The organism is Nocardia sp. NPDC003999, assembly GCF_053604885.1.
Genome location: NZ_JBSGIB010000020.1, coordinates 57,104 through 113,680, shown reverse-complemented (window position 1 = coordinate 113,680; position 56,577 = coordinate 57,104). Strand labels below are relative to the sequence as shown.

Genomic DNA, 56,577 nt, shown 5'->3' with positions numbered 1-56,577 from the left:
GTAGCTCGCCCGTGACAGCGTGCGCGACGAGGTCATGTTCTTCGCCATGAACGACGACGGGAACTCATCGGTGCGTTCGAGCGGATAGGGCAGGCAGCCCAGTACCGGCGTCCCGGTCTTCTCGCGGAACTCCATCGCCCACGGCAGCGTCGACGCGCAGGCGACGACGACGTCCGCGGACGTGCAGGCGCGCAGGAGTACCTCGTGCATCGCGACACCGCGCTCACCTTCGATGATCCGCACCGTGTCGAGCATGATGCGCACGAACGGCAGCGTCTTGCCGGAGGCCAGCGCCCGCTTGGCCGCGGTCGTCTCGAGCAGTTCCGCGGCGTCGAAGGGGATCACATGGGGTTCGAAGCCCGCGTTGCGCACGATCTGCGCTTGATTGCGGGTGGCGGTGATGTCCACCTCGTGACCGCGGGCGCGAAATTCCTGCGCCAACGCGAGATATGGTTGATGATCGCCCCGGGTACCTGCGGGCAACAAGGCCACACGCATACTATCGACTTCCGCTCGTGCACTGGGCTCGTCCGGCCGAATCCCACGAATCGGCCGACATCTGGTTCGTTGTCGGGGTCCGCCTCCCGCGGACGTCCGCTCGCTCGACAGAGTTCGGAACGGTACTCGGCCCCCCGCCGTTCTCAACGGGCCGATTGCCTGTCTGCAGAATCGAGAGTTGGTCCTTTCGTTCGAACGATGAGCCGACGGACCGCGCCGAACCCGGCGTGGTCGGTTCCGCGAAACCGGCGCAGGCCAGTATCCCGGCTCGACCGGGCGTCGTCCAGACTAGGCGCGGACCGGGGTGCGTTCTTCTCAGTGCTGGGAGGTAGCGGCCCGGGAACCCACGGCCGAGCCGACCGGAAAACAAGGGGCGTCAAGCGGATCCGGCGCGCTACGGTGCCCGGATGCGCGATACCGACGATTACTTCGGCGAGCAGGTCGCGGCCAGCTATGACGAGTCCTCGGCCGCGATGTTCGAGCCGGGCGTCGTCGACCCGGCGGTGACCTTTTTGGCAGAGTCGGCCGAAGATGGCCCGGCCTTGGAATTCGGCATCGGAACGGGGCGGATCGCCTTGCCGCTCGCCGCGCGCGGAGTTCCCGTGCACGGCATCGATACGTCACCCGCGATGCTCGCCCGGTTGCGTGCCAAGGCCGGCGGCGACGAGATCGCCGTGACCGTCGGAGATTTCGCGTCCACGAAGCTGACGTCACGATTCTCGCTGGTCTACCTGGTGTTCAACACGATCATGAACGTGACCACCCAGGCGGGTCAGGTCGCCTGCTTCCGCAACGCGGCGGCCCACCTCCGACCCGGCGGCCGCTTTGTCGTCGAAGTCATGATGCCCGGACTGCGCGGGCTGGCGCCCGGCCGCAACACGGTGCTGTCTCGGACCGGATCGTCGAAATGGGCCTACGACGAGTACGACATCGCCACGCAGACAATGAGTTCGAACTACCTCGAGGTCGTCGAGGGACGCGGCAGTTACCGATCGATTCCGTTCCGCTACGTGTGGCCCGCGGAATTGGACCTGATGGCCGAGATCGCCTGCCTGCGGCTGGATGCGCGGTGGGACGGGTGGACACGCGAACCGTTCACCAGCGAGAGCCGCGGACACGTCTCCGTCTGGCAGAAGCCCGGCGGCTGAGCCCGGCGCTGCGGGTTGCGTCGTCGTCCGAGGCGACGTGTCCTCGCCGTTCGTGACGAACGCGCGGAACGCGCTGGGGCGTACCGATCCCGTCACCACACGCGATAAGGCACGGTGGCGGTATAGCCGGTGGTGCGGTCCAGGAGGACGGTCAACCGCAACTGCCAATAGCCGGGGAGGGCAACGCGCACCGGTTGGGAAACGAAATAGTGCGGGCCCAGTTCGACGGGCTCGATCCGTCGGAAGGGAACGTCGATGGGGCCCGAGGCATCGCCGGTACGGGTCAGTCGGCCGGTGACGGCGGAGGCGTCGATCGGGGTTCCGCTCGCGTCGCGCAGGTGGACGGTCAGCTCTTGTTCGCCCGCACCGGCGCCGTCGACGGTGACCTCGGCTCGTGCCCGGCCGAGGTCGGCGGTCACCGTGATCCGCGGGTCGTAGGCGTCCCTGGCCGGTGTCGTGCCCGCGAGGACGCCGGTCACCACCAGAACGGCCGCCAGAAGGACGAATTCGAGGCGCAGCGCCGATTGCGGAACGCGGCCGCGAACGATTCGTCGCGCGGCGAGCACCACACCGGCCGCGGCGAGCGCCAGCGCCGATTTGAGCAGCAGGAGCCGACCCCACGACGTCGTCCACAGCGCCGCGAGCGGGTCGACCGAGCGGAGGCTCTGATAGACGCCGGTCAGCGCGAGCGCGGTGACGGCGGCGATCGCGACGCGGCCGAAGCGCGGGAGCAGGGCGGATCGGTCGGGCCGCCGCCGGACCGCGACGGCCAGCACGACGGCACCCACCCACAACGCCATCGCCAGCACATGGACCGCGGTGGAGAACAACGCGGCGGGTCGGTCTCCCCCTGCCAGGGCGTGGCCCGACGCCGCCGTCGCCACGACGATCACCGCTCCCGCGACGGCGATCACTTTCGGTCGCGACCGACCGGCCGCGAGCGCGGCACCGGCGACAGCGCGCACCACGGCCGCCACACCCGGCGAGGATGTGAGAGCCTGCGCCCACACCTGTGGATCGGCCCAGCCGTCGGGGCCGGTGAGGCGAGCCGGTGTCATGGCGAGCGCGAGCAGCGAGACGGCGACGACGGTGGCCGACCCGATCCCGGTCAGTTGCGCGACCAGCGCCGTCCTGGTCCCCGCACGCCACACCAGCAACGTCACCCCGGGGACGCCGACCGCGAGCACCACCCCGAGATATCCGACGGCGGTGAGCATCCTGGCTACGCCGTCGGCGGTGACCGCGATTGGATCACGAGGTGGATCGCCGAGGGTCAGGTCAGGCGGCACCCGGATACCGAACACACTGGAACCGCTGACCGTGTGACCGTCCGCGGACAGCACCACCCAGCTCAGCAGATACGTCCCAGTGGGCAGCTCGGGCCGCACTCCGACCACGACGGCACGGCCGCCGTCGGCGGCCGACACCGCCTCGGTGTCGACCCGGCGGCCGTCCTTGTCGGAGACAGTGACACCGGCGCCCGCCGCCGTCACCGGTTCGTCGAAACGCACCGTCACCCGCGTCGGAGCGTCCGGGATGGTCGCACCGTACGCGGGGTCGGTGGCGACGAGCACGGCATGCGCCGACGCGACCGCCGACGGAGCCAGTAATACGGCCGCGACCGCGGACAGCCCGGCCAGCAGTACGCGTGCCAGGACGGTCACCGGCTGCGCGCGCCGCGCACGAACGGCGCCGCCGCCAGAGCCAGCGCGCCGAGCGCCGCCACCAGCGCGATCCAATCGACCCATCCACCGGAATCCGAATTCTGCCCCGCTACAGGCGATTGCGCGGACGCCGCCGCGGTAGCGCCGGGCGCCTGGTGCCCGCTGTGGCCGGATTCGGCGCTCAGACGCACCACAGGAGCCGGTTTGTCGGGCGGTGTCCCGTCGGTGCTGCGTTCGATCCAGGAGACCACGGTGCCGTCGCTGTAGGTCTGGATCGCGGGCAGCGCGAGTTCCCGGACATCCGGCAGCGGACCGAGCAGCAGCCGGAATTCCCCGAATTCCCCCGGCCGCACGGCGGACCCGGGTTGCGCGGTGAACGTCACCGACGACACAGCCGAGGTCACCGTCGCGCCGTGCCCGTTGTCGATCGGCGCGGGTAGCGTGGTGCGGCGCGTCGACACATCCCATCCGGGTGTCGTGGCGGTGCGTACGACGGCGAGCGGATGGTCCAGAGGCAGGCCGACTTCCAGCCGCACGGTGCCCGCCGTCTCGGATTCCGTGGGAACCCGCAGCGTGACCACGCTGTACCCGCCGGGGGCCGCGTCCGGTGCGCCGGCCGTGACGTGCGCGGCCGCGATTCCCGGTCCGGCGCACAGCCCGGCCAGCACCATCGCGGCCGTGGCGGCGAGACGTCTCACTGCGAACCTCCCTGTCGTTCTCCGAGTTCCCGCGCCGCGGCCGTGATGCGCGCGGCGTCGACGAGCGTGATGGCCCGCCCTTCGTGCGCCACCACGACCGGCCCGGAATGGCCGGAGATCCGGGCGGCGGCGCGGGTCAGCGGTTCCGTGGTGCCCGCCACCGGCAGCGGCGGTGCCAGATGAGCGATGACGGGGTCGTCGTCCGGCGCACCGGCCAGCGTCGTCGCGACCGCCGCGCCGAGGATTTCCGGTACCACGACCGGTCCGGCCTCGTCGCGCAGCAACAGCACCGGAAGCGCGGGTGCCGCGCCGAGCAGCGTTCGAGCGTGGGCGACGGTCGCATCCGACGGGATGGTGCGCGGACTTCCGGCGACCTCGCCCACCACATCGGCCACCGTCGGTCCGGTCACTCGGTCGCGCAGCGCGAAGCCGAAACGGCCGAGCCACTGGTCGTCGAAATATTTGGTGAGATAGGAGCGACCGGAATCCGGGGCGATGACGACCACCACGTCGTCCGACCGCAGTGTCCGCGCGACCCGCAGGGCGGCGGCGATCGCGGTTCCCGACGATCCGCCCAGCAACAGCCCCTCCTCGCGGGCGAGGCGATGCAGCACCTCCAGCGCCTCCGGGTCACCGATCCGCTCGATGTGATCCACGACGGCGGGGTGATACGAGGTGGGCCACTGGTCGTCCTCGGTGTCGGGATGCCGGTAGTGTCCGACGGATTCGACGTACCAGGCACGACCGTCGCCGCCGCCGTAGACGGAGGTCTCCGGGTCGGCGCCGATCACGCGGACCGCGCCCCCGGACACCTCTTTGAGGTACTCGCCCGCGCCGGTGACGGTGCCGCCGGTACCAACGCCCGCGACGTAGTGGGTGATTCGCCCGCCGGTCTGGGCCCAGATCTCCGGACCCGTCGTCCGGTGATGCGCCGCCGGATTCGCGGGATTGTCGTACTGCCCGGCGAACCACGCGCCCGGGATCTCGGCGGCCAGCCGGGTCGCGACCGTGCGCACGTGCTCCGGATGATCGGCCGGCCGCCCGCCCGGGGTCACCCGCACCTGTGCGCCGTAGGCGCGCAGCAGCGCGAGCTTCTCCTGGCTGGTCTTGTCCGGCACCACCACGATCGTGCGGTAGCCGCGTGTCGCGGCGATGGCGGTCAACGCGATGCCGGTGTTGCCGGAGGTCGCCTCCACGACCGTGCCGCCGGGCCGCAGCTCACCGGAGGCCTCGGCGGCGTCGATCATCGACCGCGCGGCGCGATCTTTCACGCTGCCCAGCGGATTGAGGTACTCGAGTTTGACGTATACCGTCGCGGTGATCCCCTCGGTGACCCGGTTCAGCCGGACCAGCGGGGTATTGCCGATCGCGTCGGTGACGGAGTCGAAGACCCCGCTCGTGCGCGGGTGGGTTGCGGTCATGCGACGGCCCTGCCTGTCTCGCCGAGCAGCCGCAGGATCTCGCCCCGCAGCCGCAGATATTCCGGATCATCATGCGTGCGGGGCCGGGCCAGTGCGATCGGCACGTCCCGCACCACCTTCCCGGGCCGGGCGGAGAAGACCACGACCCGGTCCGCCAGCCGCAACGCCTCGTCGACGTCGTGGGTGACCAGCACGGCGGTGAACCCGTCCTCCTGCCACAGCCGGACGATCTCGGTCTGCAGCGTGGCGCGGGTGAGCGCGTCGAGCTTGCCGAGCGGCTCGTCGAGCAGAAACAGCCGCGGCCGGTTCACCAGCGCCCGCGCCAACGCCACCCGCTGCGCCATCCCGCCGGACAGCTGCGCCGGATACGTGTCCCGGAAACCGTCGAGACCGACCAGTGCGAGGGCTTCGGCCACCCGGGTCCGGTCCTCGGCCAGGGTGCCGCGAGCCTGCGGTCCGAGCGCGACATTCTGCTCCACGGTCCGCCACGGGAACAATGTCGGATCCTGGAACATCAACGCCCGGTGCGGATCCGGGCCCTCGATCGGCGCACCGTCGGCGCGCAGCACGCCCCGCGACGGCCGCTCGAGTCCCGCGAGCAATCGCAACAAAGTCGACTTGCCGCACCCCGACGGCCCGAGCAACGCGACGAACTGCCCCGCTTCGATCCGCAGGGACACGTCGGTGAGCACCCGCAGCCGGCCCAGTTGCTGGGCGCGGGTCGGTTCGGGTGCGGGCCGCCCGAGCAGGCGCTCGACGACGTTGCGCGGGCGTGCGCCCGCCACCGCGAATTGATGTGAGACCGCATCGATCTCGACCGCGCTGCCGCGTGCCGCGCCGCTCACCATCGCACCAGATCCTTCTCCCAGGCCAGCACGCGGTTGCGGACACGGAACAGCAGCAGCATGAGCGTGCGGCACACCACCACCATGATCACGATCGCCGCGTACATCCGCGGATAGGCCGCCCACCCCTTGGTCCACTGGATGTACCAGCCCAGACCGTTCTTCACGCCGAGCAACTCCGCGACGGCCAGCGCGGCCAGCGAAGCGCCCAGACCCATGAACAGTCCGGTGAAGATGCTCGGCAGAGCGCCGGGCACCGCGACCCGCCAGACGAGGAAATGCTTGGACGCCCCGAGGGTCTGCGCGACATCGAAGTAGCCGCGCGCGACCCCCGCGATGCCCGCGCGGGTGAGCACCGCCACCGGGAACCACACACCGAACGCGACCATGAAGATGCTGCCGCTGTAAGTGGTGGGGAACAGCACCAGCACCACCGGCAGCAGCGTGCCCGCCGGCACCGGGCCGACGGTCTGCAGCACCGGATTACCCCAGTAGGCAGCGAGTTTCGACCAGCCGAGAGCGATGCCGGTGCTCAGGCCCGCGACCGCGCCGATGACGAACCCGACCGCCAGCAGCAGCAGCGAATGCCACGTGCTCGACGCGAGCAGTCCCGCGTCGCTGTAGAACACCAGCAGCATCTGCTGCGGCGACGCGAAATGCGGTGGTTGCAGCCACCCGGTCTTGGCGGTGGCGAATTCCCAGAACAGCACCCAGACGCCGAGCACCGCGATCCACGGTGTCCAGTACCGCAGCCGCAGGGTGGCCGCGCGGTCGCGGTAGGCGTAGGCCGCCCACACCGTGAGCGCCGCCGTCCAGGCGGTGAACAGCACTCCGGCCGCCAGCGGCGCCGCGACGTCCAGTTCGTCCGGGACCGCGAGCGTCACCACCGCGGTCAGAGCCCACACCGCCCAGGCGAGCGCGAAGCCGAGCGTCGGCGGATAACGTGTCACCGCGGTTCCCGGCGGCCGCGTCGCAGGAGAGGCCGAATCGGCCCGGACGGGGGCGGTGTCGGCCGTTGTCGTCATCGCGGCGTCACCAGTTCAGCCCGAGATCCGCGTAGACCTTGCCGGCCAGCGCGTTCGGATCGGTCTTGCGGTCCAGGTAGCCGGTCTTGGCGAATTTGGCGATGCCGGAAGTGATCTCGCTCTCGAGTCGCGCCGCCGACGGGTTGTACCCGTAGGTCTTCAGGATCGCTTCGATGGTCGGCTGATCCGCCGCCACGTACTTGTTGTCGACTTCGATGGCCGCGGTCTGCGGGATGTTCGCGCCCGCCCATCGGCTGCCCTCGGCCCACGCGGTCACCAGCGCCCGCGCCACGTCCGGGTCCTCGCGCAGCAGCCGCCCGTTGATGGCGGTCGCGCAGCAGTAGAGCTGCCGGTTGGTGCCCTGGGAGTTGTTGGTCAGTTCGCGAGCCTTGCCCTTCAGTGTGGGCAGCAGCCCGTTGGGGTCGCTGGCCGCGATCGCGGCGATGTCCCCGCGCACCAGCGCGTCGGTCAGCTGGTCGGCGGCGAAGACCCGCCAGTCGATGTCCTCGCTCGGGTTGATGCCCGCGTCGAGCAGGTCCAACGAGAAGAACGACATCGCCGAATCGCCGATCGCGCCGACGCCGATCGGCTTGCCCCGCAGCTCGGCGACGGACTTGATCGGGCTGTCGGGTGGCACCACGATGCGCAGGCAGCCCTCGTGCAGCCCGGCGGCGAGTTTGGCGTCGATGCCCTGTTCGATCGGTTTGAGCCAGGAGAAGAAGATGCCCGGCGCCGCGTCGAGTTTGCCCGCGCCCACCGCGTCCTTGATCTCGTCGCCGCCGGTTTTGACGATCTGCACGTTCAATCCGTGCTTCTCGAAGATCTTCTCGTGATGCGCCACGTACAGCGGCGCCTCGCAGACGCCGCCGCCGTAGCCGATCTTCAGGGCGCGGTTCACCCCTCCGGCGCCGGGAGTGCGGCGTGTGGTGAGCCACGCGGCCAGGCCGCCGCCCGCGACCACCGCCGCGGCGATGCCCGCGCCCGCGAACAGCTTGCGCCGCGACAGTGCGGGAGTGTCCGGTTCCGCCGGTGCTGCTAGATCCTCGTCCTCCGGATCTACCTGGGCGGGCGGGTCCGCGGGCGCGGTGAGCGCGTCGTCCGGCTCGCAGCCCTGCTCCGGGGCGTGCTGATCGTCGTTGTCTGCCATGTGCTCGATGCCTTTCCCTGCTGGCCGACGGTTCACCGCGCCCGAGATTCCGGCGGGCAGGGCGCACCGATCAGCCGAAGCGCCGGAGGCTCTCAGGTTGGCAGCAACACCTTCGCGGAGACATATTTCGCGTCAGCGCGATCGAATTCGGCTGCCTTGTCGTCGCAGCGGCGGCGCGGGGAAGCGCAGGCGGTGGTGTTCGCAATTCGGTTGGGATGCCGTCGATCTCGCGCGTTGTCCCGCTTCGGAGGTCCGGTTCACCGACGCGACCGACCAGTGTCGTCTTGCCCGGCACCGTCGCCGACGGCGGGATCGCGTGGATTGTTCGGCTGGCCGGAGCCGCTTCGGCCGATGGCGTTGCCGCTCGAAAAAGGAAATGCAGCGTGCGAATGTCGATTGCGCACATCGGTCACCGATAGCCCGCCACCGTGTCTTTCTCCGGTCGCGCTCGCCCTGGCAGGGCGGTTTGCCACTGCGCCGGGTGCGCGGGCAATATGTGGAGGCTCGACGGTTGCCGCAATAGCTGTTCGCCGCGAACCGTCCTGCGCCGCGAGGGGGACCCCGGTGTTCCGGGGGTGGAACCGATCTGTTATTTACTGGCTACGATTGTTTTTTCGACTGCACGCGCTCGGTAACCGTGAAGGGATTATCTGTATGGCACGCAAGGTCGTCGTGACACTGGTCGATGACTACGACGGCAAGTCTCAGGCCGAGGAAACCGTGTCTTTCGCCGTGGACGGCGTGGCCTACGAGATGGACTTGTCGACGGAGAATGCCGGTCAGTTACGCGGATTCTTCGAACAATGGGTTCCGTATGCCCGCAAGGTCGGCCGTGCGCGGCGCGGCCGCGGCGGTGTCATGCGGTCGGCGAACGACCGGGAACAAGCCACGGTGATCCGGGAGTGGGCGCGCAAGAACGGCATCGACGTCTCGGCGCGTGGACGTATCTCCGCCGAGGTGGTCGAGGCGTACAAGAAGGCGAACGGGTAGCTCCGGGACAGTTCGTCTCGGTTCGTGGCCGTCCTCGCGTCTGCGGGGACGGCCACGGCATTCTTACCGCGCCGCGCCGCGATAACAGCGCTCGACGGGGGTAAACGATCGGTATGACGGTCACGATAGGCGCTCCGAAGCAGGACCTGCCCCGCCCGCGCGGCGAGCTGTCGGAGGCGGTGGTGCAACTGCTGGGCAGCCGATCAGGTGGTTCGGTGCCGGTGCCGGTGCCGGGCTCGGTGGACCCGTACGGCGAAGACCTGCATCTGGCGCTGCACACCTGCTACGAACTGCACTATCACGGTTTCGCGGCCGTCGACGCGGGATGGGAATGGGACCCGGGTCTGCTTGGGCTGCGCGCCGCGCTGGAACAGCGATTCCTGCGCGCGCTGCGCGAGGACGTGCCCGGTGGCGACGATCTCGACGCGGAGCTGGAACGGTTGCTGGTGACGCCCGCCGACCCGGAGGGGCTGAGCCGTTTCCTGCGCGACGAGAGCGAATGGTGGCAGATGCGCGAATACTTCGTGCACCGTTCGATCTATCACCACAAAGAGGCCGACCCCTACGCCTGGGTGATTCCCCGGCTGCGCGGCCAAGCCAAGGCGTCGCTGGTGGCGGTCGAGTTCGACGAGTTCGGAGGCGGGCGCGGCGAGCGCGTGCACGCGCAGCTGTATGCCGATCTGCTGGCAGGCGCCGGGCTCAACCCGGACTATCTGCACTATCTGGATGTGGTGCCCGCGCCGATGCTCGCGCTGATGAACATGATGTCGCTGTTCGGGCTGCACCGGTCGTGGCGGGGCGCGCTGGTGGGGCATTTCGCCACGGTGGAGATCACCTCGCCGCCGGGCGCGCGGCGCCTGGTGGAGGCGCTGGAACGTTTGGCCGCCGACCCCGCGTGTCTGCTGTTCTACCGCGAGCACGTCGAAGCCGACGCGGTGCACGAGCAGGTCATGCGCACCGGCGTGATCGGCGATCTGCTCCGGCGGGAGCCCGAGCTGACCGAGTCGGTGGTATTCGGTATCCAGGTGACGAACCTGCTCGAGGACCGATTCGCCGATCATGTGCTCGACGCCTGGCGCGCGGGCCGCAGCTCGTTGCGGGAAACCGGCAGCGGGACGGTCAGCGGGGGTGATTGAGTACCGCTGGGCGGGCTATCCGGCGAATGTGATGTTGATTCGACCCCCCGGTGTCTATCCGCCGCAGCTGGACACCTGGCTGCTCGTCCGCGCTCTGTCCGAGGCGGGTGTTCCGAGCGGCGGGCACGCGGTGGACGTGTGTACCGGCACCGGCGCCTTGGCCGTCGCCGCCGCGTACGCGGGAGCCTCGAAGGTGACGGCGGTGGACGTGTCCAGGGCCGCGGTGGTGTCCGCCTGGCTGAACTGCCGGATGCGCGGTATCGAGGCCGAGGTGCTGCGCGGCGATTTCACCGCGGTCCTCGGGGGGCGCAGTTTCGACCTGGTGCTGGCCAACCCGCCGTATGTCCCGGCCCCCGTGGGGGCCCACACGCGCGGCATCGCTCGCGCGTGGAACGCGGGTTCCGGGGGCAGGGCGGTCCTCGACCAGTTGTGCGTGGCGCTGCCCGCCCTGCTGAAACCGCGTGGTGTCGCGTTGATCGTGCATTCGGCGCTGTCGGATCCGGATACGACGCTGGCCCAGCTACGCGAGCGAGAATTGAAGGCCGCTGTCGTGGCCAGGGCGACCGTGCCGTTCGGGCCGGTGCTGCGCCGCCGCGCGGACTGGCTGGAATCGGCCGGGCTGATCGGACCCGGCCAGCGTATGGAAGATCTGGTGGTGATCCGTGCCGACCGAATCCGGCAATGAGCAGTGGCGGCGAGTGACGCTCACCGCCGACGGCCCCGCGTTGATCGAGGGCCCGGTCGAGTTCGTCACCGCGGACGGCCGGACGGTGCGCTCCGACCGGTTCCTGGTGGCCTTGTGCCTGTGTAAGCGCTCGAAGAACTACCCGTTCTGCGACACCAGCCACCGTAAGCATCGCCGTTCGTCGTGACCGCGGGTCACTTCGGCGAACGGTCCGAGCGCAGGTCGCGCACGGTGTCGAGCAGCGCCTCGGCCGCGCAGGCGGTGGTCTGCTCGAGCACGTCCTCCGGTTCCCCGTCGAACTGATGGTGCCATGCGCGCACGTCGTGCTCGGTGGCGATCGCGAACCACACCGAGCCCGGCGGCTGTCCGTCCTGCGGGTCGGGACCGCCCGCGCCCGTGACGGCAACGGCGACAACGGCATTCAGCAGGCTCCGGACACCGGTGGCCATCGCTTCGGCCGCGGGACGTGACACGACCGGCACATCGGGCACCCCGAGAACCGTTCGCTTGACCTCCGAGCTGTAGGCGACGAGGCCGCCGCGAAACCAGGTGGAAGAGTCGGGCGCGGCGCCGAACGTGGCGCACAGCCTGCCCGCGGTGAGCGATTCGGCGACCGCGACGGTGGTTTCCGAGCGCTGCGCCAATTCGGCCAGCTCGTGTGCGTAGTCATCGGCGTGGGGCATCTTCGTCCTTCCTGTGCTGTCCGCGGCTCACCATACGACCCGCCGAGGGTCCGGCCGCGCGGCGGACGTCGCGGTTTCGGGGGCACGGCGCCGGGAATGTCGGCAGAGAACCGGCCCCGACGCAAGGAGAAAACGATGACCACCGACGCGATCGTGCTGCTTCGTGACGACCACAAGGCGATCCGAAAACTCTTCCGGGAGTTCGAGAAAGCAGGCGACGACGCCATCCGGACCAAGGCGAACGTGGTGAACAAGATCATTGCGGCGCTCACCGTGCACACCTATCTCGAGAACGAGTGCATGTACCCCGAGGTGCGCAAGCTCGTCCCCGAGCTCGAGGACGACATCTTGGAGTCCTACGAGGAGCACCACGTCGCCGACGTGCTGGTCAGCGAGCTGGCGACGATGAAGCCCGACGACGAGCACTTCACCGCCAAGACCACCGTGCTGATCGAGAACGTCGACCACCATATCGATGAGGAGGAGAACGAGTGGTTCCCGAAGGTGCGGGAACGCCTGGGACGTAAGCAGCTCCAGGAGATCGGGGCGCGGCTGCAAGAGCTCAGGAAGAAGGCGCCGACCTCGCCCGCGCAGCCGTCGGCTTTGAAGAAGGCCGTCGACGCCGTGCTGGCCTGATCCGGTCGGTCGCGCCGACACCCGTGGAGGTGTCGGCGCGACGGGCGTGGGAATCATTCAGCGGGAGGGTACTGCTGGGCGCCGAGCACCCGGGCCAGGTGCGCGGCGTTCCTGGCCAGCGCCGCGGTCGCCGAAGCCACCGCCTTCGGCACCGAGTCGAGGTCCTGATAGTCGGTGCCGCCCATGGCCTGATCGTTCCAGTACGTGCACCCCTGTGCCGGGATGGTGAATCCGATGTCGTTGAGCCCTTGATACAGGTCGGCGACGATCTTGTGCGCGCCGTCCTCGTTGCCGACGACCGCGACCGTGGCCACTTTGCCGACCATGGCGGGACGACCCGCGTCGTCGGTTTCGGACAGTTCGGCGTCCAATCGCTCCAGCATCCGCTGCGCCACCGACGACATGTGCCCGACCCAGGTGGGGGTGGCCACCAGCAGGATGTCGGCCGCCGCGATCCGTTCGCGGATGGACGGCCACTGGTCGCCGGGGCCTTCGTCGGCGGTCACTCCGGGTAGCACGTCGTAGTCCACCAGCCGCAGCACCGTGCCCTGCACGTCGTGTTCGGCCAGCTCGTCGAGGACCTGCCGGGCGATGACATCACTGCTGGATTCGGCGGGGGACTTCTTCAGCGTGCACACCAGGGCGAGCGCGGTCGGTCCGGCCATGAAAGAAACCTCCTACGTTTCGGTTCGATCGCGGGCGACGACGCGGATCGTGCGCAGCCGGGAGTCGGCCGCGTCGGGGACGTTCATGCCCGCGTCGAGCCCGGTGCGCAGGTAGTCGACGACGGCGGCGTCGATGCGCTCGCCGGGTATGACCACCGGAATGCCCGGCGGATAGGGCGTGATCTGTTCGCCGGCGATCCGGCCGACGGCGTCGCGCGCGTCCACGGTCTCCACCGGGCCGAAGAACGCGTCGCGCGGCAGCATCACCGAGTCCAGTTGCAGGTCCTCGGGCGAGGGCAACCGGATGCGTGGCGGCCGCGGATCGCTCAGTTGGTCGCGCCACGCGGCGATGCCGTCGACCAGGACATCGATGGTGTCCTTGTCGTCGGCGAGCGACAGCGTGGCGAGCAACCGGCGGTGATCGGTCAATCCCATGTCGATGCGGCGGTGCTCGCGCAGCCAGTCAGCGGCCTGATAACCGCTGGCCCCGGTACCGGAGACGTCCATGAGGACCTGCAACCGGTCGAGGTCGTGGGAGGCTTCGACACCGAGCAGTTCGTCTTCCAGCACCTTGATGCCGGGGATCTCGGCGAGCCGTCGCCTGGCCTGTTCGGCTACGCGCAGCGCGGAACCGAGCAGTTCCTGCCCCCGCTCGACCATCTGCCTGCGCCAGCCGTCGAGCGCGGCGTAGACCAGCACGTTCGGGCTGGTGGTCATCAGCAGGTCCGCGCATTCGCTGAGCCTGATCGTGTCGACCAGATCGCCTTGGACGTGGAAGACCGAGCCCTGCTCGAAACCGGCGCCCATCTTGTGCACGCTGACCACACACAGGTCCGCCCCTGCGTCCATCGCCCAGGTCGGCAGGTCGTCGTGGAACGGCAGATGCGCGCCCCACGCCTCGTCGACGATGAGCGGCTTGCCGCGCTGGTGACAGACCTCGGCGATGCCGGCGATGTCCGCGCAGGTGCCGTAGGGACTCGGGCTCACGATCAACGCGCCCGCGGCGTCGGGGTGTTCCTCCCACGCCTCGGCAACCTGCCGCGGCGAGGGCGGGTGGGCGAAATGCTGCTCGGCGTCCCAGCGCGGGGTGATCCAGTGCGGCTGGACACCGGAGAAGATCAGCCCGGCGACCACGGATTTGTGGCTGTCGCGCGCCACCAGCAGGCCGCCGTCGTGACCGCCCGCCACCGTCATCATGGCCGCCTTCACCGATAGCGAACTGCCGCAGGTGGAGAAGAACGCCGATTCCGCGCGCACCGCGTCGGCCATGAGCGCTTCGGCGCGCGACAGATAGCCACCGCGCGAGAGCCGGTCGTCGAGCCCGGCGACGGCCAGGACATCGGAGCCGAAGGCGTCGCGGCCGATCACGTCCAGGACGCGTTCGTCGGTTCCGCGTCCTTGCCGATGCCCAGGGGGCGTGAAGCCGTACCGGCCCAGCCGGTGATAGTCGGCGAGGGCTTCCAGCAGGGGAGCTCGTGAATGGTCCACGGTTACCGCCTACCCCGAATCCGCGGCGGCACACATCCGGCGTACCCACCGCACACCGAGCCCGTGGCCTGCGGTGTTGCCCCACGGCAAACCCCGGCGCGGTCGTTTCGGGCACAGGTGTCCGGGTAGGACGGGGACAAGTACCGACCCCGACCGAGGAGCCGCGCGGATGAAGGCAGTGACCTGGCAAGGGCGACACAAAATCGCCGTGGAGACGGTGCCCGATCCTCGGATCGAGGCCCCGACGGACGCGATCATCGAGGTCAGTTCCACCGGCATCTGTGGATCCGACCTACACCTGTACGAGGTGCTCGGCGCCTACATGAGCAACGGCGACGTCCTCGGCCACGAACCCATGGGACGTGTGGTGGAGACCGGTTCGGCCGTCACCGGGCTGGAACGCGGTGACCGCGTGGTCATCCCGTTCCAGATCAGCTGCGGCGCCTGTTACATGTGCCGCACCGGGCTGCCCACCCAGTGCGAGACGACGCAGGTCCGCCGATACGGCTGCGGCGCCGCCTTGTTCGGCTATTCGAAGCTCTACGGGCAGGTGCCCGGCGGCCAAGCCGAGTATCTGCGGGTGCCGCACGCGGACGCCACCCACATCACCGTGCCCGACGGACCGGCCGACGACCGCTTCCTGTACCTGTCGGACGTGCTGCCCACCGCGTGGCAGGCCGTGGAATACGCCGGGGTGCCCGACGGCGGGTCGGTGACCGTGCTGGGTCTGGGCCCGATCGGGGACATGGCCTGCCGGGTGGCCGCGCATCGCGGCTATCGCGTCATCGGTGTCGACCGGGTACCCGAGCGGCTGGCGCGGGTGGCCGAGCGCGGCATGGAAGTGATCGACCTCGACGCCGTCGACGAGCCGCTCGGCGACATCATCCGCGGCTGGACCGACGGCCGGGGCACCGACTCGGTGATCGACGCGGTGGGGATGGAAGCCCACGGGTCGCCGATCGCGTCGATGGCCCAGCGCTCGGCGGCGTTCCTGCCCGATTTCGTGGCCCAGAAGGTGATGGACACCGCGGGCGTCGACCGGCTCGCGGCACTGCACTCCGCCATCGACATCGTCCGTCGCGGCGGCACGATCTCGGTGATCGGCGTCTACGGCGGCATGCTCGACCCACTGCCGATGCGGGTGTTGTTCGACAAGCAGATCCAGCTGCGGATGGGCCAGGCGAACGTCAAACGGTGGGTCGACGACATCATGCCGCTGCTGCGCGACGGCGACCCGCTGGGCGTGGACACCTTCGCCACCCACCGCCTCCCACTGACCGATGCGGCGCAGGCCTACGCCACCTTCCAACAGAAGACCGACGGCGCGGTGAAGATCGTGCTCGACCCGACCGCGAACTGACCGGCGGAGCGGGTCCGCACCGGACCCGGCGGCGGTGCCCGCACCGCGGCCGCGGACGGTTTGCTCTGCGCATGCCTGGGTAGCTGCCGTGTATGAGCTTCTTACTACGCGGAGTCGTCTCACCGTGGTGGCTCGAGGCGCCGACCTCCGTTGCGGCGGAGATGGCCCGCGCGAGCGTGGAGAAGGCCGTCGATGTGGGAATGAAGGCGGCGCAGGCGCCGGTGCAGGCGGTGGCAGCGGGCGCACGGGCAGGCGTGTCGCTGCTGAATCTGGGCAGTAACGAGGAGTTGCGCGACGAGTTGGCCGCGCTGATCGACCCGCACGCGCTGCGCTCCCGGCGCCGGGTGGCGCTCAACGAGGACCGGGTCACCGTGGAGGTGCGCGGCCTGGACTCCGGCAGGAGCGGAGACATCACCGAGGCGCTGCACCGGACGCTGGACCGCCGCCGCGATGTGCGTTGGTGGCGGGTGAACGCGGTGACCGGCCGCGTCGTGGCCGCTCTCGAGCACGGTGCGGCCGACCTGCCCGCCCTGGTGTCGGCCATCGAATCCGTCGAGACCGATACCGCGGTCGGCGATCTGGACTGGAGTCGCGGCTGCGAGCACCCGGGGGACCGGGAACCGCTGCTGGCGGCCGGGATCCAGGTCGCGGGCGACGTGTGCGCGATCGGGTTGTCCGCCATGAGCGCCGTGCTGCCGTTGCGCGGACCCGCCCGTGTGTTGCGCGCCGCCGCCGCCTTCGTCGACACCCAGCCCCGTCTCCGCAAACGGCTCGAGGATCAGCTCGGCCGTCCACGGACCGATCTGGTGCTGACCACGGCGAACGCGATCGGCAACGCCCTGGGCAACAGTGCGGCGGCGGGCACGGCGAATCTGGTGATCGACGCGGTGCACCGCGGTTTCACGCTGACCGAATCGCTCACCCGCTACGTGCGATGGCAGGACTGGGAGGCCGAGATCGACCGCCGCCCAGCGGAAGTGTGCGACCCGCTGACCCCGCCCGACCGTGTGGTCGACATGCCGCAGGGCCCGATCGAACGGGTTGCCGACGAAACGGCCGCGGGTGCGCTGGCGGGCGCGGTCACCTCCGTCCTCGGCGGACGTGGCCTGTTCGGCGCGGCCGACGCACTGGAACTCGGAGCCCCCAAGGCGGCGCGGGCCAGCCGCGAGGCCTACGGCGCGCTGGTCTCCACGATGCTGGGCCGCGCGGGTGTGCTGACGCTGCACCCGCGGGTGTGGCGGCGGCTGGACCGACTGTCGGCGCTGGTCATCGATGGAGAATCGCTGCTGACCACACGGCGTCTGGTCCTCGAGGCCGAAGCGAGCGACCCGAGATGGTCGGTCGCCGAGGTATGGAGCGCGAGCCAGCGGCTGCTGTGGGAGCACGAGACCGGCGAAAGCCGCGACGACGCGCAGCCCGACGACACCGGCCGCTACCTGTCGGCCGGCGGCCACCGCAGACTGGTGCACCCCGCGACCGGAAAACCCGACGACGGTGTGACGCGCCGCCCAGTGTGGCGCGAACTCCACGACAACGGAACACCGGTCGGGCGGGTCCTGGTCGGCCGGGAACTCGACCGGCGGGCATACGCGCTGCTGGGCCGGGCGCGCAGCGCGGGCCTGCGCGTGACGCTCGCCGCGAGCGCCGACGCCGCCGAGTTGCGGTCCATGGCCGACGAATTCGTCTCCCCGTCCACGTCGATGAGCGGGCTGGTGCGCGCTCTGCAGCAGGACGGTCACGTCGTCGCCGTGTTGAGTCCCCGCGCGCACAAGGCGCTGGCCCACGCCGACGTCGCGATCGGTCTGGCCGTGCGGGAGGACAACGCGCTGCAGATGCCGTGGACCGCCGACGCGGTCTGCCGCGACCTCGCACAGGCCGACCGCGTCCTCGCCGCCGTCGCTCCGGCCCGTCAGGTGAGCGAACGCGGCCGATCACTGGCCCTGTCCGGCGCGGCGCTGGGCGGTCTGCTGCTCGCGGTCGCCCCGGACAGCGCGGGCCGCTCGTCGCCCATGACCGCCGCCCACTACACCGGTCTGCTCACCGGCGCCTACACCGGATGGCGTTCGGCGCGCACCGCCCCACCGGCCACGCTCGCACCGTTGTTGCCCTGGCACGCCCTCGAACCCCAAGAGGTGCTGAGCCGGTTGCCGCGGCCGCTCGCGGTGCCCGAGCGCGCCCGGCCCGGCGCGGTCGCCCGCATCCCCGGCGTGAGCGTCATCGCGGCGGCGGCGTCGTTCGCCGGTCAGTTGCGCCGGGAACTCGCCGATCCGCTCACTCCGATCCTCGGCGTCGGCGCGGTCGCCACCGCGGTGCTCGGCGCGCCGTCGGACGCGGTGCTGCTGTCGTCGGTGCTCGGCGTCAACGCGCTGGTCTCCGCCTGGCAGCGCCAGCGCGCGGAGAACGCGCTGTTCCGCCTGTTCGAAGGCGAGCAGCTCAGCGCCCGCGTGATCGACCGCGCCGATCTCGACACCGCCGAACCGCGCGAGCACCTGGTGCCCGCCGACCTCCTCGAACTCGGCGACGTGATCGTGCTGCGAGCCGGGGAAGTGGTCCCCGCCGATGCTCGGCTGCTGCGCGCGGACGATCTGGAAATGGACGAATCCGGCCTCACCGGCGAATCGATCACCGTCGAGAAACAGGTCGCGGCGACCCCGGGCCGGGCGCTGGCCGAGCGCGCCTGCATGGTCTTCGAAGGCAGCACCGTGGTCAACGGCACCGGGCGAGCGATCGTCGTGGCCGTCGGTCACGACACCCAGGCCGGCCGCGCCGCCGCCGGTGCCATCCCGCCGGAAAAGGCCGGTGTGCAGGCGCAATTGCGCCGCCTGACCGACCGGGCCCTGCCGTTGACGCTCAGCGGCGGCGGCATCGTGACCGGACTGGGCATGCTGCGCGGCAGGCCGCTGCGCACCGCGATCGCCGATGGCGTGGCGGTCGCGGTCGCCGCGGTCCCCGAAGGACTGCCGCTGGTGGCCACGGTCGCTCAGCTCGCCGCCGCCCGCAGGCTGTCGCGACACGGCGTGCTGGTGCGCGCCAGCCGCACCGTCGAGGCACTGGGCCGGGTGGACACCCTGTGCTTCGACAAGACCGGCACCCTCACCGAGGGGCGGCTGCGCCTGACCACACTCGCCGATCTCGACGAGCAGTGGCCCGCCGACGCCGACTGCGAGCACGCGCACCGCCTGCTGCGGGCCGCGACCCGCGCCTGCCCCGATCCCGCCGAGGGCCCGATCGTGCACGCCACCGACCGCGCGGTGGTCGAGGCCGCGGCCGAGGCGCTCGGCGACGACCCCCGCCGCTGGGACGCGATCGAGGAGATCCCGTTCGAATCCAACCGCGGCTACGCCGCCACTCTCGGTCACACCTCCCGCAAACTGCGGCTGATCGTGAAGGGCGCCCCCGAGGTGGTGCTCTCGCGCTGCACCGGCGTGCGGATCGACGAGACCGACCATCCCTTCGACGACCGCCTGCGTGAACGCGCCGAACAGGTGGTTCGCGATCTGGCCGAGCAGGGCTTGCGGGTGCTGGTGGTGGCCCGGCGCGACCTGCCGACCGAACCCGACGACGTCGAGGCGGCGGTCGCCGAACTGAGTCTGCTCGGATTCATCGGCCTCGCCGACGCCCCGCGCCCGCAGACGGTGCCGCTGGTCACCGCGTTGCAGCGCAACGGAATCAGCGTCCGCATGATCACCGGCGACCACCCGGTGACCGCGGCGGCGGTGGCCCGCCAGCTCGGCATCGAGGCGGGGGAGGTGGTGACCGGCGCGGATCTCGACCGTCTGGACGAGACCGCGCGTGCGGAACTGATCGAACAGAGCACGGTGTTCGCTCGCGTCAGCCCGGAACACAAGGTGCGCATCGTGGCGGCGCTGCGCCGCGCGGGACACGTGGTCGGGATGACCGGCGACGGCAGCAACGACGCCGCCGCGATCCGCACCGCCGACGTCGGAATCGGTTTGGCCGCACAGGGTTCGGTCGCCGCCCGCAACGCCGCCGACATGGTGCTCACCCATCCCGACCCCCTGGTGCTGCTGCACGCCCTCGTCGAAGGCCGCGGCATGTGGCAGCGGGTCACCGACGCCGTCGGCGTGCTGGTCGGCGGCAACGCGGGCGAGGTCGCCTTCACGCTGTACGGCACCGCCGTCAGCGGCCAGGCGCCGCTGGGCACCCGGCAGTTCCTGCTGGTGAACATGCTCACCGACATGTTCCCCGCCATGGCGCTGGCGCTGTCGCGGGAACGGGACGCGGTCGATCCCGACGACACCGACGACCCGCAGGCCCAAGCGCAGCGCGCGGCGGAGCGGCTGGCCGAACTGCCGCCCGCGCGCCTGGGCCCCGACCTGCTGCACACGCTCGGCGTGCGCGGCGTCGCCACGGCCACCAGCGCCTCGGTCGCCTGGACCCTCGGCCGGATGACCGGCACGCAGCGCCGCGCCGCCACCATCGGCCTGGTCGCGCTCATCGGCACACAGCTGGGTCAGACGCTGGTCTCCGGTTACCGCAGCCCGTTGGTGTGGCTCACCACGGCCGCCAGCGGTGCGGTGCTCGGCGCGGTGGTGATGACACCGGGACTGTGCGGCTACTTCGGTTGCCGCCCGCTGGATCCGGTCGGCTGGGGGATCGCGACCACCTGCGCGACGACCGCCACCGTCGCCGCGGTGCTGGTTCCGCGGCTGCTGCCCCCACCGGAATCGGAGTAGCAGCGGCGCGCTGATTGGCGTCCGTCCGCCCGGGTACCCGCCGGGCGACGGGCCTCGCCACGGGCACATGATCCCCGGTCCGCGCGGCGACCCGGCGGCCGGTCGCCCAGGGCACGAAAACCTGAGCCCACGAACGCATTCCACGACAACAGAAACGAGTGTTGCGATGACCGGCCAGGATGTCGTCGACCTGCTCACCGCCCAGCACGAGGAGATCCGCACGCTGCTGGCGCGACTGAAGTCGGGTAACGACGGGAAACAGGACTTGTTCACCGAGTTGGTGCGGTTGCTGGCCGTGCACGAGAGCGCCGAGGAGGAGGTCGTGCATCCGGTCGCCGGACGGGCCCGGTTCGGCGCCGACGCCGACATCGTGCAACCGCGGCTGGAGGAGGAGAACGCGGCCAAACGCGCGCTGGCCGACCTCTACGACCTCGGGGTGGACCATCCCGAATTCGATGCCCGGCTCGCCGAATTCGCCGACGCGGTGGACGAGCACGCCGCGCACGAGGAGGCCGAGGAATTCGCTCTGCTGCGCGCCCAGTTCTCCAGCAGCCAGCTCCAGCGGATGGCCGGATCGCTGCGGGCCGCCGAGGCCGTGGCGCCCACCCGGCCGCACCCGCACGCGGGGGAGTCCGCGCTCGCGAACCTGGCGGCGGGCCCGCCGCTGGCGCTGTTCGACCGGGCCCGCGACGCGGTGCGCGACTGGCGCCGCCAGCACGACAGCTGAACCACCCACAGCCCCGAAACGCCAGAAGGAGGACCGACATGGGGTTTCCCGAGCAGCAGCAGAAAGTCCCCGGTATCCAGGCCAAGATGACTCCGGTGCCGGATTGCGGTGAGGACAGCTACCGCGGTTCCGGCAAACTGACCGGCAAGGCCGCAGTCGTCACCGGCGCCGACAGCGGCATCGGGCGGGCGGTGGCGATCGCCTACGCGCGTGAAGGCGCGGACGTATTGATCTCCTACCTCGACGAGGACGAGGACGCGAAGGAAGTCGCCGATCTGGTGACGCAGGCCGGACGCAAAGCCGTGCTCGTGCCCGGCGACCTGTCCGAAGCCGCCCACTGCCGCGCCGTCATCGACCGGGCAGTGCGGGAATTCGGCAAGATCGACGTCCTGGTGAGCAACGCGGCGTTCCAGATGACGCACGAGACCCTGGAAGAGATCAGCGACGAGGAGTTCGAGCACACCGTCAAGCTGAACATCAACGCCTACTTCTACCTGGTGAAGGCGGCGCTGCCGCACATGCCGCCGGGGTCGTCGATCATCGGCAGCTCTTCGGTGAATTCCGACATGCCCTCGCCCACCCTGGCTCCGTACGCGGCGACCAAAGCCGCCATCGCGAACTTCTCCGCCAGCCTCGCGCAGCTACTGGGTGAGCGCGGGATCCGGGTCAACAGCGTTGCGCCGGGACCGATCTGGACTCCGTTGATCCCGTCCACCATGCCGGTGGAGAAGGTCACCCACTTCGGGGACGACACCCCGCTGGGCCGCGCCGGTCAACCGGCCGAACTGGCGCCCACCTATGTCATGCTGGCCTCCGACGACGGCAGCTATGTCTCGGGCGCTCGGATCGCCGTCACCGGCGGCAGGCCGATCCTGTGACCCTCGGCGCGCGATAGCCCCACGGTCGGCCGATCTCCCGGATCGGCCGACCGTCGGTGGCGGCGGGTCACAGCATCGTCACCACGAGCCCGACCGCGACGGCGACGAACAGCAGGATCACCAGCGCCCCGATGAGCATCGCCAGCACGCCGGTGACCGGGAAGTGGTGTCGGGTGCTCGGCTCCGGCGCGGACAGACCGGACGTCTGCGGGGTGTCCGGTGGTGTGGCGCCGGGCGACACCCCGCCGCCGGGTTCCAGGTCGGGAGTTTTCGCGGGGTCGGGGTCCATCGCGTTCATAGCCGCTCCCTACTCGCCGTCGTTTCCGGGTGCCTCGGGTGCGTCGGGCCGTTTGCCGGACCTCTTGCGATACAGGATCACCGCGCCGACCAGCACCGCGAGTCCGAGAATCACCAACAGTTCCATGGCAGGGGCCTACCCGGTATCGGCGTGCCCAATCGAGAGGGGCTGCCGGTCACCTGCCGATGATCACGTAGTGACCGGCGGTCTCCTGGAACTCGACGGCGTCGGCGATCACCGCGTCGTCGAGCGCGGGGCTGCCGTCCGCGACGACGAGCAGCTTGTCGTCATCGTCGTAGAACCGGTGGATGATCCCCACACAGCGTCCGCGGGCGAAGACCAGAGGTTCGGACGGTCCGAGGAAATACCCGTCGAGTTCTTGTCCGTCGGGGGCGCGGGTGAGCGGAACGTATCCGTAGTTGACGAGATAGCGGAATCCGCATCGCGGATGGTGGCTGCCGTACGGGCGGTCGATGACCAGATCCACTGTGCGGCCGAGGAATAGACGCGCCAACCGCAGCGATTCGGAGTCCTCGAGTTTCACCGGATCGGTCACCCGCCCCAGGCTACGGCAGATCGATCATGCCGTGGCGCGCGAGCCACGACGGAGCATCACACCGGGCGGCGGCAGGCCGGTCGATCGGGCGCTCCGCTTCGCCCTTCCCGCCCGGCCGCGACACCTGTACGCTATGACCGACCGGTCGGTCATAGCGTGTTCAGTGAAGGAGTAGCAGGTGCGAACCTTGCTTCGATTTGCCGCATCGACGGCCACCGCCGCGGTGTGCCTCCTGGGAGCCGCGCCCGTCGCCGGGGCGCAGGAGCCCGCGAGCGTTCCCTACAGCTATCTGGCGGGGTTGGCCGCGCAGCTGGCGGCGCCGGGGGCGCCCCCGCCGGGAGCCAACGATTGGAGCTGCCACCCGGGTGCCGCACATCCGAATCCCGTGGTGTTACTGCACGGCCTGGGCAACGAGACGGTGAGCTGGCAGACCCTGTCGCCGTTGCTGGCGGCCGCCGGTTACTGCGTGTACACCACCACCTACGGCACCGGTGCGTTCGGTCCGGCGCTGGGCGCGGTGGCGCCGGTCCCCGAGAGCGCCCGCCAGATCGGAGCGTTCATCGACCGCGTCCTCGCCGCCACCGGCGCGGCGAAGGTCGATGTCGTGGGGCATTCGATGGGCGGTGCGGTGCCGTTCTACTACTTCCACCACCTCGGCGGCGCCGGAAAGGTCGCACGCCACATCGGGCTGGGCGCTCCTTATCACGGGTCGACGCTCAGCGGCGCCGACACCGCGGCGAAGCCCCTGCGGGATCTGCCGGGCACCGCGGACGCCATCGCCGACTGCGGCCCCTGCCAGATGTCGCCGGACTCGCCGTTTCTGCGGGAGTTGAAAGCGGACGCCCGGCTGGTGCCCGATGTGCAGTTCGTCAGCATCGTCAGCCGCTACGACGAGATCGCCACGCCCTACACCACCGGCATGCTCGACGGGCCGAACGCCCGCAACATCGTGCTGCAGGACCTGTGCGCCACCGACTACTCCGAACACTACGGGCTCACCTCCGATCCGGTCGCGGTGCGCGAAGTGCTCGACGCGCTGGATCCCGAGCACGCCCGGTCGGTGGAATGCCCGGTGGTCGCGCCGATCGTCGGACCGCTCACCTCGGTGGCCGGGTCGTGAGGTCGGCCGAGCCCGGCCGCAAGGCACTGCTGCACGCGGGCCGCACCCTGCTGGGGGAGGCGGATCTGGCCAAACTGTCGGTGAACGCGATCGTCGCGCAGGCGAACATGGCCAAAGGCAGCTTCTATCAGCACTGGTCCAGCCGCGGAGACTACATCCGAGCGCTGCACCACGCTTTCCACGAGGACTTGTTCGCCCAGGTGCTGGACACCGTCTCCGGCACGCCGCCGGGTATCGAGCGGCTGACCGCGGGTATGCACGCCTACCTCGACGGCTGCCTGGCCCAGCCGGCGACGAAGGCGCTGCTGATCCAGGCGCGCTCCGAAGCGGGCCTCGGTGAGCAGGTCGCGGCGCGCAATCGGCAAGCCGCGCTGGTCATCACGGACGATCTCGCCGCCGCCGGGTGGGCGGACCCGGAACCGGTCGCGACGCTGATCGTGGCCGCGATCGCCGATATCGCGCTCGCGGAGCTGACCGCCTCGCGGACCCGCCCGGACCTGCGTGCGGCCTTGGTACGTCTGGCCACCGGACACCGCGGCAACGGGATAGCCGAACGGTAGCCGAGGCATTGCGTGTGGGCGTGGGCTGGAGGAAGGTGAGTATGTCCGGTGGCGCCACCGGGGCGCCGCCATGAGCATTCGGGAGGTGGCCCGTGTACGCACGTTCCAGCACAATCGCGGCCCAGCCGTCATCGATGGACGACGGGATCGCATACCTCCGCGATGAAGTGATGTCGAATCTGCCGGAGCTGCAGGGGTGGGTCGGCATGTCGTTGCTGGTGAACCGGTCGACGGGACGTTGCATCGCTACGACCTCGTGGGAATCGCAGGAGGCATTGCATGCCAGCAGAGGACGGGCCCAGCAACTGCGCGACGGCCTGGCCCGCCGACTCGGCGGCGAGGTGGAGCGCGTCGAGGAATGGGACATCGCGGCGATGCACCGCGACCATCCCGCCGGCGACGCCGCCTGCGCCAGGTGCAGTTGGGTGCAGGTCGACCCGGGGCAGGTCGAGCGCCTGATCGACACGTTCCGGATGGAAGTGCTGCCGCAGATCGAGACGCTCGACGGATTCTGCAGCGCCAGCCTGTTCGTCGACCGGGACAGCGGCCGAGGGGTGGGCGCGATGGTGTGGGCGACTCGCGAGGCGATGGACGCCACCCGCGAGCACAGCACTCGGATCAGGAGCGCGGCGACTCAGCGGGTCGGCGCCAACGTGCTCGAGGTCGGGGAGTTCGAGCTGGCGTTCGCGCATCTGCGCGTCCCCGAAATGGCCTGACAGCGCCCGAGTTCCGGCCGGAGCACACGCTTCCGGCCGGACATTCGTGTTCCCGCGCGGGCACGGCGACCGGAACGGCCGGGACGCCGCAGGTATCGGCGGCCCTTACCCGAGAGGTAATGGCCGCGACGGCCGGCCGTTCGTAGGATCGGGGCGTGACTACCCCAACGGCAGGTGACCTGCTGCGACATTGGCGCCTGGAACGCAGGCTCAGCCAGCTGGAGCTGGCCGGACGGGCCGACACCTCGGCGCGGCACCTGAGCTTCATCGAAACCGGGCGCGCCACCCCGAGCCGCACCATGATCGTGCACCTGTCGGAGCATCTGGAGATCCCGTTGCGCGAACGCAACCGCGTCCTGCTGGCCGCGGGCTACGCGCCCGCCTACGCGCAGCCCGGTCTGGACACTCCGGCCATGAACGCCGTCCGCGGCGCCATGCGCCAGATCCTCGCGGGCCACGAGCCCTACCCCGCGCTGGCCATCGACCAGAACTGGACGATGATCGACGCCAACAGCGGCGTGGCCGTGCTCATCGCGGACATCGATCCGGCACTGACGAAACCGCCGGTGAACGCGCTGCGGCTGAGCCTGCACCCCGACGGTATGGCCGGCCGCATCCGCAACCTCGCCGAATGGCGTGGCCACATCCTCGCCCGTCTGACGCGCCAAGTAGAGGTCACCGGCGCCAGAGACCTGGCCGACCTGCTCGAGGAGCTGCGGTCCTACCCCGGTGGCGAAGTGGAGCTCACCGTGCCCGAACCCGACCAGGCGGTGGTGCCGCTGCGGATCGAGCACGACGGCAACGAGTTGTCCTTCCTCAGCGTCACGACGGTGTTCGGCACCCCGATGAACGTCACCGTCGCCGAACTGGCCATCGAGTCGTTCTTCCCCGCCGACGAGGACACCATGAAACGGCTCACCGCGGGCGCCCGGTGAGCCGCGCGGCCCAGCTGTCGGCCCTGCTGGACGCGCCCGTCCGCGCCGTCACCGATCTCGGCGCCCGCCACGCGTGGACGCTGCACCGCGCCGAAACAGTCGACGGCAGAACCGTTTTCGTGAAGGCTTCGGCCGAGCCGACATCCGTCTTCGCGGCCGAAGCTGCGGGCCTGTCCTGGCTGCGCGCCACCGCGCCCGACCCGGCCGGGGCCTTGCTGCCGCAGGTCCTGGCCGCCGACGACCGGACCCTGGTGCTGCCCTGGCTGGAGGAGACCGGACCCACCCCAGCGGCCGCCGAGCGATTCGGCCGTGAACTGGCCGCGTTGCACGCCGCCCGCGCCGAGCAGTTCGGGGCCCCGTGGGAAGGCTGGATCGCGAGCCTGCCACTGCCCAACACCCCGACCGACGGCCCGTGGTCGCGGTGGTACGCCGAGCAGCGCCTCGCGCCCTACCTCGCTCGGGCGTCGGCGGCGCTCGGCGCCGACGGCACCCGCCTGATCGAACGCGTCATCGATCGCATCGATGAGCTGGCCGGCCCCGCCGAACCACCGGTCCGCATCCACGGCGATCTCTGGTCGGGCAACATCGTGTGGACGCGGGAACGGGCGATGCTCGTCGACCCCGCCGCGCACGCGGGCCACCGCGAGACCGATCTGGCCATGCTCGCCCTCTTCGGCGCTCCACACCTGGACCGTATCCGCGCCGCCTACCACGAAACCCACCCGCCGGCCGACGGATGGCGCACCCGCACGCCGCTGCACCAGCTGCATCCGCTGCTGGTGCACGTCGCGCTGTTCGGCGCGGGCTACCGAGCGCGGACCCTCGCCGCGGCCGCCGCCGCGCTAGGGTCCTGACCCGCACCCGGCGTCACCCGTCGACCCGGGCGATGACCTTCTCCGCGAAGCGGGACAGGTTGGCGATCTTGGTCTCCAGCGGCTCGGTGTCCTGTTCGGTGGTGTAGGGCAGCCGGAAGCCGACGATCACATCGGTGACCCCTTTGTCCTCGAGACGTTTGATCCCGTCGACAGTGAAACCGTCCAGCGAGATGACGTGCACCTCGAAGTCCTTGCGGGTGCCGTACTCCGCGCGCAACGTGTCCAATTCGCCCAGCAGCCGGTCCAATTCGGCGCCGTCGCCACCGGCGTGCATCCACCCGTCGCCGCGCTGCGCGGCCCGGCGCAACGCGGGCCTGCTGTGGCCGCCGATCAGGATCGGTACCGGTTCGGTCGGCACCGGGCTGATCTTGATCGGCGGAATGTCGTAGAACTGCCCGTGGTATTCGAAGTACCCGCCTGCCGAAAGTCCGCGCACGATGTCGATGCATTCGTCCATCCGCGCGCCGCGCTTGTCGAACGGCACTCCCATGATCTCGAAATCGTCCGGCCACGGGCTGATGCCGACACCGAGCCCGAACCGGTTGCCGCTCAGCGCGGCCACCGACGCGGCCTGCTTGGCCACCAGCACGGGCGGGCGAATCGGCAGCTTCAGCACGAACGGCGTGAACCGCAGCGTGGTGGTCACCGCCGCCATCGCCGCGCTGAGCACGAATGCCTCGACGAACGGCTTGTCCTCCAGGAACTCCCGGTTCCCGTCGGGGGTGTAGGGATATTTCGCGTCGGACTCCTTCGGGTACGCCACGCTGTCGGCGACCGCCATGGAGGTGTAGCCCGCCTCCTCGGCGGCCTTGGCCAGAGCGAGGTAATACGACGGGTCGGTCATCGTCTCGGCGTAGGTGAAACGCATGGTGCCTGCCTTCCTGGCGCGTCGAGCGCGCCGCGCGGGTCCCGGGCGGTTGCCGAGACGTGAGGGGAACTGCCGCAGGCGCGACCGTGGCGCCGCGACGGCATCGCGGACTGCCGTGGGTCGCCGCCTACTGCCATGGGTTGGTGAATCCTTCCGGAATCAAATGGTCGAACAGCGCTCGCATCTGCGGTGACAACCGCAGCAGTTCGATGTGCGAGCCGATCGGCCCGCCCTCGAGATAGGCGAACTCCATCCCGACGCCATCGAACCGGCCGCGCGCGGTGATCTCGATACCGGCCGCGGCGGCCTCGGCGAGCGCGGCGTCGTAGTCCTCGGGCACCCACGCGGCGTGATGCAGTCCGGGGCCGACCCGATCGAGATGCTCGGCGTACAGGCTCACCCCGCCACGCGGCTCGATCAGCTCCAACTGCTGGCCACCCGCATAACCGAGCGCCACACCGATCGTGTAATCGGCCGGCGCCCCGCGCAATTCGGCCGCATCGGGCCCGAAGTGGACCTCCGGAATGGTGAACCATTCACCGACTCCGTACCGGGTGGTGAACGTCTCACGAGCCGAAGCCAGATCACCCACCACCCAGCACAATTGGAAGATCGGGCCGCCTGTGATCATCGGCGGCCTCCGAGACGGCTCAGCAGACCCGGACACCACCGGTGTGCGATGTAGGGCCGGTTCTTCCGCATGCCACGCAGGATGTGCCGCGCGGCCCGTTCGGAGCCGGTCATCCCGATCGGCGTCCGGCGCAACGGTTCGCGATAGGAGTACCCGGGCAGGTCGATCCCGGAATCGACGATGTCGGTCGCGACCCCGCCGGGCACGGCCACGCTCACGCGGACACCGGCGGCGGCCGCTTCCACGCGCAGCGCGGTGCTGAGCCCGACCACCGCGTGCTCGGTCATCGCGTACGCGGCCGACGGCGCCACCGGCGTCAATCCGGCCAGCGACGCCACGTTGACGATGTGGCCGGAGCCCTGCGCGCGCATCAGTGGAGCCCCAGCTCGGCCACGGCGCCGTGCACCAAGCGGCGCATCTGGTCGTCGTCGGAGACGTCGACGACCTGGGTGTGGATCGCGGTATCGGCGGCCGGCCCGACCAGCCCGGCGGCGTCGATGTCGGCGGCCACCACCGCGACGCCCCGCGCGGCCAACAGGCGGCACAGTGCGGCGCCGAGGCCGGACGCGGCACCGGTGACCACCGCCACATTATCCACGCCGTTTAATTAATCATCTGTGTTTAACATCGTCAATACTCGTGTTTAGTAGAGTGCGTGCATGCCGAGCGACGAATCGCGCACCGCCTTGCTCGACGCCGGAGAACGCCTCATCGCCGAACGCGGCCTCGACGTGCCGCTGCGCGACATCGCCGCCGCCGCGGGCCAGCGCAACAACTCCGCCGTGCACTACTACTTCGATTCGCGCACCGGACTGATCGAGGCCATCGTCGAGCGCCGGATGAACTGGCTCGAACAGCGGCGCATGCAGCTGCTGGCCGCCCACGAGGCCGACGGCCGCACCAACGACGTGCACACCCTCGTCGCCATGCTCGCGACCCCGATCCTCGAACTGCTCGGCCACGACCGGGTGACCCATCTGGGCCGGTTCCTGGAAGTGGTACGCACCCATCCCGTCGTGGCGGACGCGCACCGTCTGGCCGACGCCGACCGCGCCGCCGTCCGCATCATCGCCACCCGCCTCGACGCCGCGCTGACCGCTCTGCCGCGGCGGCTGCGCAGGCAACGCCTGGAAACCATGGCCACCGTCATGTTCGCGTTGATCGCCGACTACGAACGCACCCTGGAAGCAGGGGTGCGCACCGCCCACCCCGGGGACGCCGCGGAGATCGTGGACATGATCGTCGCCATGCTCACCGTGCCCGTCCCCGAGCGCACGGCCACCGCGCCGGGGCACTGACAACGGCACCCCTCAACCCAGCACCGGCCGTGTACCCGGGGTGACGACCAGCTGCCGACGCACTTGCGGCCCCGCGGTATCGGGGAACCGTCGGTGCAGCCGGTCGATATAGCGGCGCACCACGCACAATTCGCTGTACAGCGCGTGCCGCGCGGCGGGATCGTGGCGGTAAGTGGATTCGATGTCCCGCGCCAACGTCCGGGCCTGCCGGGCCAGCAACTCCAAGAAGACCCGAGCCTGGGCGAGGTCGGCGTCGTATTCCATTCGGTAGGCCGATCTGTCGTTCGATTCCTGTATCGGTCGCCCAGCGCTCCCCGTGCCGCGGTCCTCGGCCGATCGGAGCAGAACATGATGCTAACCGAGCCTCAGCCCCTCGGTCGCCGAAACGGAACCGTTCGACCGCTATCGCCTGGCGATCACGTCCGCACTCGTCGACCGAACGCCATCGGCGGGGATGCGCCGTGCCGGACTCGGTCGGATACCGCTCGCGCGTATGGTGATCGTATGGGCGTCATCGGGGAGCTGTTTCCTGGCAAGAAGCTGAACCATGAGGGCAGCGAGGACAGCGACGGGCAGACCCATACACCGCGGTTCGACATCGATCTCGACACCGGAGTGGTACGGGTGCCGCGCGCGGACCGTACACCCGCCGAGGACCACGGCGACGGGCGAGAACAGGCCTAGGATCGGCCCCGGTGTACGAAGCCATGCCACATCACCTCTGTGGCACCGCCCCGCAAATTCCGCTCGGACAGAAAACATCTCGCTGATCGCAACCCGTTACGACAGCGGTGCGCACCGGTAGCGTCGCCGCAATGGGCAAAGTTGGTGGGCGACGACGGCCCCTGAAGACCGTCACGGGAGTCAGCGGTGCGGTCAGCGTGTACGCGGCGGCCATCGATCCGTCCGCCACGACGATCGCGTCATCGATCGAGATCGCGAAAATCGCCGAACAACACAAATTCGACGCCCTCTTCGCCGCCGACCTGCTCAGTTTCGGCGCACAAGGCGCCATCGGCGCCCAGGAACCGTTGATCTTCCTGTCCGCGCTGAGCGCCGTCACCTCGCACGTCGGCCTCATCGCCACGGTGACCACCACCTTCCACCACCCCTACAACCTCGCCCGGCTCTTCGGCACCCTCGACCACATCAGCAACGGCCGCGCGGCATGGAACGCGGTGACTTCCTCGGTGGGGGAGGAGAACTACGGCGACCAGGATCTGCCGAGCCCCGAAGACCGGTATGCCCGCGCCACCGAATCCCTCGAGGTGGTCAACGCCCTGTTCGACAGCTGGCAGTCCGGCGCGCTGACTCCCGACGGGCGCGGCGGCGCGATCCTGGACGCCACCCGCGTGCGGCCCATCGATCACGCCGGGCGGTACTTCACCGTCCGTGGACCGCTGAACATCCCGCCCCTACCGCAGCGCAGACCCGTGCAATTCCAGGCCGGGCAATCGGCGGGCGGCATCGAACTGGGCGCGCGATTCGCCGAGGTCGTGTTCACCTCACTGCCGACGCTCGAAGACGCGGTCACCTACACCAAACGCATTCGCGCACGCGCGAGTGAACTCGGCCGCGCCGAAGGCCTGCCGCTGATCATGAGCTCGTTCCACGCCACCTACGGCGCCACCGAAGCCGAAGCGAAGCGCCTCGCGCGGGAACAGGCCGAGGCGACCGACTTCGAAGCGGGACGCGCCGCCCTCGCCGACATGCTCGGCGGCGGCGTCGACCTGTCCGGCCTGCCGCTGGACAAGCCCCTCCCGGACAACGTGCTCCCCGACGTGGCATCCGTGCACCGCCGACGCGGCCGCGTGGAGATCTTCAGCAACTTCGCACGGTCGGGAAAGACACTGCGAGAGCTGATCATCGCCGCCAAAGACACCGGCCACTGGGCCGTCGCGGGCACCCCCGAACAACTCGCCGACGCGATCGAAGAACGCTACGACGCAGGCGTTCTCGATGTGATCTCCCTCGGCGGACTCGCCGACGAACGCACCCGCGACTTCGTCGTCAACGGACTGCTGCCCGAACTACGCCGCCGCGGCATTACCGGTTCCGACTACGTCGGCGCGACCTTCCGCGAAAACCTCGAACTACCCCCGCTACCGGACTGACACGTGCGGCACGCAGCCGCTGTCACATCAACTCGGCGAGATGGGCGCGCGACCACGCGCACATACCGTGCACCAGCCGCAGCAACTCGTCTCCCGCAGGGGTGAGGGAATACTCCACCCGAGGGTTGGCCGTGTGGTGATCGCGCCGCGCGACCAAACCCTCCCGTTCCAGCGAACGCAGTGTCTCGGTCAGCATCTTGTAGCTCACGCCCTCGATCGACCGATGCAACTCGCCGAAACGGCGTTCACCGTCCCCGATCTCCTCGAGCACCCGCAACGCCCACTTCGTCGACAGCGCCGTGAAAACACGCCGGGCGACCGCCCTGGCCTGCTGCTCCTCGGTCTCGGACACCCTCACCACTCACCTTCGAGTGCGTACTGCCGGTCGTGCCGATCCGCGCCTAGCGTCGGACCGGTGCGCATCCTGAAAACCTATGCCAGAGTCTTCGTCACCGACCTCGACACCGCCCTGCCGACCTACGAACGGCTGGCCGGAGCGAAGGCCGATCTCCGTTTCGGCTTCGAGCGCGCCGAACTCGCCGCCGTCGGCGACTTCCTGCTCATCGCGGGCCACCCGGACGATGTCGAGCGCTACCGGACCACCGTCGGCCCGGTCATCGTCGATGATCTCGACGCTCTGCTGCGGACGGTGACCGACTACGGCGCTGAACTCATCGCAGGACCACTCACCAGCGCCACCGGGACATTCGTCTACGTCCGGCATGCCGACGGAGCCGAGCTGGAATATGTGCAGTGGTCGCCCGAGACACGAGCGCTCGTACTGGGACCGGACCACAGCATCGGGCGCTAGCGGGTGAGGACCGGCGTCGACCGATGCCCTGAGGTTTCCGGCCGCGGCGGGTTCGTGTTCCGCACCCACGTGACGTTGGCGACCAAGTCGTCATCGAAGACCAGTTCGTCCCACAGCAGCCGCTCGGCGGCGTCCGGCGTCGGCTGTACCGCCGGCCGCGGCGCCGCCGCGACGGCCGCGGGCTGCTCGGGCTCGGCGGGCGGCGGCGTCACCAACCACGACAGGGCCCGCATCGGGCTGAGGCCGTAGCGGCGAGCGCCCTGCGCGATCGCGGCCACCGCGGCGGCGCAGCTCAGCACGCCGGCGACCAACGCCACGGGCGTGAGTCCGGCGCTGGCCATACGCCGTTCCCCGCTGCCCGACCCGCCCTCGCCGAAGATACGGTGCAGCAACCCCGCGCCGAGACCTTCACCCGGATCGACCAGGATCCGCAATTCCGGCCCCCTGGCATCCAGGTACAGCAAGGCGCTCAGCACCACGATCGCCGCCAGCACACTGGAGCCGACCACCAGGTGCGCGAACCCGCGGGTCCGCAACCGCAGCTGCGCCACCACCGCGAACACGGTGACGACCATCGCTGCCGCGGCCAGCAGACCCCAGGCGCCGCTGATGTTCACGTCACGGAACTTCGACACCGACCACTCGTCGAAACCATTGGTCGCCCCGGTCACCCGGCCGAACGCGTCGGAGCGCGCCTCGCCACCCGAACCCGACGCCGAAAGCCACGGCTGGAACAGCAAGGCGAAGCCGACCGCGCTCGCGGTCGCGGCGAACAAGAAGCCCCAATCCACACCCCGTGGTGGCGTCGCCCCGCGTCCGGTGCCTCCGGAGCCACGGCTCCGACGGTCGCGCGTCTTGCTTGCCTGCCAGGGGGTTGGTTGTACCATTGCTCCAGTTTCGCCGGTGCCGCATGAATAACTCTGCCGCCCAGAGCAATAACAGTGGAATTGCCCCAGAAGCCGAATATCGCGGCACATCGATAAGATGTAATTCGATCGGGCATCATCGGCCATCGACGAAAATCACCGTAAGCAGCTGCGCGACAGCAGGCAAGCGTGATCGATCTCCCACGCATCGCCGCAGCTCCCACGGCCTACCGACGAAGAGTGACCCAACCGGCGAGTAACTTTTCGCGCACGGCGTTGAACTCGACATTCACAGATTTCACCGCGACGATGCCCAACGCGCCGCGCCCCGATTGCTGTGACACGCTTAACAAGACAGCACTAGGACGTCGGTCACAAAATTCACGCGGCACGAACTCGACACGGCCGGAAATTCGCGAATCCCCGCCGCCCGAACGCATTCCCCGCAGCACCGCCCGAAGCGGACATCCCGCCGCTAGTGCCCCTCCGCGGCCGCACGCGCATCCGCCACCGCCCGGGCGATCCGCGCCAGACGCTCCTCCGGCACCTCCACCGCGCCGTCGGCATCGACCAGCACCGCGGTCGGATAGATGTCGCGCAACAGATCCGGGCCACCCGTCGCGGTATCGTCATCGGCCGCGTCGAACAGCGCCTGCACCGCCAGACGCAACGCCGCCTCCGCATCGATCGCACGGTGATAGGTCTTCTTCAACGACGACTTCGCGAACACCGACCCCGAACCGACCGCCGTGTAACCGAAACGCTCCTCCTGCCGACCACCCACCGCGTCATACGACACGATCCGCACCGCCCGCTCCGGCTCCGCAGCGTCCGGGTCGTAGCCGACCAGCACCGGGATCACCGCCATATCCTGCAGCGCCGCAGGCAGATTCGCCCGCACCATCGCCGACAACTTCGTGGCCTTGCCGTCGAACGTCAGCGACGCTCCCTCGATCTTCTCGTAATGCTCGAGCTCCACCGCGAACAACCGGATCATCTCCACCGCCATCCCGACCGTGCCCGCGAAACCCGCCGCCGAATACGTGTCGGTGATGAACACCTTCTGCATATCGCGCGTCGACACCAGATGCGCCATCGTGCCCCGCCGATCACCCGCCACCAGCACACCACCGCGATAACCGATCGCGACGATCGTCGTCCCGTGCGGCGCGACACCACTCGCGCCACCGCCGAAATCCGGATCCGGCAACAACCGCGGCGCATACCGGCGCAGATACTCCGAGAAGGACGCCGCCGGGTACCGCAAGCCGAGCGGCAGGTGACTATCGGTCGTCATGAATCACCTCTCCGGGCGGAGCGTGCCCCACCCGCGAACACGTGCACTTCCGCCCGACGTTACCGGAACCCCACCACCACCCGGCGACAACCGCGCTAGGCCGGATCCTCCCCGACACAGGTCTCCGCCGCATCGATGTGGACACAGGGAACCGGAGCCCGCGTCGGCCGATAATCCGGCGCCACACCACCCGCGCGGATCAGCCGGGCATACGCGTCGACCCCATCGGTCGGGCGGCGCGCCAACGTCGGATCGGTCAGCACATCGACCGTATAGAGCCCGAACCGCGGCGCGTAGGAACCCCACTCATAGTTGTCCGTCAGACTCCAATAGTTGTAGCCGACCACATTCATCCCATCGGCCTTCGCCCGCTGCAACCAATACACCGTGTCCCGCAGATGATCGGCGCGGGTATACCCATCCGGGCGCACCTGCCCGTTCTCCGTCGGAAGCCCGTTCTCCACCACATACAGCGGCCGCCCCGGAAACCGGCGCGCGTAATGCCGCAACGCGTAGTAGATACCCTCCGGATGCACCGGCAGCTCCCACATCGGCGGACCCCCCTCCGCACCGCCCTGCGCCGCCTCCCCGGTCTGCGGCAACGGAGCGAAGTAATAGTCCAGACCGATGAAGTCCAACTTCGCCGAAATCCGGTCCACGATCGGCTGATTCACCTCCGTCTCCGCACCCGCCACATACCCCAGATTGCTGGTCACCTGAGCACCCGGCCGATAACCGTGGATGACGTCGTAGATCTCGTTGTGCGCCTGCGCGATCCGATCCAGCATCACCGGCGCCTCATCGACACCGATCCCGCCCGTGCGCAACTCGGTGCCGACATACGCCACAGGCTCGTTGAACGTCACCCACAGCGGATCACGCGAGGCATACCGCTGCACCACCTTGCGCATGTTCGCCAGCCAATCCTCCACCATGCCCGGATCGCGCCACCCGCCCCGATCCACCGCCCACCCCGGATACACCCAGTGATCCAACGTCAGCATCGGCCGCATCCCCGCCGCGACGATCCGGGCGATCACATCGTCGTAGAACCCGAACGCCGCCTCATCCCAGGCATGCGGCGCCGGCTGCAACCGCGCCCACTCGATACCCACCCGATACACCCGCACACCCAGCCGCGCCGCCAGATCGATATCGGTGAGATAGCGGCGAGCGAAGTCCACCGAATCCAGATACGGATCCGCCGTCCCACCCGACGCGATGAAACGCGACCAGTTGCTGTCCGGCGCATGACCCTCGGACTGAAACCCCGACGACGCCACGCCCCACAAGAAATCCCTACCGAACGCGGGCAACTCCCGGCCCGGCTGAGCAGCGGAAACCCCCGAAGCCATCAGCATCGCCGCAGCGGCCGACAACGCGGCGAACCCGCGCCGGTGAGTGCGTGTACGCATCGCCGTAGCGTAACTGTGAGATTGCTGGCGATCGGGGGAAGAACTCGCGTGTCGTAGATCCCACAACCGTCACAATCCGGGCCCACCCCGACCCCGACCGCCGCGCCAACTCCACGCCCACGGCGAACCATCCTCCGCCGCACTCGCCGACCTCGCGGTATTCGACCCGGCCGCAATAGTTCTCGCCGCCTCGGCTGCCGAAGAGCCGCCGCCCGGATCACCATGATCGACAGTCATAGCCCCATCCGCCCAGCGCGTCCCCAGGAAACGCCGCACAACATCACACAAGCGAATCAATTGACCGAGCGCATCCGCCGCCGATCGACCAGACTTGCCCAGGTGACCAGATACGCATTCGATGCCGACCGCGCCGCCCTCGTCGCCACCTGGGCGACCGGACGAGGCGACCTCGCCCAGACGGTGGCCACCCTGCCCCCGCAGGTGACCACGGACCAGGCAACCGATCTGGCGTCGAACCTCACCACCCTCTCGCGGTTCCAATGGCGCACCTACACCCACCCCGCCAGCGCCGCGGGCGACCCCGACGTCCCCAACAGCGAAGCATGGCGCCGCGCCGAAGAACGCCGCAACTTCAAAGAAGTCGAAGCCGGACTGCGCAATCCCCACCTGCCCACCGACGAAGGACTGCTCGTCTCCTACAGCGGCGTCGTCGAATCCGCCCACCGCATCGGCCGCACCCTGCACGACATCGACCACGCCGCCCTGCTCGAAACCGTCGCCGCCGAGGTACGCACCGAACAGGAAGCCATCGAATCCGCCGAACGCGGCGACCTCTCCGGCCGCGCCCGCCAAGCCGTCGAACTGTCCCGCCCCGACGTATCCCCGGCCCAGGTCCACGCCGCCGACGCACTCCTGCGCAACGACCCACTCGGCAGCATCGAACTGTTCACCGAACTCGACCCCGCCTCCGCCTCCGTCGCCGCGGCACACTGGCTCTACGCCGCCGCCGAAGTCGCAGGCGAGGCCGCGAACGTAGCCACCACCGATGTCGTCGCCGAAGCCGACGACATCGAAGCACTCCAAGTCGAGACACCCACCCTCGTCCTCGAACGACTCGCCGCAGGCGACACCCCGACCGAAGTCGTCCTCGACCTGATCGCCGAAGCGATGGCCGTCCACGAAGGCCGCGTCCCGGCCCCCTGGAGCCTCGTCGCCCGCGTCGCCGACATCGAAGCCCAAGCCCACCGATTCGGCGTCGACGCCGACACCCGCGAAGCAATGCTCACCAGCTTCCGCATCAGCCGACTCGACCCCGCCCGCCCCGCTCTCGACCTCTTGGAAGACCTCCTCGACGGTATCCGCGGCTGCCTGCTGCTCTACGCCGCCCACACCGAGCACGACGACGCCGAAACCGAAAGCCGCTTCGCCGAAGACGTGCGCCTCGAAGCCGACGCCGACCCCGAAGACCTTCTCTGAACGCCGAGGCGGGGCACGGCCACGCCCTGCCCCGCCGGGAGTTCAGCGAGAAACTTCATCGGACCCAGCCGATTCCGAGGCCAACCAGGTACGCAACGCGCGGTAGACCGCCGCGTGACTGAGCAACGTGAAGTGATGCGCCGACGCGACATGCATACCCTTGTCGACATCGAACCCGATGCGCCGGGTCCGAGCCCGGCCCCCACCACTCGGTGTGAGAACCAGCCCGTCACCGATCACACGCCCCAGCGGATGCCGCGAATTCCTCGTGACCGTGGCGGTAACGAAATAATGCTCCGCGTCCCGCAGCAGCGGAACCTCCCGAACCGCCCGGCGACGCAGCGCATCGGCGTCCAGATCACGCCAATCCTCGTCCACCAGGGAGCCGTCCCGAAGGTCCCGGATACCCGCGCTGCGGCGACGCAACAGCCGCCCGAACGGACGAGTTTCCGGAAACCGCACCAGCGCCGCCGACGCGTAATGCACCAACTGCTCCAGCGGCGCGCCCATATGCGGTGAACCCAGGCACACCACGTGGCGCACCCGCCGCACCCACGGCACCCCGGCTTCACTCGCCACAAAGCACGCACCCCGGGCGACCAACCCACCCATCGAATGACCTACCAGCGACACCCGCTCGATCGGCACCGGCCACCCGTCGACCAAGCCCTGCATCAGCTCGCTGAACTGCGCCGCGTTCTCCGAGATATGCAGACCGGTGTTGTACCGGACCTGCAACGACGTGCATCCCGTATCGGACTCCAGACGCTCGGCATAGGTCGGCCCGCCGCCCAGACCCCACGCGTGCTCGGTTTCCACCAAGCCGTGCAAGAACACCACGATGTGCGCGGCGGGCCGTTGAACGCGCGCACCGACGAGCTCCGCGGGCACGGGAGCGCCGTCGATCCGGAACGTCATCGGCCCGGCCAGAATCGGCCGCGTCCGTTCGAGATCATCACCGATCAAACCCTGCAGCGCGGCCAGCAATCCCGAGCCGTACACCGTGCGTGACGGTGCGACGCCGGGCAGATCCGCTGCCCGTTCCGCGACCATGCCCGCCGCCACCGCGGATCCACCGACCACGCGGTAGACGCTCTGCGCGATCGCATCGTGCATCAACTCGACCGGAGCCGCCGCAGGCCCCACGCCCCACCGCACCGCCGCGAACACGCGCTGCGCGATCGCCCGGTGCACGGCCGCGATCCCGTCGACCGCACCGCCGAGTTCGTCACCGGCCAGCCGGGCCAGCGCCCTGACCTCCGCTTGCCGCTGGGGCACATCCTCCGTCACAACCTCAGTGTACAAGTGTGCACTGAAAAATGAACCCTACGGCACCCGCGACACGGCCACCGCCGCCTCGGTGAGACTGCCCAGATACAGCACGCCGTCCTGCTCGACCACGCCGGTCACCATCGAATAGTCGGTGCCCTCGACCTGAAGGTCGTGCACGACGTTGCCGTCGAAATCGACCGCCAGCACCCACACCGTCCGCGCAGGCTTCGGCTGCACCCACTTCGGCAGCGTCCACACGATGCGCCGCAGAATGCCAGGCAGCGGAAGCAGGCGATCCAGCAACGGATTACGCGGCGAAGGAAGCGTGATCCAGATCAGGCCGTCGCTGCCGAGGCCGAGGTTGTCCGGGAATCCGGGCAGATTCTCGATCAAACGTTCCTGCTTTCCCGCCTTCGGGCCGGTCAGCCAATAGCGCGTGAGACGGTAGCCGCCGGTCTCCGCGACGACCACGCTGGAGCGATCGGGTGCCAGGACCACGCCGTTGGCGAATTGCAGATCGTCGATGAGCGTCTCCACGTTGCCCGCGGGGTCCCGGCGGAACAGGCGACCCGTGCCGGAGTGCTCCAGGATGTCACCCATGTACTCGTCGAGCGAATACCGGCGCGACGACGCCGAGAAGTAGATCGTGCCGTCGGCATCGCGCACCACATTGCTGGCGAACCGTAGTCGCTCGCCGTCGATTTCGTCGACCAGGACGTTCAGCCCGCCCTCGGCGTCCAGCTCCAGCAGTCCACGTTCGAAATCGCAGATCAGCACGCGCCCGTCGGCGTCGGCGTGCAGACCGAGCGGGCGGCCTCCAGTGTTCGCGAGTTCGCGGACGTCGCCGGTCGCCGGATCGATGCTGAGGACCGCACCGCCTTCGACGCCCGCGATGATCCTGCCGTCGGGGGAGAGGACGACATCTTCCGGGCCGGCACCAGGCAGCTCGAGGCGCCGGATGTCGGGAAGAGGTGGAGCACTACGAGTTTGATGCGCTCGTGCGGGGGAGCGCGGTGGTGTCCAGCGTTGCGGCTGCATGGTCGAGGCGAGCATGGCATCAGGGTAGCCGGGGGAGTGCGGAGGTCTCCGAGAAACGGTGCGCGGTCGGGGACCGCTTATGGGCGGAGGCGGAGGTCCAAGGACGGATGCGTACGGACTGCGCGTAAAAACATGTCGATACGTAGATATGCGCATCTACGAATTTTACCCTCATCATTCCAGCCCGCCTCACTCAACCCGACAGACCAAAGCAGCATTGAAGGGGGAGGGGAGCGCGCGAGATCGGCGACGACTACGCGGAGCGGAACGGGCGGCCTCTCACGCTGCTGCCCAGGCCGCCTGTCGCGGCAATCGCGCCGCCGGGAGCGCGGCGGCCTGGGCAGCGGCATCGAGACGTCAGGGCTGGTGGGTGATGGTGTACCAGAGAATTGCCAGGGTACCGACCGTGAAAAGCGGTGCGATGATGAAGGTTTCGACCTTGTTCCCGGTGCGCTCGATGACGGGAAGGCTGACTCGTAGGCCGAAGGGCCAGAACAGGCGGCAGCCGCGCTCGGTGAGGCAGTCGCCGAGCAGGTGGGCCAGTGCGCCGAGTCCGACCGCGAACGGCAGCCAGACCGGCTTGTCGGCGATCCAATGCTCCATGGCGAACGTGCCGGCGGAGGCGAGCACGACGATCGGTCCCCATGCCTTGAAGTTGTTGCCGGACGGGCACAGATGCAGTGCGCGCACAGCCAGGGCGAGGAGGAAGAAAACCAGGCTCAGGGTGAACCAGTGCCCGAGCCAGTGCTCGCCGGCCCACGTGCCGTAGGCAGCGGCCGCGACGAAGGCCAGGGAGTGCGTGGCGCCGCGATGGCCGCCGGAGGCCCAGGAGATGAGCCTGCATGCGGTGTGCGTGATCGGACCCAAAGTGTGCGAGATGGTCCCGTCGGGGTGGTCCGCGTCTGGCAGCAGTGCGGCCCCGGCCGTGAGAAAGACGCCGAGCAGCAGATCGACGGTACCGAGGTGTCCCGTCGCATCCTGGAGAGCCGGAAACGTCAAAATCGTGACCGGTAGCGTCGCCGCTGCCGCCGACCAGGCCAACGCGCCACTGGTCGCATGTGAATGTCCAAGCACGATTCGAACGTTAGTTCAGCTTGCTATCGGTTCGCGAATGCCGCTGTGCGAGGTCGGAAGTCGTGCGGGAAGCGTGTCCGGCGTTCGGGCTTGCGCGGAAATGAGGTAGGGGAGTGCTGGTAAGAGTCGTGGCGATGCGTAAAACGTTCTGTAGGTGGACAATCCGGTTCAGCGCGGGATGCGGGCGTGAGAACCGTTCATGCATACCTCGCGACATCATCAGCGTCGCTTGAAACGATCCGTGGTGCACGTGCATTAGCGCGTGAGGAAAAAAATTGCGATACGTTCCTTTGCGTATATATGCATGATTCCCACCTACCACCGAAGTTCCGACCCAGCCGGACTCAAACCAGAGCAACATCGAGGCCGGGGGACCAGGCGTGATGTGAATCCAGTTCTAGAGGACGTCGCCGATGGCAACAGTCGCTGCGGCCATGATCCGGCGCGCGAGGTCGGATCCGTCGACCGGGCCGGTGGTGTCGACGGCGACGACCGGCGTGAGCGCGAGCGGTTCGGCCAGGCGCGCCCAGCGGTCCCAGTCGTGCGCGAGGTGCGCGTCGTCGTGGTACACGGCGGCACGTGTACGGCCGCGGTATCGGTCGCGGGCGAGCTCCGGCGGAACCGAGCACCAGACCTCCACTGCTCGCGTCGCGCCCGACTTCACGATGCCGTTGGCGGCGTAGCGCGCATCTCGGGGTTTGAACCACCACGAGTCGATCAGCGCGACACCGGGAAGCGCGGCGGCCAGCGCCCAAGCGGCCTCTGTCGCGATCGCCCCGATATTCGGTAGTACCGCGGTGTGATCGAGCCCTGAGCCCAGCGCCTCTTTGATGGCGTCCCGCGTGATCAAGTGCGCACCGAGTTCGAGCGCCAGCGCCGGAGCCAAGGTGGACTTCCCGGAGCCTGGTAGTCCGTTGACGAGAACGAGTAGTTCGCAGATGGCGACGAACCTCCGGGGCGATCGAGAAGAACAAGTCGGCGGGCCTGATTCTCGTTGCGCAGCGCCATGACCGGCAAGCCGGAAGGAGGAGTGTTCGGCCAGTGAACCTATCGCCGATGGTTCCCAGACCTGGGGATCTCACTTCGCACTCCGCGCATACGCTGCATCGCATAGCGCTAGATGATCGATAGCTATATCTCGATCCGGACGTCTGGACGGAGCGTGGCAAATGTCTGGTTTCGATCAGATCGGCTCAACCAGTGGTAGGCCCTGCGGAGGAGGTTGTGGTGGGTGAGGGGCGCGGAGTTCATCTGTGCGGCAGTGTGCCGTTGGCGGATGCGGAAACAGTCTTCACCGAGGCGGCGCGGCGAATCGGCAAGCACTTGAAGCGCATTCCGGATGGGGAGACCGGAGTTCGGGACAACTGGGTAGTGTGGCAGTTGCCCAAGATGCAGGCGCATCCGGATCTGGAAACCATTCCGCCGCCGAGCCCCGAGTACGGGCCGAGCGAGCGGGTGCGGCCCAAGCCCGGCGTGGACCCGGCGTCGATCGACTTCGGTCCCTTGGGTTACGCGGAGGCGGCGCTGGAATCCTGGCGAGTCTTCCACCGGCTGCGTGAGGACGGGACGATCCCCGCGGGCATTCGGTTCCAGGTGAGCTTGCCAACGCCTATCGCGGTGATCGGTGCGTTCGTCGCGGGTCCGCAGGGCGAGTTGGAGCGCAGGTACGAGGCGCGGCTGCTGGACGAACTCGCCGTCATCCTCGGCACGATTCCGGCGGAAGATCTTGCGGTGCAGTGGGATGCCGCGGTGGAGTTCGCGATCTTCGAGGGCGTCTTCCCGTCGTGGTTCGGCTCCGACTACCCGACGCAGCTCGAGGAAGTGGGGCGGCGGCTCGTTCGGTTGGGCGGTGCTGTGCCCGAGTCGGTAGATCTTGGTTATCACCTCTGCTATGGCGATTTCGGTCACCGGCACTTCGCCGAACCCGCCGATACCGGCAAGCTGGCTGCGGTCGCCGGCCGTATCCTGGGCGGGCTGGAGCGGCGGGTCGACTGGATTCACCTGCCGGTTCCGCGCTCGCGTACCGATGCCGACTATTTCAAGCCTCTCGCCGATCTTGTTTTGCCATCTGGAACGGACTTGCACCTCGGGCTGGTGCACGCGACCGACGGCCGTGCCGGCGCGCTGGCACGGATCGAAGCTGCCCGCTCGGTGGTCGGCGAGTTCGGCATCGCCACCGAGTGCGGTATGGGCCGCCGTCCGGCCGGTCAGATTTCCACGTTGCTGGATCTGCACGCGGAACTCGCGGACTTGCTGGCTTGAATCCGCCTCCTCGACGCCGGGTCATATTTCGGGGTTGGGCCCGGCGCCGAGTCGCGAACCGGCGCGGACACCGACCACGACCACATCGTCGTAACGCACGGCTACGCGCTGGCCTTCGTCATCACCACGTGGATGATGCTGCCGGTGGAGGGTGGCGGTTTCGTGCCGTTCGCAACCGCGCGATGCTCAGCCTCGCCGACACGTCTCACTTGGATGCGCCGGGGAGATGAGGGTTCTTCGAACCGGAGGAGCGGTTACCAGTCCTCTAGTTGACATAATGTTGATTATCGGCGCAATTTTGGGGCGGTTCGCAGCAGTGATTGTGCGGCGTATTCGTTGTCTGTCTGTCCGATCCGGTAAGGCGAGAACGATTCGGTGAGTTCAAGGGCTGCCGGGCTTCTGCTGCGATTCCGGGAGTGACCTTATTGCATAACCTGCTGCGTACAGATTTCGCACCGCCATTTTGTCACTGTGACGTATTGCGTAGCCAGGTGCGCGCCGATACGAAGATCTTGGCAAATATGCCGTCGACGTATGACGCTCTGCGGCAGTGGATGGTTGGTCGGCGACGTCGTGGAACGAACGGTTGGGCGACGTCGACCGCATCGTTGCGGACCTGCCCCCTACCCCAGGATGGTTGGAGTGGGTTGGTTGACGAGTCTTGGAATTTTCCTAGATCGGGCTCGTTGGGGCTAGCGGCGGGCTTGGTGGAACGGGATGGTGAGGAAGTGCGGCGGGTGTAACCGCGTGGTGTTGCTGGATGGCTGTCGTCGCACAGTCCAGTGATTGGTGATTGGCTCTGGTTGTGGGGGCCAGTTGCGGGCACGCTGGGTCGGTGCTGGTTCGTCGGTTGGTCGCGTTGTATGTCGGATTGTGGTTGTACGGGTTCTCGATGGCGGTGATGGTGCGGGCGGGGCTCGGGCTGGATCCGTGGGATGTGTTTCATCAAGGTGTGGCGCGGCACGTGCCGATCAGTTTCGGTGCCGTCACGGCACTGACCGGTGTCGCGGTGCTGTTGGCTTGGATTCCGCTGCGACAGTTGCCGGGTCTGGGCACGGTGAGCAATGTCGTGGTGATCGCCGTGTCGGTCGATGCCGGGCTCGCCTGGCTGCCGTCGTGGGATGCGCTGGCGGTGCGGGCCGGTGCCATGGGGGCCGCTGTCGTGTTGAACGCGGTGGCGAGTGTGTTGTACATCGGCGCGGGTATGGGTCCGGGCCCGCGGGATGGACTGATGACTGGACTGGTCCGGTGCACCGGGCGATCGGTGTGGGTGGTGCGCACGGCGATCGAGGTGACGGTGTTGACGACGGGATTGGTTCTCGGCGGCAGCGTCGGTGTGGGGACCTTGGTCTACGCCTTCGGGATCGGACCGCTGATCCACCTGATGATCCCTGCTGTGAACCGATTCCTGCCGGGGTTTTCGCCGTCGAAGCCGGTGGTTGCCGTCGGCGGTGACGCGGTGGAAGTTCCGGCCGGGTAGCTCGACTCCCCTACTCCTCTTCGAAGCGTCTTCGAATCGTCACAGTGACGACAGGGCGTGACTTCGATGTCGGTTCAGCGGTGTGGTCCGACGCTCACCTCGGCGAGCCGGTCCAACTCGTGAAGCGCCGCATCGTGTGGCAGAACTGGAACGATGCCCAGCAATGTGCGGTGAATTCCCAACTCCGCCAGGTATTCCAGTTGGTGGCGCTGTGGTTGGAACAGTGTCGCGATCACCGGCACCGGCGCTCGACCGTGGCGGTCGGCGAGGGCCTGTAGTTCGTGGATCCCCCTCGCCAGCTCGTCGAGTGGTAGGCCGACGGGGGCCAACCATCCGTCGGCGTGGTCGAGGATGCGTTGGTGTGTGGATGGTCCCCAGCCGCCGAGCCACACCGGGGGGCGCGGCTGCTGGACTGGCTTCGGCCACGAGTACAGCGGGTCGAAATCGACGAAGTCGCCGTGGAATTCGGCTTGTCGGTGGGTCCAGATGTTTGTCATCGCGAGGAGTCGTTCGCGCTGTAGCGCAACTCGTGTTCTGGGATCGGTGCCGTGGTTGCGCATCTCTTCACGCAGCCAGCCGACGCCGACGCCGAGTTCGAACCGTCCTCCCGAGGCCAGGTCCAGGCTCGCCACTTCCTTGGCCAGAATGATCGGATCGCGTTGGACGACCAGCGTCACGGCCGTGCCGATCCGTAGCCGTTGTGTCGCGGCGGCTGCGAACGACAATGTGACGAACGGGTCGAGATTGCGGTGGTAGTCGTGTGGGATCTCGTCGCCACCGGGGTATGGCGTGGTGACCGTGACCGGTATGTGTGTGTGCTCGGCGACGAACAGCGACTCGAAGCCGCGGTCTTCCACTGCCCGGGCGAGGTCGGCCGGGCCGATGCTTTCGTCGGTCACGCCGGTGAAGATTCCGATCTGCATTGGGCTACGGTAAACATTGACGCCAGCGTCAAGGTCAAGGTCGAGGTGAGTGGAATGCGGATCGGTGAACTAGCGCAGCGCACTGGTTGCAGCACGAGGGCATTGCGCTATTACGAGCGGCAGGGTTTGCTGACGGCAGCGCGTGGCGGCAACGGCTACCGCAGATTCGACGACTCCACCGTCGAGACCGTTCTTCGTATCCGTGCTCTTCTGGCAGCCGGGTTGCCCACCGATGTCATCCGGCGGGTACTGCCATGCGCCCGCGACACCGTTCCGCGGTTCGAGCCGTGTGCCGAGGTGGTAGCGATCTTGAAGTCGGAGATCGACCGAATGGACGCGCTTGCCTCGGATCTGGCGCGCTCCCGCCACCTGCTCGCCTCGATTCTGCTCGACTCCGGTGTACCGGTAGCGAGCGACCGCGCCGCGCAGAGCACGACGTAGCAACCGCGCGGTGCTGCGGATCCGGCACGACGTCCCGCGCCGTCTCACCGCGTGGGGCGCACCGAGTGGCCACGGCCGGGCACGATGGGAAACGAGACGCTGTCCGTCGGGGTGCTCGGGTCGATATGAGCACGTTTCGGGCGCAGGCGTGCGGCTGGCCGTACCTCGCCTGGTGACGGCGCATATCCTGCCGGTGGGTACTGTGGGCGGCCGCGCGGCGTCGTCACGTGCGAAACAGGTTGGTGCGAATAGTCTTCGGCGATTCGATCGACGAAATGCGTGGCGGCAGAGCGCGCGTGTGAGTGACAATCCGGATGTGTCCGCTCTGATGCCCGATGTGGTCGCCGCCGAAGTGTTCGCAGCCGGGACGCAGCCCGCTTTGAGGGGTGAGACCGTGTTGTTGCGGCCTTGGACGAACGCCGACGCGGCGGTGATCCAGGCCGTCTACCAGGATCCGGATATCCAACGCTGGCATGTTCGCGATGTCGTCTCCGAGGCCGAGGCGCGGGAGTTGATCGCCCGCTGGCAGGCGGGGTGGAGCAATGGTGACGGCCCGCAGTGGGCTGTCGTCGTCGGTGACGTGGTGGCGGGCAGGGTCGGGTTGCGGCATATGGCACCCGCGGATGGCGTGGCGGGGATCGCGTACTGGACGGCTCCGGGATGGCGGGGCCGCGGCGTGACGCCCGCCGCGGTCGAGACGGTGACTCGGTGGGCGTTTGAGGTGGGTTTCCATCGGCTGGAGGTGTCGCACTCGGTGCGTAATGCCGCGTCCTGCCGGGCGGCGGTGAAGGCGGGATTCGCGCCGGAGGGTGTCCGGCGCAGTGCTGGGTTGCACGCGGACGGTTGGCACGACATGCATTTGCATGCCCGCCTCCGCCCGGCATAGATCCCTGTACGGAAGCAGCTGTCCCAGATAGCCTGTGGGAAGCGATCCGGCAGAAGGTGAAAATTCATGAGTGCTACCACCATTGCCCGGCAGTGCACGTTGTGTGAGGCGCACTGCGGAATTCTCGTCACGGTCTCCGGTGACCAGGTGACGCGGATCGAGGGCAATCCGCAGGACGTGCTGTCGAAGGGGTACATCTGCCCGAAGGCGACGGCGATGGGCGGGTTGCACCATGACCCGGATCGGTTGCGGACGCCGGTGCGGCGGGTGGGTTCGTCGTTCGAGCCGATCGGCTGGGACGAGGCATTCGACGAGATCGGTCGGCGGTTGCGCGAGGTGCGTCGCGAGCACGGCAACAGCGCGATCGGCATGTATCTGGGGAATCCGGCCGCGCACAGCTCGTCGGTGCTGTACGCGGTGTTGCTGCGGTCGGTGCTGCTGACGCGGAACTTTTTCTCGGCGTCGTCGATCGATCAGTTCCCGCAGGAGTTCGTCGCGTGGCGGATGTTCGGCTCGAATGTGCTGATGCCGGTGACCGATATCGATCGGACCGACCGCCTGGTGATCCTGGGGGCGAATCCGGCGGTGTCGAACGGGTCGGTGACGACCATGCCGAATGCGAAGCAGCGGATCCGGGACGTGCGGCGGCGTGGTGGGAAGGTCGTGGTGATCGACCCGCGGCGGACCGAGACGGCGCGGCTGGCCGATCAGCACGTCGCGGTGGCTGCGGGCGGGGATGTGTATCTGCTGCTGGCGATGTTGCATGTGCTGGTCGCCGAAGATCTGTGCGACGAGAAGGCGATTCGCGCGTCGAGCACCGGTTGGGAGCGGTTGCGTGCGCTGGTGGCCGAGGCGTCGCCGGAGCAGATGGCGCAGTACGCGGGAGTGGACGCGGAGACGATTCGCGGGCTGGCTCGGGAGCACGCGGCGGCGCCCTCGGCGGTGCTGTACGCGCGGATCGGGGTGTGCCAGCAGGTGACCGGCACGTTGACGCATTGGCTGGTGAACACGATCAACGCGGTGACGGGCAACTTGGATCGGGCGGGTGGGCAGATGTTCGCGACGCCGCCGATCGATGCGCCGCGGTATGCGAAGTACCTGCCGATGGGGTATGGGGCGTGGACCGACAGCTCCGGGACCTACAAGTCGTTCCGCTCGGAGTTGCCGGTGGCGGCGCTGGCGCAGGAGATGTCGGCCGAGGGGCCGGGCCGGATCCGCGCGATGATCACGTATGCGGGCAATCCGGTGTTGTCCACGCCGCAGCGCGGCCGGTTGGGGGCGGCGCTGGACGGGCTGGATTTCTATGTGGCCGTGGACATGTACGTCACGGAGACGACGCGGCACGCGGACATCATCCTGCCGCCGATCTCGCCGTTGGAGCGCGAGGACGTCAACATCCTGTTCCCGGTGTTCAGTGTGCGCAACAATCTGCGTTTCGACGCGCGCGTGTTCGAGCCGCCCGCCGATGGGCTGGAGGATTGGCAGATCATGGCGCGGTTGGTCACCGAAATGGTGCCGTTGCCTGCGCGGCGGCTCACCGCGCGGGTGCTCAACGCGGTGTTCGATCGGGTCAGCCCCGTGCGGATCGCCGCGCTGGGGGTGGCGGCGGGGCCGTACGGGGTGTTGCGGCGGGGTCGCAAGGGTTTGACGGTGGGTAAGGCGCGTGCGGCGGCGGGCGGTATCGATCTGGGTCCGTTGCGGCCGAGGCTGCGGTCGCTGCTCGGGACGAAGGATCGGAAGGTGCATGTGGCGCCGGAGGATTTCGTGGCGGCCGCGCGTGAAGTTCTCGCGGCCGCGCGGCGGGGTGAGGCGGTGACCGCGCCCGCCGACGGCTACGACTTGAAGTTGATCGGTCGCCGTCATCTGCGCAGCAACAATTCGTGGCTGCACAATGTGCCGTCGATGGTGAAGGGGCGCGATCGTTGCACGGCGCTGATGCATCCGCAGGATGCGGCGGCGCGCGGGTTGTGCGACGGTGAGCCGGTGACGGTGCGTTCGCGCACCGGGGCGATCGTGGTGCCGTTGGAGGTCAGTGACGATATCCGGGTCGGGACGGTGGCGATCCCGCACGGGTGGGGACATCAGGAGCCGGGTGTCGGGTGGACGGTGGCGGCGTCGCTGCCGGGCGCGAATGTGAACCTGCTGCACGATCCGGCGGTGACCGACATGTTCTCGGGGACGGCGGCGGTGAACAACACGTGGGTGACGGTGACGCGGGCGTCGGTCGATTCCGGGGAGCGTGTGGACCTCAGCGAGCGCGAACCCGCGCCGACCGCTTGACGAGTGTGGACCGTCTGTTCGGCAGCGTCATCGCCGTTGGCTGGCGCCATCTGCCGATGGGATGGTCTGGCACTGTTGCTTCCTGGCGCTGCCGAGGCAGAACCGATGCCGGTCACCGTCCAGGTGATGGAATGTGCCATATGCGGGCGGGGCGGCGGTGAGCTAGGCAAACCCTCCGCCCCCGCTCGAGCAGTATCTGCCCGCTATGGGGCTGGTCGTGCGGCACTTTCTATGCGGTAGAGCCCGAGCAGTCGCCGCTTTCCGGTCGACCGGCGTGGTGTTCCCTCTGCGCACGGGAGGCGACCTGCGCGAGGTGGGTCATTTGCTCACTTGGTCGACGCGGGTGCCGTCCAGCCAGGGTTGGGGGTCGGCCAGGAACGGGGTGTCGGCGAGGCGGTCGAGGTCTTCGAAGAAGGCTTTGGTGGTGCGGGCGGCCGCGGTGGTGGTGCCGACGGAGACGAATCCGGCTTGTTCGGCGTCGAGGCCGCGGGAGAGGGATTTGTCGGAGCCGAAGTAGACGGCGCGTTTGAGTTCGGCGACGACGACCGGGTTGCGGGCGGCCAGCCGGGCCGCGGTGGCCTGGGTTTCGGTGAGCAGGTCCTCGGCTGGCAGTACGCGGTTCACCAGGCCGAGACGCAGCGCTTCCTGGGCGGTGAACGGCGTGCCTTCGAGGGTGACCTCGATGGCTTTGGCGGCGCCGAGCAGGCGGGTGAGGCGTTGGGTCGCGCCGCCGCCGGGAATGAGGTTGGCCAGCGTCTCGATCTGGCCCAAGCGCACGTGGTCGGCGTCGGCGGCGTAGCGCAGATCGCAGGCCAGCGCGATCTCGTGCCCGCCGCCGAGTGCGGGTCCGTTGATGGCGGCGAGGTAGGCGACGCCGGAGCGGTTCATCCGCAAGGTGGTGCGTTTCCAGCGGTAACCCCAGACCAGGCCCGCACCGAGACCGCCGCCGTGGCGTTCGACCAGGTCGGTGGCGCCGGGAACGTGCAAGACGGCAGCGGCGGCGCGCAGGAACGGTGCGGCGGCGCGAGCGGGGACGAAGGGGCGTGGTTTCTCGATCATGCCGCCGAGGGCGGCGGGGTCGGCATGGGTGAGGAAGCGGCCGGGCAGTCCTCCGGTGAGCACGACCGCGCCCACGGTGTCGTCGATATCGACCGCGGCGGTGAGAAGGTCGAGGTCGCGGACGACCGCGGTGGTGACGAAGTTCCACGGGGGCGCGACCACACGCGCGGTGAGTACCCGCCCGGACTGGTCGAGTTCGATGGTTTCCAGGGGCAGGTCGGCGGCGGACATCGGCGGCTCCTTCGGTGCGCATATCGGCGGTCGGGACGCGAGAACGGTTCCACGCGAACGCGTTTCGGAAGCGGTCCAGCGCGGTCGTGGACTACACCCTAATGTTGCGGACCGGCGGGGCCGGTCCGCAACATCGGTCAGGCCGTGGGCTTGTGGACGCGGGTGTCGTGGAATTCCAGGAATGCCGCGAGGGTCTGCTCGGGTGCCTCCAGTTGCGGGTAGTGCCCGATTCGCGACAGTTCCACGACATCGGGGTCGGTGATCAGTTCGCGGTAGCGGTGCACCATGTGGCCGCCGGAGACGGGATCGGACAGGCCGTCGACGAGCCGGACCGGGACCTGGGCCTGCTGCAGTGCGCCCACCCAGCGCTTGCGCTGCTTGCGGCGTTCGGCCATGTAGCGGATGAGTTTGTGGCCGTTGCTCTTGCCGTGCCTGCTGCACCACAGCAGCCAGAACTGGTGCAGTTCGATGTCGGTGGGTTTGGTGTCGGGCCCGAATACCGCGGCCAAGCTGTGGTGGAAGGTGCGTTCGCTGCCCAGGACGCCGACCAGCGGGCCGAGCGGGCTCGCCAGCAGTCGCTGCACCGGGCGGGGGCGGTGTGTTTCGGGGAACAAGCCGCCGTTGAGCAGGCACACCGACTCGATCACCAGGGATTCGTCACCGGCGTCGCGGCGTTCGGCGTCGCGGGCCACAAGCTCCTGGGCGACGGTGTCGCCGTAGTCGTGGGCGAGGATGTGGTACCGGCTGATGCCCTGTTCCCGCAGCAGGTTCTCGTGGATGTCGGCTTGGTCGGTGATGCGGTAGTCGTAGTGGCGGGGTTTGGCCGACCAGCCGAAGCCGATCATGTCGGGGGCGATGACCCTGGCGAATCGTTCGCACAGGCCCGGCCAGATCCGATGCCAGTCCCAGGACGCGGTGGGAAATCCGTGGATGCACACCAGCGTCCCGTGGGTGCCTGCGCCTCCGTCGCGCCAGAAGATCTGGTGGCCGCGATGAGTGTGGCGTCGTCCGTTCGCCCGCCAGGACGCGAACTCCTCCATGTCTACCTCCTTGTCGTCGACAAGCATGGCGCGTGTGTGCGCCCGGGCACGTTAGTTCGGTCGGCCGTGCACGTGTCATCTACCGCGCCGGCCGATAGCCGATCGTGCGCTCTGCGAGAATTTCACCGTGCATGTCGCGATCGGCCTGGTTGTTCTCGTCGCGTCGGCGGCCGCGTTGGCGGCGCTGGCGCGACGGTTCGGGATCTCCGAACCGCTGGTACTGACGGTGGGCGGGGTGGCGGCGTCGTATCTGCCGTTCGTGCCGGAGATCCATTTGGAGCCGGAGATCATTCTGCTCGGTTTCCTGCCTCCTTTGCTGTATACCGCCGCGATCCGCACGTCGCTGGTGGATTTCCGGGCGAATGCGCGCACGATCGGGTTGTTGTCGGTGGGGTTGGTGTTGTTCACGACCTTCGCTGTGGCGGTGGTGGTGTGGTGGCTGCTGCCGGTGCCGTTCGCGGTCGCTGTCGCGCTGGGTGCGGTGGTGGCTCCGCCGGATGCGGTGGCCGCCACGGCGGTGGCGCGGCGGATCGGGATGCCGCGGCGGATCGTGACGATCCTGGAGGACGAGTCGCTGTTCAACGACGCGACCGCGCTGGTGGCGTTGCGGACGGCGCTGGCGGCGATGGTGGGCACGGTGTCGGTGTGGGCGGCCGGCGCCGATTTCGCGCTGGCGGCCGGTGGCGGCGCGGCGGTGGGAGTGGTGGTGGCCTATCTGCTGGCGATGTTGCGGCGGCGGATCACCGACCCGGTGATGGACACGACGTTGTCGTTCCTGGCGCCGTTCGCGGCGTATCTGCCCGCTGAGGGCATCCACGCCTCGGGGGTGATCGCGGTGGTCGTGTGCGGGATGATCCTCGGACACAACGCGCCGGTGTGGCAGAGCGCCGCGTCGCGGATCGCCGAGCGCATCAATTGGCGCACGATCCAGTTCATCCTGGAGAGCGCGGTGTTCGTGCTGATCGGGTTGCAGGTGCGCGGCATCGTGGAGGGTGCTTGGCACAGCGAGCTCGACCACGCCACCCTGCTGTGGTCGGCGGTGGCGGTGCTGGCCGCGACGATGCTGGCGCGTCCGGTCTGGGTGTTCGGGTCGTCGTTGTTGTCGCGCAGTCTCGGTGGTGGCGAGGCGGTGCCGGTGAGTCATCTGGTGGTGGTGTCGTGGGCGGGGATGCGGGGGGTGGTGACGTTGGCGGCGGTGCTGCTGCTGCCGCAGGACACTCCGTTGCTGGCCGTGCTGCGGCTGCTGGCGCTGGTGGTGGTGGCGGGAACGCTGCTGGTGCAAGGCACGTCGTTGCCGTGGCTGGTGCGGTGGCTGCGGTTGCGCGCGCCCAGTCGCGCCGAGGACGCGTTGCAGAAGGCCAACGTGTTGCAGCAGGCGACCGCGGCCGGTTTGGCCGCTCTCGAGCGGGAAGTCACGCCGGACACGCCGTCGGGGGTGGTGCAGACGTTGCGTGATCGGGTCCTGTGGAAGGCCAACGCCGCCTGGGAGCGGTTGGGGCGGGCGGAGTCGGAGCTGGTGACACCCACCGCGGAGTACCGGCGGCTGCGGTTGGCGATGTTGCAGGCCGAACGCGAAACCGTCTTGCGCGTACGGGATTCGGGCACCGTCGACTACGAGATCCTGCAGCATGTGCTGGCGCAGTTGGATCTCGAGGAGTCGATCATCGATCGCTACGACGAGACCGAGGAAGAACGGGTCGAACCGCTGGCGGCGGCGGGGGCCGACGACGCTTGCGCGCATCTGCGGGACGCGCCGCTGGTGCGTGCGCACGGCGGGCCGGACGAATGCGGCGAATGTCTCGCGGAGGGACTGGCGTGGGTGCATCTGCGGATGTGCTTGTCGTGCGGGCACATCGCCTGCTGCGACTCTTCTCCGGGCAATCACGCGACCAAGCACTACGGCGCCAGCGGGCATCCGGTGATGCGCAGTGTGGAGCCGGGAGAGGCGTGGCGCTGGTGCTATGTCGACGAGCTGCTCGGTTAGCCGGAGTGGGTCAGCGCTGCGCGTGGGAGTAGATCAGGCGCGCGTATTCGGCCAGCAGCTGGTCCAGTGACAGGTTCTCCCCGCCCGCGGCGATCTGCTGGTAGCCGACGAGCATCGCCATGCCCAGTGAGGTGACCACGGCGGCGGTGTCGTCGTCGCCGACGACCCCCTTGATCGCTTTGTGCACGGTGCGCCTGCGGGATTCGTCGACGCGCTTGAGTGCGAGGTTGACCGATTCGTCGTTGGCCGCCCAGGCGCGGATGGCGGCTTCAGCGGAATGGTGCAGTCCGGCGGCGAGGTCGGACATGGCGCGGATGTCGTCATCGGGGTTGCCCTGGTTGAACGGCATGGTGCCCAGGATGCGCACTTGGCGGTTCTCCCAGTGTTCGAGCAGGGCGTCGACGAATCCTTGCCAACTGCCGAAGTGGTGGTAGAACGATCCGCTGGTGACGCCGAGCTGCCGGCACAGGACGCCGATGTTGAGACCTTTGAAGCCGAGTTCGGCGAGCACTTCCAAGCCGGTGTCGAAGTACTGCTCCTTGGTGACCACTCGTGACATACGCGCGCCGTTCTCTTCGTTCGGTCAGGGGAGGGACCGAACAGTACCCCATCGTAGCGTCGGCTGGACCGACCTCGGGAAGTACCGATGCGTACGCCGAGAAGACGCTTCGGTACCTGTTACCTGCTGAAATATTTAGCGCGCGTGGGTGGATCGCGCGCGGATCTGCTCAGCGAGGTGCCCGGCAGCGGCGTGCGGGCCGTACTCGCCGTCGGTCCCCCACCCCTTTGACCCCTGTTTTCACCATTCCCTTCACCCCGCGATGGCCGCGCTGATCCAGGTCGAGCTCACCCCGAAAAGCGCCGTCGCCTCGATGACCACCGGCCGCCGCTTCGGCGGCGTCGACGCCGCGGTAGCGCTGCTGGCCCCGCTGGGCGGCAAGGACCCCGGCACTCTCGGTGCGATCGAGAACACCATGTACGCCGCCGCCGTCACGGGACTGACCACCTAGCGCTCCGGCCACCGTGCGGGGCGCACTCGAAATTGCTGCGTCGCAATAATTCTCCCTTATTCCGTGGGTTGGTAATTCCTGATGGATTGCTGTGTCACGCCTTTTCCTCGGCTTCACGGTGAAGTCGTCGACGGAATGCGGCACGGTGGGAGCGGGAATCTTGTCATCGGACCGGGTGATGGCCGAAGCCGGAGAGATGGCGATGAATCCCAGCTCAGCGCGTATCAGAGGTGGAACACCGGCGGTCACCCCGCCCGGTGCAGGCCGGTTTCTGTTTATTCATTCCTCGTTCACGAGAAAGACGATCGCGTCATACACGCTGCTGACTTCGTGTTTTCTACTGAAAGGGAGCGATCGTGGAATTGCTGACAGTTCTCGCCGACCTCATGACCGCCGTGTTCCAAGCCGGTAGCGGCAGCGCGGCCTGACCCGCCCCGCCGCGGCGGTCGGTCCGCGACCCCATCGCCCGGCGCGGCGGGCAGCGGAATCCGCACGGCCGGAACCGCCGATCCCGTTGCCGGAGAGTGGTTCGGTCGTGCGCGGACGAACCGGTCGTGGATCCGGAAACGGGCGAAAACGCCCCGCCGAGCACGGTCGGACACCTACGGTCTGGGAAAGCCGGGTGTACCGAACGGGGTTGTGCGATGACCGAACCGAACACGTCCTGCGCCGCATTCCAGCACAGCGCCGCGATCGATCCGGACGCGGTGGCCGTCCGGTCCATCGGCAGCGGACAAACGCTCACCTGGCGCGTGTACGCCGAAGAAGTGCGCGCGGTCGCGGCGGGCCTGGCCGCGCTGGGTGTCGGGCGCGGCGACACGGTGGCATTGATGATGGGCAACCGGGTGGAGTTCTATCCCCTGGAAGTCGGCGCGCAGCACACCGGCGCGACCTCGTTCTCGGTGTACAACACCCTCTCGCCCGAACAACTGACCTACGTGTTCGCCAACGCGGGCAATCGGGTGGTGATCTGCGAGCAGCAGTACCTCGAGCGGATCCGTGCCTGCGGCACGCCGATCGAGACCATCGTCTGCATCGACGCCACGCCCGAGGGCACCGTGGGGCTCGACGAACTGAAAGCCATGGGCCGCCCCGATTTCGACTTCGAGGCGACCTGGCGGGCCGTGGGGCCAGACGACGTGCTCACCCTCGTCTACACCTCCGGCACCACCGGCAACCCCAAGGGCGTGGAGATCACCCACGCCAATCTGCTGGCCGAAGCGCGAGCGTTCCACGCGGTGCTGCCGGTGGAGTTCGGCGACCGGCAGACCTCCTACCTGCCCTCGGCGCACATGGCCGACCGGTTCTGCTCGCTGTATCTGCAGCAGGTGTACGGCACGCAGATCACCGTGGTGCCCGACCGGTCGCTGCTGCCGGCCGCGTTGGCCGACGTGCACCCCACCATCTGG

Annotated in this window: 55 protein-coding genes and 2 pseudogenes (2 of these 57 only partly in view); 28 read left to right on the top strand and 29 right to left on the bottom strand. The window is 68.8% G+C overall.

Features of this window, described 5'->3' with window-relative positions; genetic code table 11:
• Positions 1–498, bottom strand: partial view of a glycosyltransferase gene (locus ACWESM_RS29585; protein WP_364434912.1) — the beginning only. Its footprint begins 795 nt before the window's first position; 498 of the gene's 1,293 nt are visible here — the first part of the coding sequence; it begins with the start codon at positions 496–498; its stop codon lies beyond the left edge, outside the window.
• A 407-nt stretch (positions 499–905) separates the two neighbouring features.
• On the opposite strand from ACWESM_RS29585, the gene ACWESM_RS29580 reads away from it, so the two are divergent.
• Positions 906–1,646, top strand: a complete 741-nt coding sequence (locus ACWESM_RS29580; protein ID WP_452494538.1) for a class I SAM-dependent methyltransferase — start codon at positions 906–908, stop codon at positions 1,644–1,646.
• 92 nt (positions 1,647–1,738) lie between these two features.
• On the opposite strand, the gene ACWESM_RS29575 is transcribed toward ACWESM_RS29580, so the two are convergent.
• From ACWESM_RS29575 to ACWESM_RS29550, 6 genes are all read right to left on the bottom strand, one after another.
• The gene (locus ACWESM_RS29575; protein ID WP_452494537.1) at positions 1,739–3,310 is read right to left on the bottom strand and encodes a copper resistance CopC/CopD family protein; all 1,572 of its coding nucleotides are present in this window, start codon (positions 3,308–3,310) and stop codon (positions 1,739–1,741) included.
• On the bottom strand, positions 3,307–4,008 hold the full coding sequence (locus ACWESM_RS29570; RefSeq protein ID WP_364434921.1) for a YcnI family copper-binding membrane protein: 702 nt from the start codon (positions 4,006–4,008) through the stop codon (positions 3,307–3,309). Before ACWESM_RS29570 ends, ACWESM_RS29575 begins: the two co-directional genes overlap by 4 nt.
• Entirely contained in the window at positions 4,005–5,429 is a 1,425-nt protein-coding gene (locus tag ACWESM_RS29565) for a PLP-dependent cysteine synthase family protein (protein ID WP_364434924.1), read from the bottom strand. The genes ACWESM_RS29570 and ACWESM_RS29565 overlap by 4 nt, the downstream gene beginning before the upstream one ends.
• Entirely contained in the window at positions 5,426–6,277 is an 852-nt protein-coding gene (locus tag ACWESM_RS29560; protein ID WP_355080558.1) for an ABC transporter ATP-binding protein, read from the bottom strand. Before ACWESM_RS29560 ends, ACWESM_RS29565 begins: the two co-directional genes overlap by 4 nt.
• A complete protein-coding gene (locus ACWESM_RS29555; protein ID WP_364434928.1) occupies positions 6,271–7,224 on the bottom strand; it encodes an ABC transporter permease in 954 nt (317 codons plus the stop codon). Before ACWESM_RS29555 ends, ACWESM_RS29560 begins: the two co-directional genes overlap by 7 nt.
• Before the next feature lie 82 nt (positions 7,225–7,306).
• Positions 7,307–8,446 (bottom strand): ABC transporter substrate-binding protein, encoded by a 1,140-nt coding sequence (locus ACWESM_RS29550; protein WP_452494534.1) that lies wholly within the window; start codon positions 8,444–8,446, stop codon positions 7,307–7,309.
• Positions 8,447–9,100: 654 nt separating this feature from the next.
• Between ACWESM_RS29550 and ACWESM_RS29545 the strand changes: the two genes are divergently transcribed.
• The 4 genes from ACWESM_RS29545 (at position 9,101) to ACWESM_RS29530 (ending at position 11,444) form a co-directional block, all read left to right on the top strand.
• Positions 9,101–9,436 (top strand): histone-like nucleoid-structuring protein Lsr2, encoded by a 336-nt coding sequence (locus ACWESM_RS29545; RefSeq protein ID WP_355080564.1) that lies wholly within the window; start codon positions 9,101–9,103, stop codon positions 9,434–9,436.
• Positions 9,437–9,549: 113 nt separating this feature from the next.
• Positions 9,550–10,572 (top strand): iron-containing redox enzyme family protein, encoded by a 1,023-nt coding sequence (locus ACWESM_RS29540; RefSeq protein ID WP_452494533.1) that lies wholly within the window; start codon positions 9,550–9,552, stop codon positions 10,570–10,572.
• 31 nt (positions 10,573–10,603) lie between these two features.
• Positions 10,604–11,257 carry a HemK2/MTQ2 family protein methyltransferase gene (locus ACWESM_RS29535; protein ID WP_355080568.1) on the top strand — a complete coding sequence of 218 codons (654 nt, stop codon included), beginning with the start codon at positions 10,604–10,606 and terminating at the stop codon, positions 11,255–11,257.
• Complete coding sequence (locus tag ACWESM_RS29530; RefSeq protein ID WP_355080570.1) at positions 11,235–11,444, top strand: CDGSH iron-sulfur domain-containing protein; 210 nt, start codon at positions 11,235–11,237, stop codon at positions 11,442–11,444. Before ACWESM_RS29535 ends, ACWESM_RS29530 begins: the two co-directional genes overlap by 23 nt.
• Positions 11,445–11,451: 7 nt before the next feature.
• On the opposite strand, the gene ACWESM_RS29525 is transcribed toward ACWESM_RS29530, so the two are convergent.
• Complete coding sequence (locus tag ACWESM_RS29525; protein ID WP_355080571.1) at positions 11,452–11,940, bottom strand: CinA family protein; 489 nt, start codon at positions 11,938–11,940, stop codon at positions 11,452–11,454.
• Between the two features lie 135 nt (positions 11,941–12,075).
• Here ACWESM_RS29525 and ACWESM_RS29520 point away from each other — a divergent pair, with 135 nt between their 5' ends.
• A complete protein-coding gene (locus ACWESM_RS29520) occupies positions 12,076–12,576 on the top strand; it encodes a hemerythrin domain-containing protein (protein ID WP_364434943.1) in 501 nt (166 codons plus the stop codon).
• A 53-nt stretch (positions 12,577–12,629) separates the two neighbouring features.
• On the opposite strand, the gene ACWESM_RS29515 is transcribed toward ACWESM_RS29520, so the two are convergent.
• Positions 12,630–13,241, bottom strand: coding sequence for a flavodoxin family protein (locus ACWESM_RS29515; RefSeq protein ID WP_355078052.1), 612 nt, complete (start codon positions 13,239–13,241; stop codon positions 12,630–12,632).
• Between the two features lie 12 nt (positions 13,242–13,253).
• Complete coding sequence (locus tag ACWESM_RS29510; protein ID WP_364434947.1) at positions 13,254–14,729, bottom strand: aminotransferase class I/II-fold pyridoxal phosphate-dependent enzyme; 1,476 nt, start codon at positions 14,727–14,729, stop codon at positions 13,254–13,256.
• Between the two features lie 169 nt (positions 14,730–14,898).
• Between ACWESM_RS29510 and ACWESM_RS29505 the strand changes: the two genes are divergently transcribed.
• From ACWESM_RS29505 to ACWESM_RS29490, 4 genes are all read left to right on the top strand, one after another.
• The gene (locus ACWESM_RS29505; RefSeq protein ID WP_364434950.1) at positions 14,899–16,089 is read left to right on the top strand and encodes an alcohol dehydrogenase catalytic domain-containing protein; all 1,191 of its coding nucleotides are present in this window, start codon (positions 14,899–14,901) and stop codon (positions 16,087–16,089) included.
• 92 nt (positions 16,090–16,181) lie between these two features.
• Entirely contained in the window at positions 16,182–20,786 is a 4,605-nt protein-coding gene (locus ACWESM_RS29500) for an HAD-IC family P-type ATPase (protein ID WP_452494529.1), read from the top strand.
• A 166-nt stretch (positions 20,787–20,952) separates the two neighbouring features.
• On the top strand, positions 20,953–21,513 hold the full coding sequence (locus ACWESM_RS29495; RefSeq protein ID WP_452494528.1) for a hemerythrin domain-containing protein: 561 nt from the start codon (positions 20,953–20,955) through the stop codon (positions 21,511–21,513).
• Between the two features lie 38 nt (positions 21,514–21,551).
• The gene (locus ACWESM_RS29490; protein ID WP_355078047.1) at positions 21,552–22,391 is read left to right on the top strand and encodes an SDR family oxidoreductase; all 840 of its coding nucleotides are present in this window, start codon (positions 21,552–21,554) and stop codon (positions 22,389–22,391) included.
• Positions 22,392–22,458: 67 nt separating this feature from the next.
• Here ACWESM_RS29490 and ACWESM_RS29485 read toward each other — a convergent pair whose 3' ends face one another.
• The 3 genes from ACWESM_RS29485 to ACWESM_RS29475 are packed head-to-tail and all read right to left on the bottom strand — an operon-like array spanning position 22,459 to position 23,245.
• Entirely contained in the window at positions 22,459–22,689 is a 231-nt protein-coding gene (locus ACWESM_RS29485) for a DUF6480 family protein (RefSeq protein WP_355078046.1), read from the bottom strand.
• A 9-nt stretch (positions 22,690–22,698) separates the two neighbouring features.
• Positions 22,699–22,815, bottom strand: coding sequence for an LPXTG cell wall anchor domain-containing protein (locus ACWESM_RS29480; protein WP_355078045.1), 117 nt, complete (start codon positions 22,813–22,815; stop codon positions 22,699–22,701).
• A 49-nt stretch (positions 22,816–22,864) separates the two neighbouring features.
• Positions 22,865–23,245: an inorganic diphosphatase gene (locus tag ACWESM_RS29475; protein WP_364434960.1), complete on the bottom strand. Its 381-nt coding sequence runs from the start codon at positions 23,243–23,245 to the stop codon at positions 22,865–22,867.
• A 178-nt stretch (positions 23,246–23,423) separates the two neighbouring features.
• Between ACWESM_RS29475 and ACWESM_RS29470 the strand changes: the two genes are divergently transcribed.
• From ACWESM_RS29470 to ACWESM_RS29450, 5 genes are all read left to right on the top strand, one after another.
• The gene (locus ACWESM_RS29470; protein WP_397276533.1) at positions 23,424–24,365 is read left to right on the top strand and encodes an esterase/lipase family protein; all 942 of its coding nucleotides are present in this window, start codon (positions 23,424–23,426) and stop codon (positions 24,363–24,365) included.
• The gene (locus tag ACWESM_RS29465; RefSeq protein ID WP_397276531.1) at positions 24,362–24,925 is read left to right on the top strand and encodes a TetR/AcrR family transcriptional regulator; all 564 of its coding nucleotides are present in this window, start codon (positions 24,362–24,364) and stop codon (positions 24,923–24,925) included. Before ACWESM_RS29470 ends, ACWESM_RS29465 begins: the two co-directional genes overlap by 4 nt.
• A 92-nt stretch (positions 24,926–25,017) precedes the next feature.
• Positions 25,018–25,641 carry a hypothetical protein gene (locus ACWESM_RS29460; protein ID WP_364434969.1) on the top strand — a complete coding sequence of 208 codons (624 nt, stop codon included), beginning with the start codon at positions 25,018–25,020 and terminating at the stop codon, positions 25,639–25,641.
• Positions 25,642–25,796: 155 nt separating this feature from the next.
• Complete coding sequence (locus ACWESM_RS29455; RefSeq protein WP_355078040.1) at positions 25,797–26,576, top strand: helix-turn-helix domain-containing protein; 780 nt, start codon at positions 25,797–25,799, stop codon at positions 26,574–26,576.
• Positions 26,573–27,430, top strand: a complete 858-nt coding sequence (locus tag ACWESM_RS29450; RefSeq protein WP_452494523.1) for a fructosamine kinase family protein — start codon at positions 26,573–26,575, stop codon at positions 27,428–27,430. The genes ACWESM_RS29455 and ACWESM_RS29450 overlap by 4 nt, the downstream gene beginning before the upstream one ends.
• Positions 27,431–27,443: 13 nt before the next feature.
• Here the strand turns inward: ACWESM_RS29450 and ACWESM_RS29445 are convergent, their stop codons facing one another.
• The 3 genes and pseudogenes from ACWESM_RS29445 to ACWESM_RS29435 form a co-directional block, all read right to left on the bottom strand.
• Positions 27,444–28,319 carry a TIGR03619 family F420-dependent LLM class oxidoreductase gene (locus tag ACWESM_RS29445; protein WP_355078038.1) on the bottom strand — a complete coding sequence of 292 codons (876 nt, stop codon included), beginning with the start codon at positions 28,317–28,319 and terminating at the stop codon, positions 27,444–27,446.
• Positions 28,320–28,446: 127 nt separating this feature from the next.
• Positions 28,447–28,950: a VOC family protein gene (locus ACWESM_RS29440; RefSeq protein ID WP_364434976.1), complete on the bottom strand. Its 504-nt coding sequence runs from the start codon at positions 28,948–28,950 to the stop codon at positions 28,447–28,449.
• Positions 28,947–29,533 (bottom strand): annotated as a pseudogene (locus ACWESM_RS29435) (SDR family NAD(P)-dependent oxidoreductase). Before ACWESM_RS29435 ends, ACWESM_RS29440 begins: the two are co-directional and overlap by 4 nt.
• Before the next feature lie 76 nt (positions 29,534–29,609).
• Between ACWESM_RS29435 and ACWESM_RS29430 the strand changes: the two are divergent.
• A complete protein-coding gene (locus ACWESM_RS29430; protein WP_355078036.1) occupies positions 29,610–30,248 on the top strand; it encodes a TetR family transcriptional regulator in 639 nt (212 codons plus the stop codon).
• A 12-nt stretch (positions 30,249–30,260) separates the two neighbouring features.
• Here ACWESM_RS29430 and ACWESM_RS29425 read toward each other — a convergent pair whose 3' ends face one another.
• On the bottom strand, positions 30,261–30,512 hold the full coding sequence (locus ACWESM_RS29425; RefSeq protein ID WP_452494520.1) for a hypothetical protein: 252 nt from the start codon (positions 30,510–30,512) through the stop codon (positions 30,261–30,263).
• 240 nt (positions 30,513–30,752) lie between these two features.
• Here ACWESM_RS29425 and ACWESM_RS29420 point away from each other — a divergent pair, with 240 nt between their 5' ends.
• Together ACWESM_RS29420 and ACWESM_RS29415 are read left to right on the top strand one after the other, a co-directional pair.
• Entirely contained in the window at positions 30,753–30,932 is a 180-nt protein-coding gene (locus ACWESM_RS29420; protein ID WP_355078034.1) for a hypothetical protein, read from the top strand.
• A gap of 131 nt (positions 30,933–31,063) precedes the next feature.
• On the top strand, positions 31,064–32,362 hold the full coding sequence (locus ACWESM_RS29415) for an NtaA/DmoA family FMN-dependent monooxygenase (protein ID WP_355078033.1): 1,299 nt from the start codon (positions 31,064–31,066) through the stop codon (positions 32,360–32,362).
• A gap of 22 nt (positions 32,363–32,384) precedes the next feature.
• Here the strand turns inward: ACWESM_RS29415 and ACWESM_RS29410 are convergent, their stop codons facing one another.
• On the bottom strand, positions 32,385–32,714 hold the full coding sequence (locus ACWESM_RS29410; protein ID WP_452494517.1) for a winged helix-turn-helix transcriptional regulator: 330 nt from the start codon (positions 32,712–32,714) through the stop codon (positions 32,385–32,387).
• A gap of 63 nt (positions 32,715–32,777) precedes the next feature.
• Between ACWESM_RS29410 and ACWESM_RS29405 the strand changes: the two genes are divergently transcribed.
• Entirely contained in the window at positions 32,778–33,173 is a 396-nt protein-coding gene (locus ACWESM_RS29405) for a VOC family protein (RefSeq protein ID WP_452494515.1), read from the top strand.
• On the opposite strand, the gene ACWESM_RS29400 is transcribed toward ACWESM_RS29405, so the two are convergent.
• The 3 genes from ACWESM_RS29400 to ACWESM_RS29390 form a co-directional block, all read right to left on the bottom strand.
• Positions 33,170–33,949: a hypothetical protein gene (locus ACWESM_RS29400; protein ID WP_452494513.1), complete on the bottom strand. Its 780-nt coding sequence runs from the start codon at positions 33,947–33,949 to the stop codon at positions 33,170–33,172. The genes ACWESM_RS29405 and ACWESM_RS29400 overlap by 4 nt on opposite strands.
• Positions 33,950–34,514: 565 nt before the next feature.
• Positions 34,515–35,336 carry a proteasome subunit beta gene (prcB, locus tag ACWESM_RS29395; RefSeq protein WP_397276513.1) on the bottom strand — a complete coding sequence of 274 codons (822 nt, stop codon included), beginning with the start codon at positions 35,334–35,336 and terminating at the stop codon, positions 34,515–34,517.
• A 95-nt stretch (positions 35,337–35,431) separates the two neighbouring features.
• Complete coding sequence (locus tag ACWESM_RS29390) at positions 35,432–36,751, bottom strand: family 1 glycosylhydrolase (protein WP_452494511.1); 1,320 nt, start codon at positions 36,749–36,751, stop codon at positions 35,432–35,434.
• Between the two features lie 339 nt (positions 36,752–37,090).
• Between ACWESM_RS29390 and ACWESM_RS29385 the strand changes: the two genes are divergently transcribed.
• Positions 37,091–38,188, top strand: coding sequence for a hypothetical protein (locus ACWESM_RS29385; RefSeq protein ID WP_355078027.1), 1,098 nt, complete (start codon positions 37,091–37,093; stop codon positions 38,186–38,188).
• Between the two features lie 42 nt (positions 38,189–38,230).
• Here the strand turns inward: ACWESM_RS29385 and ACWESM_RS29380 are convergent, their stop codons facing one another.
• From ACWESM_RS29380 to ACWESM_RS29365, 4 genes are all read right to left on the bottom strand, one after another.
• Positions 38,231–39,478 carry an esterase/lipase family protein gene (locus ACWESM_RS29380; protein ID WP_452494509.1) on the bottom strand — a complete coding sequence of 416 codons (1,248 nt, stop codon included), beginning with the start codon at positions 39,476–39,478 and terminating at the stop codon, positions 38,231–38,233.
• Positions 39,479–39,514: 36 nt separating this feature from the next.
• Positions 39,515–40,513, bottom strand: coding sequence for an SMP-30/gluconolactonase/LRE family protein (locus ACWESM_RS29375; RefSeq protein ID WP_364435007.1), 999 nt, complete (start codon positions 40,511–40,513; stop codon positions 39,515–39,517).
• A gap of 342 nt (positions 40,514–40,855) precedes the next feature.
• Entirely contained in the window at positions 40,856–41,572 is a 717-nt protein-coding gene (locus tag ACWESM_RS29370; RefSeq protein WP_452494507.1) for a metal-dependent hydrolase, read from the bottom strand.
• Between the two features lie 397 nt (positions 41,573–41,969).
• Positions 41,970–42,512 carry an AAA family ATPase gene (locus tag ACWESM_RS29365; protein ID WP_452494560.1) on the bottom strand — a complete coding sequence of 181 codons (543 nt, stop codon included), beginning with the start codon at positions 42,510–42,512 and terminating at the stop codon, positions 41,970–41,972.
• Between the two features lie 287 nt (positions 42,513–42,799).
• On the opposite strand from ACWESM_RS29365, the gene ACWESM_RS29360 reads away from it, so the two are divergent.
• Both ACWESM_RS29360 and yczE read left to right on the top strand, forming a co-directional pair.
• Positions 42,800–43,834, top strand: a complete 1,035-nt coding sequence (locus ACWESM_RS29360; RefSeq protein ID WP_397276504.1) for a hypothetical protein — start codon at positions 42,800–42,802, stop codon at positions 43,832–43,834.
• Between the two features lie 835 nt (positions 43,835–44,669).
• Positions 44,670–45,314 (top strand): membrane protein YczE, encoded by a 645-nt coding sequence (yczE, locus tag ACWESM_RS29355; protein ID WP_452494505.1) that lies wholly within the window; start codon positions 44,670–44,672, stop codon positions 45,312–45,314.
• 74 nt (positions 45,315–45,388) lie between these two features.
• On the opposite strand, the gene ACWESM_RS29350 is transcribed toward yczE, so the two are convergent.
• Positions 45,389–46,237 (bottom strand): LLM class F420-dependent oxidoreductase, encoded by an 849-nt coding sequence (locus ACWESM_RS29350; RefSeq protein ID WP_364435017.1) that lies wholly within the window; start codon positions 46,235–46,237, stop codon positions 45,389–45,391.
• Positions 46,238–46,291: 54 nt separating this feature from the next.
• On the opposite strand from ACWESM_RS29350, the gene ACWESM_RS29345 reads away from it, so the two are divergent.
• The 3 genes from ACWESM_RS29345 to ACWESM_RS29335 all read left to right on the top strand — a co-directional run bounded on the left by ACWESM_RS29345 (position 46,292) and on the right by ACWESM_RS29335 (position 49,844).
• The gene (locus tag ACWESM_RS29345) at positions 46,292–46,678 is read left to right on the top strand and encodes a MerR family transcriptional regulator (RefSeq protein WP_355078020.1); all 387 of its coding nucleotides are present in this window, start codon (positions 46,292–46,294) and stop codon (positions 46,676–46,678) included.
• A 316-nt stretch (positions 46,679–46,994) separates the two neighbouring features.
• On the top strand, positions 46,995–47,564 hold the full coding sequence (locus ACWESM_RS29340; protein ID WP_364435022.1) for a GNAT family N-acetyltransferase: 570 nt from the start codon (positions 46,995–46,997) through the stop codon (positions 47,562–47,564).
• Between the two features lie 66 nt (positions 47,565–47,630).
• Positions 47,631–49,844 carry a molybdopterin oxidoreductase family protein gene (locus ACWESM_RS29335; protein ID WP_452494502.1) on the top strand — a complete coding sequence of 738 codons (2,214 nt, stop codon included), beginning with the start codon at positions 47,631–47,633 and terminating at the stop codon, positions 49,842–49,844.
• Positions 49,845–50,162: 318 nt separating this feature from the next.
• On the opposite strand, the gene ACWESM_RS29330 is transcribed toward ACWESM_RS29335, so the two are convergent.
• A complete protein-coding gene (locus ACWESM_RS29330; protein WP_355078016.1) occupies positions 50,163–51,134 on the bottom strand; it encodes an enoyl-CoA hydratase/isomerase family protein in 972 nt (323 codons plus the stop codon).
• 137 nt (positions 51,135–51,271) lie between these two features.
• Entirely contained in the window at positions 51,272–52,174 is a 903-nt protein-coding gene (locus tag ACWESM_RS29325; RefSeq protein ID WP_452494500.1) for an alpha/beta fold hydrolase, read from the bottom strand.
• A gap of 127 nt (positions 52,175–52,301) precedes the next feature.
• Between ACWESM_RS29325 and ACWESM_RS29320 the strand changes: the two genes are divergently transcribed.
• Complete coding sequence (locus ACWESM_RS29320) at positions 52,302–54,158, top strand: Na+/H+ antiporter (protein WP_452494498.1); 1,857 nt, start codon at positions 52,302–52,304, stop codon at positions 54,156–54,158.
• A 10-nt stretch (positions 54,159–54,168) separates the two neighbouring features.
• Here the strand turns inward: ACWESM_RS29320 and ACWESM_RS29315 are convergent, their stop codons facing one another.
• Positions 54,169–54,717, bottom strand: a complete 549-nt coding sequence (locus ACWESM_RS29315) for a TetR/AcrR family transcriptional regulator (RefSeq protein ID WP_355078013.1) — start codon at positions 54,715–54,717, stop codon at positions 54,169–54,171.
• Positions 54,718–54,958: 241 nt separating this feature from the next.
• Here ACWESM_RS29315 and ACWESM_RS29310 point away from each other — a divergent pair.
• Both ACWESM_RS29310 and fadD11 read left to right on the top strand, forming a co-directional pair.
• Positions 54,959–55,168, top strand: a pseudogene (locus ACWESM_RS29310) (enoyl-CoA hydratase/isomerase family protein); the annotation flags it as partial.
• Between the two features lie 644 nt (positions 55,169–55,812).
• A protein-coding gene (gene fadD11, locus ACWESM_RS29305) for a fatty acid--CoA ligase FadD11 (RefSeq protein ID WP_452494496.1) crosses the window boundary here: on the top strand, positions 55,813–56,577 show its 5' portion. Its footprint extends 1,077 nt past the window's final position; 765 of the gene's 1,842 nt are visible here — the first part of the coding sequence; its start codon is at positions 55,813–55,815; its stop codon lies beyond the right edge, outside the window.

Excerpts from the sequence above, each read along its gene's own strand:
- ACWESM_RS29505 (WP_364434950.1), top strand. The coding sequence starts at position 14,899 with ATGAAGGCAGTGACCTGGCAAGGGCGACACAAAATCGCCGTGGAGACG.
- ACWESM_RS29445 (WP_355078038.1), bottom strand. The coding sequence starts at position 28,319 with ATGCGTTTCACCTACGCCGAGACGATGACCGACCCGTCGTATTACCTC.
- ACWESM_RS29565 (WP_364434924.1), bottom strand. The coding sequence starts at position 5,429 with ATGACCGCAACCCACCCGCGCACGAGCGGGGTCTTCGACTCCGTCACC.
- ACWESM_RS29495 (WP_452494528.1), top strand. The coding sequence starts at position 20,953 with ATGACCGGCCAGGATGTCGTCGACCTGCTCACCGCCCAGCACGAGGAG.
- ACWESM_RS29415 (WP_355078033.1), top strand. The coding sequence starts at position 31,064 with ATGGGCAAAGTTGGTGGGCGACGACGGCCCCTGAAGACCGTCACGGGA.
- ACWESM_RS29480 (WP_355078045.1), bottom strand. The coding sequence starts at position 22,815 with ATGGAACTGTTGGTGATTCTCGGACTCGCGGTGCTGGTCGGCGCGGTG.
- ACWESM_RS29375 (WP_364435007.1), bottom strand. The coding sequence starts at position 40,513 with ATGCTCGCCTCGACCATGCAGCCGCAACGCTGGACACCACCGCGCTCC.
- ACWESM_RS29490 (WP_355078047.1), top strand. The coding sequence starts at position 21,552 with ATGGGGTTTCCCGAGCAGCAGCAGAAAGTCCCCGGTATCCAGGCCAAG.
- ACWESM_RS29535 (WP_355080568.1), top strand. The coding sequence starts at position 10,604 with ATGTTGATTCGACCCCCCGGTGTCTATCCGCCGCAGCTGGACACCTGG.
- ACWESM_RS29485 (WP_355078046.1), bottom strand. The coding sequence starts at position 22,689 with ATGAACGCGATGGACCCCGACCCCGCGAAAACTCCCGACCTGGAACCC.
- ACWESM_RS29330 (WP_355078016.1), bottom strand. The coding sequence starts at position 51,134 with ATGTCCGCCGCCGACCTGCCCCTGGAAACCATCGAACTCGACCAGTCC.
- ACWESM_RS29420 (WP_355078034.1), top strand. The coding sequence starts at position 30,753 with ATGGGCGTCATCGGGGAGCTGTTTCCTGGCAAGAAGCTGAACCATGAG.
- ACWESM_RS29350 (WP_364435017.1), bottom strand. The coding sequence starts at position 46,237 with ATGCAGATCGGAATCTTCACCGGCGTGACCGACGAAAGCATCGGCCCG.
- ACWESM_RS29440 (WP_364434976.1), bottom strand. The coding sequence starts at position 28,950 with ATGATCACAGGCGGCCCGATCTTCCAATTGTGCTGGGTGGTGGGTGAT.
- ACWESM_RS29560 (WP_355080558.1), bottom strand. The coding sequence starts at position 6,277 with ATGGTGAGCGGCGCGGCACGCGGCAGCGCGGTCGAGATCGATGCGGTC.
- ACWESM_RS29540 (WP_452494533.1), top strand. The coding sequence starts at position 9,550 with ATGACGGTCACGATAGGCGCTCCGAAGCAGGACCTGCCCCGCCCGCGC.
- ACWESM_RS29525 (WP_355080571.1), bottom strand. The coding sequence starts at position 11,940 with ATGCCCCACGCCGATGACTACGCACACGAGCTGGCCGAATTGGCGCAG.
- ACWESM_RS29425 (WP_452494520.1), bottom strand. The coding sequence starts at position 30,512 with ATGGAATACGACGCCGACCTCGCCCAGGCTCGGGTCTTCTTGGAGTTG.
- ACWESM_RS29335 (WP_452494502.1), top strand. The coding sequence starts at position 47,631 with ATGAGTGCTACCACCATTGCCCGGCAGTGCACGTTGTGTGAGGCGCAC.
- ACWESM_RS29325 (WP_452494500.1), bottom strand. The coding sequence starts at position 52,174 with ATGGAGGAGTTCGCGTCCTGGCGGGCGAACGGACGACGCCACACTCAT.
- ACWESM_RS29390 (WP_452494511.1), bottom strand. The coding sequence starts at position 36,751 with ATGCGTACACGCACTCACCGGCGCGGGTTCGCCGCGTTGTCGGCCGCT.
- ACWESM_RS29515 (WP_355078052.1), bottom strand. The coding sequence starts at position 13,241 with ATGGCCGGACCGACCGCGCTCGCCCTGGTGTGCACGCTGAAGAAGTCC.
- ACWESM_RS29545 (WP_355080564.1), top strand. The coding sequence starts at position 9,101 with ATGGCACGCAAGGTCGTCGTGACACTGGTCGATGACTACGACGGCAAG.
- ACWESM_RS29430 (WP_355078036.1), top strand. The coding sequence starts at position 29,610 with ATGCCGAGCGACGAATCGCGCACCGCCTTGCTCGACGCCGGAGAACGC.
- ACWESM_RS29345 (WP_355078020.1), top strand. The coding sequence starts at position 46,292 with ATGCGGATCGGTGAACTAGCGCAGCGCACTGGTTGCAGCACGAGGGCA.
- ACWESM_RS29315 (WP_355078013.1), bottom strand. The coding sequence starts at position 54,717 with ATGTCACGAGTGGTCACCAAGGAGCAGTACTTCGACACCGGCTTGGAA.
- ACWESM_RS29520 (WP_364434943.1), top strand. The coding sequence starts at position 12,076 with ATGACCACCGACGCGATCGTGCTGCTTCGTGACGACCACAAGGCGATC.
- prcB (WP_397276513.1), bottom strand. The coding sequence starts at position 35,336 with ATGACGACCGATAGTCACCTGCCGCTCGGCTTGCGGTACCCGGCGGCG.
- ACWESM_RS29500 (WP_452494529.1), top strand. The coding sequence starts at position 16,182 with ATGAGCTTCTTACTACGCGGAGTCGTCTCACCGTGGTGGCTCGAGGCG.
- ACWESM_RS29550 (WP_452494534.1), bottom strand. The coding sequence starts at position 8,446 with ATGGCAGACAACGACGATCAGCACGCCCCGGAGCAGGGCTGCGAGCCG.
- ACWESM_RS29580 (WP_452494538.1), top strand. The coding sequence starts at position 906 with ATGCGCGATACCGACGATTACTTCGGCGAGCAGGTCGCGGCCAGCTAT.